General features: G+C 72.1%; 44 protein-coding genes and 2 pseudogenes. 23 read left to right on the top strand and 23 right to left on the bottom strand.

Translation table 11 applies throughout. The annotated features are described in order from the left end of the window. The 3 genes from ACFVU9_RS35895 to ACFVU9_RS35885 all read right to left on the bottom strand — a co-directional run. Positions 1 to 299: metallophosphoesterase (locus tag ACFVU9_RS35895; RefSeq protein ID WP_387600815.1), on the bottom strand; the 299-nt coding region annotated here is incomplete at its 3' end. Further along, positions 296 to 547, bottom strand: a complete 252-nt coding sequence (locus tag ACFVU9_RS35890; protein ID WP_387600812.1) for a hypothetical protein — start codon at positions 545 to 547, stop codon at positions 296 to 298. The genes ACFVU9_RS35895 and ACFVU9_RS35890, both read right to left, overlap by 4 nt. Further along, positions 544 to 1,212 carry a hypothetical protein gene (locus ACFVU9_RS35885; RefSeq protein WP_387600809.1) on the bottom strand — a complete coding sequence of 223 codons (669 nt, stop codon included), beginning with the start codon at positions 1,210 to 1,212 and terminating at the stop codon, positions 544 to 546. Before ACFVU9_RS35885 ends, ACFVU9_RS35890 begins: the two co-directional genes overlap by 4 nt. Positions 1,213 to 2,292: 1,080 nt before the next feature. On the opposite strand from ACFVU9_RS35885, the gene ACFVU9_RS35880 reads away from it, so the two are divergent. Beyond that, positions 2,293 to 2,640: a PRC-barrel domain containing protein gene (locus ACFVU9_RS35880; RefSeq protein ID WP_387600807.1), complete on the top strand. Its 348-nt coding sequence runs from the start codon at positions 2,293 to 2,295 to the stop codon at positions 2,638 to 2,640. Between the two features lie 193 nt (positions 2,641 to 2,833). On the opposite strand, the gene ACFVU9_RS35875 is transcribed toward ACFVU9_RS35880, so the two are convergent. Then, a complete protein-coding gene (locus ACFVU9_RS35875; RefSeq protein WP_387600804.1) occupies positions 2,834 to 3,253 on the bottom strand; it encodes an SsgA family sporulation/cell division regulator in 420 nt (139 codons plus the stop codon). A 432-nt stretch (positions 3,254 to 3,685) separates the two neighbouring features. Here ACFVU9_RS35875 and ACFVU9_RS35870 point away from each other — a divergent pair, with 432 nt between their 5' ends. The 5 genes from ACFVU9_RS35870 to ACFVU9_RS35850 all read left to right on the top strand — a co-directional run bounded on the left by ACFVU9_RS35870 (position 3,686) and on the right by ACFVU9_RS35850 (position 6,653). Beyond that, positions 3,686 to 3,892: a hypothetical protein gene (locus ACFVU9_RS35870; protein WP_387600801.1), complete on the top strand. Its 207-nt coding sequence runs from the start codon at positions 3,686 to 3,688 to the stop codon at positions 3,890 to 3,892. A gap of 245 nt (positions 3,893 to 4,137) precedes the next feature. Continuing rightward, positions 4,138 to 5,106 carry an LLM class F420-dependent oxidoreductase gene (locus tag ACFVU9_RS35865; RefSeq protein WP_387600798.1) on the top strand — a complete coding sequence of 323 codons (969 nt, stop codon included), beginning with the start codon at positions 4,138 to 4,140 and terminating at the stop codon, positions 5,104 to 5,106. 191 nt (positions 5,107 to 5,297) lie between these two features. Further along, positions 5,298 to 5,642: a hypothetical protein gene (locus ACFVU9_RS35860; protein ID WP_387600795.1), complete on the top strand. Its 345-nt coding sequence runs from the start codon at positions 5,298 to 5,300 to the stop codon at positions 5,640 to 5,642. 159 nt (positions 5,643 to 5,801) lie between these two features. Then, complete coding sequence (locus tag ACFVU9_RS35855; protein WP_387600792.1) at positions 5,802 to 6,098, top strand: hypothetical protein; 297 nt, start codon at positions 5,802 to 5,804, stop codon at positions 6,096 to 6,098. Positions 6,099 to 6,113: 15 nt separating this feature from the next. After that, positions 6,114 to 6,653 (top strand): DUF6328 family protein, encoded by a 540-nt coding sequence (locus tag ACFVU9_RS35850; RefSeq protein ID WP_387600789.1) that lies wholly within the window; start codon positions 6,114 to 6,116, stop codon positions 6,651 to 6,653. 325 nt (positions 6,654 to 6,978) lie between these two features. Here ACFVU9_RS35850 and ACFVU9_RS35845 read toward each other — a convergent pair. The 3 genes and pseudogenes from ACFVU9_RS35845 to ACFVU9_RS35835 all read right to left on the bottom strand — a co-directional run. Continuing rightward, positions 6,979 to 7,623 (bottom strand): annotated as a pseudogene (locus ACFVU9_RS35845) (SDR family oxidoreductase); the annotation flags it as partial. A 156-nt stretch (positions 7,624 to 7,779) separates the two neighbouring features. Continuing rightward, positions 7,780 to 8,337 carry a hemerythrin domain-containing protein gene (locus tag ACFVU9_RS35840; protein ID WP_387600786.1) on the bottom strand — a complete coding sequence of 186 codons (558 nt, stop codon included), beginning with the start codon at positions 8,335 to 8,337 and terminating at the stop codon, positions 7,780 to 7,782. Between the two features lie 87 nt (positions 8,338 to 8,424). After that, positions 8,425 to 8,586, bottom strand: coding sequence for a YqaE/Pmp3 family membrane protein (locus tag ACFVU9_RS35835; protein ID WP_243436374.1), 162 nt, complete (start codon positions 8,584 to 8,586; stop codon positions 8,425 to 8,427). 310 nt (positions 8,587 to 8,896) lie between these two features. On the opposite strand from ACFVU9_RS35835, the gene ACFVU9_RS35830 reads away from it, so the two are divergent. Then, the gene (locus ACFVU9_RS35830; RefSeq protein WP_387600783.1) at positions 8,897 to 9,064 is read left to right on the top strand and encodes a hydrophobic protein; all 168 of its coding nucleotides are present in this window, start codon (positions 8,897 to 8,899) and stop codon (positions 9,062 to 9,064) included. Between the two features lie 540 nt (positions 9,065 to 9,604). On the opposite strand, the gene ddaH is transcribed toward ACFVU9_RS35830, so the two are convergent. Continuing rightward, the gene (gene ddaH, locus ACFVU9_RS35825; RefSeq protein WP_387600780.1) at positions 9,605 to 10,444 is read right to left on the bottom strand and encodes a dimethylargininase; all 840 of its coding nucleotides are present in this window, start codon (positions 10,442 to 10,444) and stop codon (positions 9,605 to 9,607) included. A gap of 575 nt (positions 10,445 to 11,019) precedes the next feature. Here ddaH and ACFVU9_RS35820 point away from each other — a divergent pair. The 4 genes and pseudogenes from ACFVU9_RS35820 to ACFVU9_RS35805 all read left to right on the top strand — a co-directional run. Next, positions 11,020 to 11,187 (top strand): annotated as a pseudogene (locus tag ACFVU9_RS35820) (pirin family protein); the annotation flags it as partial. Positions 11,188 to 11,325: 138 nt separating this feature from the next. Next, on the top strand, positions 11,326 to 11,958 hold the full coding sequence (locus tag ACFVU9_RS35815; RefSeq protein ID WP_387600777.1) for a methyltransferase family protein: 633 nt from the start codon (positions 11,326 to 11,328) through the stop codon (positions 11,956 to 11,958). Between the two features lie 193 nt (positions 11,959 to 12,151). Further along, on the top strand, positions 12,152 to 13,102 hold the full coding sequence (locus tag ACFVU9_RS35810) for a trypsin-like serine peptidase (protein WP_387600775.1): 951 nt from the start codon (positions 12,152 to 12,154) through the stop codon (positions 13,100 to 13,102). Positions 13,103 to 13,428: 326 nt separating this feature from the next. Beyond that, positions 13,429 to 13,677: a hypothetical protein gene (locus tag ACFVU9_RS35805; RefSeq protein ID WP_387600772.1), complete on the top strand. Its 249-nt coding sequence runs from the start codon at positions 13,429 to 13,431 to the stop codon at positions 13,675 to 13,677. A gap of 296 nt (positions 13,678 to 13,973) precedes the next feature. Here ACFVU9_RS35805 and ACFVU9_RS35800 read toward each other — a convergent pair whose 3' ends face one another. Continuing rightward, the gene (locus ACFVU9_RS35800; RefSeq protein WP_387600769.1) at positions 13,974 to 15,206 is read right to left on the bottom strand and encodes a serine hydrolase domain-containing protein; all 1,233 of its coding nucleotides are present in this window, start codon (positions 15,204 to 15,206) and stop codon (positions 13,974 to 13,976) included. Between the two features lie 137 nt (positions 15,207 to 15,343). After that, on the bottom strand, positions 15,344 to 16,795 hold the full coding sequence (locus ACFVU9_RS35795) for an amidase (protein WP_387600766.1): 1,452 nt from the start codon (positions 16,793 to 16,795) through the stop codon (positions 15,344 to 15,346). Between the two features lie 219 nt (positions 16,796 to 17,014). Between ACFVU9_RS35795 and ACFVU9_RS35790 the strand changes: the two genes are divergently transcribed. The 4 genes from ACFVU9_RS35790 (at position 17,015) to ACFVU9_RS35775 (ending at position 20,171) form a co-directional block, all read left to right on the top strand. Next, the gene (locus tag ACFVU9_RS35790; protein ID WP_380490836.1) at positions 17,015 to 17,812 is read left to right on the top strand and encodes a thymidylate synthase; all 798 of its coding nucleotides are present in this window, start codon (positions 17,015 to 17,017) and stop codon (positions 17,810 to 17,812) included. A 44-nt stretch (positions 17,813 to 17,856) separates the two neighbouring features. Continuing rightward, positions 17,857 to 18,375 (top strand): dihydrofolate reductase, encoded by a 519-nt coding sequence (locus ACFVU9_RS35785; protein ID WP_387600821.1) that lies wholly within the window; start codon positions 17,857 to 17,859, stop codon positions 18,373 to 18,375. A 189-nt stretch (positions 18,376 to 18,564) separates the two neighbouring features. Further along, positions 18,565 to 19,164 (top strand): SigE family RNA polymerase sigma factor, encoded by a 600-nt coding sequence (locus tag ACFVU9_RS35780; RefSeq protein WP_387600763.1) that lies wholly within the window; start codon positions 18,565 to 18,567, stop codon positions 19,162 to 19,164. Beyond that, complete coding sequence (locus tag ACFVU9_RS35775; RefSeq protein WP_387600760.1) at positions 19,161 to 20,171, top strand: hypothetical protein; 1,011 nt, start codon at positions 19,161 to 19,163, stop codon at positions 20,169 to 20,171. Before ACFVU9_RS35780 ends, ACFVU9_RS35775 begins: the two co-directional genes overlap by 4 nt. A gap of 365 nt (positions 20,172 to 20,536) precedes the next feature. On the opposite strand, the gene ACFVU9_RS35770 is transcribed toward ACFVU9_RS35775, so the two are convergent. The 3 genes from ACFVU9_RS35770 to ACFVU9_RS35760 all read right to left on the bottom strand — a co-directional run bounded on the left by ACFVU9_RS35770 (position 20,537) and on the right by ACFVU9_RS35760 (position 26,893). Further along, a complete protein-coding gene (locus tag ACFVU9_RS35770; RefSeq protein WP_387600757.1) occupies positions 20,537 to 23,323 on the bottom strand; it encodes a molybdopterin-dependent oxidoreductase in 2,787 nt (928 codons plus the stop codon). Beyond that, positions 23,320 to 24,144, bottom strand: coding sequence for an FAD binding domain-containing protein (locus ACFVU9_RS35765; RefSeq protein ID WP_387600754.1), 825 nt, complete (start codon positions 24,142 to 24,144; stop codon positions 23,320 to 23,322). The genes ACFVU9_RS35770 and ACFVU9_RS35765 overlap by 4 nt, the downstream gene beginning before the upstream one ends. 223 nt (positions 24,145 to 24,367) lie before the next feature. Further along, positions 24,368 to 26,893 carry a collagenase gene (locus ACFVU9_RS35760; protein ID WP_387600751.1) on the bottom strand — a complete coding sequence of 842 codons (2,526 nt, stop codon included), beginning with the start codon at positions 26,891 to 26,893 and terminating at the stop codon, positions 24,368 to 24,370. 300 nt (positions 26,894 to 27,193) lie between these two features. Here ACFVU9_RS35760 and ACFVU9_RS35755 point away from each other — a divergent pair, with 300 nt between their 5' ends. Then, positions 27,194 to 27,634, top strand: a complete 441-nt coding sequence (locus ACFVU9_RS35755; protein WP_380447528.1) for a VOC family protein — start codon at positions 27,194 to 27,196, stop codon at positions 27,632 to 27,634. A gap of 73 nt (positions 27,635 to 27,707) precedes the next feature. On the opposite strand, the gene ACFVU9_RS35750 is transcribed toward ACFVU9_RS35755, so the two are convergent. From ACFVU9_RS35750 to ACFVU9_RS35740, 3 genes are all read right to left on the bottom strand, one after another. Next, on the bottom strand, positions 27,708 to 28,367 hold the full coding sequence (locus ACFVU9_RS35750) for a glyoxalase (protein ID WP_387600748.1): 660 nt from the start codon (positions 28,365 to 28,367) through the stop codon (positions 27,708 to 27,710). 75 nt (positions 28,368 to 28,442) lie between these two features. Beyond that, positions 28,443 to 29,411, bottom strand: coding sequence for a hypothetical protein (locus tag ACFVU9_RS35745; protein ID WP_387600745.1), 969 nt, complete (start codon positions 29,409 to 29,411; stop codon positions 28,443 to 28,445). Positions 29,412 to 29,520: 109 nt separating this feature from the next. Then, complete coding sequence (locus ACFVU9_RS35740; RefSeq protein WP_380447531.1) at positions 29,521 to 29,940, bottom strand: peptidase inhibitor family I36 protein; 420 nt, start codon at positions 29,938 to 29,940, stop codon at positions 29,521 to 29,523. Between the two features lie 446 nt (positions 29,941 to 30,386). On the opposite strand from ACFVU9_RS35740, the gene ACFVU9_RS35735 reads away from it, so the two are divergent. Continuing rightward, entirely contained in the window at positions 30,387 to 32,501 is a 2,115-nt protein-coding gene (locus ACFVU9_RS35735; RefSeq protein WP_387600742.1) for a DUF4157 domain-containing protein, read from the top strand. Positions 32,502 to 32,564: 63 nt separating this feature from the next. On the opposite strand, the gene ACFVU9_RS35730 is transcribed toward ACFVU9_RS35735, so the two are convergent. Continuing rightward, positions 32,565 to 33,749 carry an agmatine/peptidylarginine deiminase gene (locus ACFVU9_RS35730; RefSeq protein ID WP_387600739.1) on the bottom strand — a complete coding sequence of 395 codons (1,185 nt, stop codon included), beginning with the start codon at positions 33,747 to 33,749 and terminating at the stop codon, positions 32,565 to 32,567. A 177-nt stretch (positions 33,750 to 33,926) separates the two neighbouring features. On the opposite strand from ACFVU9_RS35730, the gene ACFVU9_RS35725 reads away from it, so the two are divergent. The 3 genes from ACFVU9_RS35725 (at position 33,927) to ACFVU9_RS35715 (ending at position 37,286) form a co-directional block, all read left to right on the top strand. Continuing rightward, positions 33,927 to 34,553, top strand: coding sequence for a TetR/AcrR family transcriptional regulator (locus ACFVU9_RS35725; RefSeq protein WP_387600737.1), 627 nt, complete (start codon positions 33,927 to 33,929; stop codon positions 34,551 to 34,553). A 205-nt stretch (positions 34,554 to 34,758) separates the two neighbouring features. Beyond that, positions 34,759 to 35,748 carry an alpha/beta hydrolase gene (locus ACFVU9_RS35720; protein ID WP_380447538.1) on the top strand — a complete coding sequence of 330 codons (990 nt, stop codon included), beginning with the start codon at positions 34,759 to 34,761 and terminating at the stop codon, positions 35,746 to 35,748. A gap of 131 nt (positions 35,749 to 35,879) precedes the next feature. Beyond that, entirely contained in the window at positions 35,880 to 37,286 is a 1,407-nt protein-coding gene (locus ACFVU9_RS35715; RefSeq protein ID WP_387600734.1) for a hypothetical protein, read from the top strand. A gap of 135 nt (positions 37,287 to 37,421) precedes the next feature. On the opposite strand, the gene ACFVU9_RS35710 is transcribed toward ACFVU9_RS35715, so the two are convergent. From ACFVU9_RS35710 to ACFVU9_RS35700, 3 genes are all read right to left on the bottom strand, one after another. Then, entirely contained in the window at positions 37,422 to 38,162 is a 741-nt protein-coding gene (locus tag ACFVU9_RS35710) for a class I SAM-dependent methyltransferase (protein ID WP_387600818.1), read from the bottom strand. A 115-nt stretch (positions 38,163 to 38,277) separates the two neighbouring features. After that, entirely contained in the window at positions 38,278 to 39,606 is a 1,329-nt protein-coding gene (locus ACFVU9_RS35705) for an MFS transporter (RefSeq protein WP_387600731.1), read from the bottom strand. After that, the gene (locus ACFVU9_RS35700; protein ID WP_387600729.1) at positions 39,603 to 40,499 is read right to left on the bottom strand and encodes a DMT family transporter; all 897 of its coding nucleotides are present in this window, start codon (positions 40,497 to 40,499) and stop codon (positions 39,603 to 39,605) included. Before ACFVU9_RS35700 ends, ACFVU9_RS35705 begins: the two co-directional genes overlap by 4 nt. Positions 40,500 to 40,570: 71 nt before the next feature. On the opposite strand from ACFVU9_RS35700, the gene ACFVU9_RS35695 reads away from it, so the two are divergent. The 3 genes from ACFVU9_RS35695 (at position 40,571) to ACFVU9_RS35685 (ending at position 42,715) form a co-directional block, all read left to right on the top strand. Beyond that, complete coding sequence (locus ACFVU9_RS35695) at positions 40,571 to 41,464, top strand: LysR family transcriptional regulator (RefSeq protein WP_380490806.1); 894 nt, start codon at positions 40,571 to 40,573, stop codon at positions 41,462 to 41,464. Positions 41,465 to 41,616: 152 nt separating this feature from the next. Beyond that, on the top strand, positions 41,617 to 42,354 hold the full coding sequence (locus ACFVU9_RS35690; RefSeq protein WP_387600725.1) for a VOC family protein: 738 nt from the start codon (positions 41,617 to 41,619) through the stop codon (positions 42,352 to 42,354). Between the two features lie 100 nt (positions 42,355 to 42,454). Further along, complete coding sequence (locus ACFVU9_RS35685) at positions 42,455 to 42,715, top strand: hypothetical protein (RefSeq protein WP_387600722.1); 261 nt, start codon at positions 42,455 to 42,457, stop codon at positions 42,713 to 42,715. 136 nt (positions 42,716 to 42,851) lie between these two features. Here the strand turns inward: ACFVU9_RS35685 and ACFVU9_RS35680 are convergent, their stop codons facing one another. The 3 genes from ACFVU9_RS35680 to ACFVU9_RS35670 all read right to left on the bottom strand — a co-directional run. Further along, positions 42,852 to 43,121 (bottom strand): SH3 domain-containing protein, encoded by a 270-nt coding sequence (locus ACFVU9_RS35680; RefSeq protein ID WP_329925605.1) that lies wholly within the window; start codon positions 43,119 to 43,121, stop codon positions 42,852 to 42,854. A 151-nt stretch (positions 43,122 to 43,272) separates the two neighbouring features. Then, a complete protein-coding gene (locus ACFVU9_RS35675; protein ID WP_387600719.1) occupies positions 43,273 to 43,728 on the bottom strand; it encodes a hypothetical protein in 456 nt (151 codons plus the stop codon). Positions 43,729 to 43,868: 140 nt separating this feature from the next. Next, positions 43,869 to 44,090: hypothetical protein (locus tag ACFVU9_RS35670; protein ID WP_387600716.1), on the bottom strand; the 222-nt coding region annotated here is incomplete at its 5' end.

Below are 44,090 nucleotides of genomic sequence, written 5' to 3'. Positions count from 1 at the left end.
CGGACGACGGTCGCCTCGCGCTCCAGCACCCGGACGCCGTGGGCGGCCAGGATCCGGGTGACTTCCCCGGGGCCGCCGGCGTCGTAGTCGTGGTTACCGAGGACCGCGATCACCGGGACCGCCAGGCCGGCCACCTCCTCCCCCACGACCGTGGCCTCCTCAGGCCTCCCGTGCCGGGTCAAGTCCCCTGCCAACAGGAGCAGATCGGCCCGCTCCCCCAGCGTGGCGAAGGCCGGGCGCAGCAGGCCGCGGCTGTCCGGGCCGAGGTGGATGTCCCCGACGGCGGCGACCCGGATCACAGGAGGTCCTCCTCGCCCACCGGGGGGCTGCCGTCGGCCAGGGCGATGTCGGTGTGCACCACCAGGCCCGCCAGGGCCTCGGTGACGATGCGTTCGACGGCCGCTCTACGCTGCTCGGTCGGCACGGTGCCACGAACGGTGATGCGGGCGCCGTGGAGTTCGATCCGCAGGCCGAGTTCGCCGACCTCGTCGTCGGCGAGGCGGTCGCACAGGTGGGCGAGCCGGTACTCGGTGTCGTCGGTCGTCATCGGTCCGTCTCCTCGGATCCGTCGGGCCCGATCACCTGGAGCCGCTCCAGGAGGTACAGGAAGGCGTCCGGCATCGGCTTTCCGCTCCGCTCGGCGCGCACCCGGCCCCAGTCGACCTTCTCCCGCAGCGGCCGGACCACCGCCAGCACCGCCCCGAAGTCACAGTGGTGCTCGGAGAAGGCCGCCAGCAGGCTGCCGACCATGTCGGTGGCGGCGAGCACCGGCATGTGCACCGAGTCGACCGGCAGCACCTCGGCGCGGTCCAGCAGTTCCGAGGTGACCGGCCGTTTGGCGAGTTCGAGGATCAGGTCGACGTCCTGACCGAGGCAGCGGGCCTTGATCAGCCAGTCCTCCGGCGGCAGGAACACCTGGAGTCCGGCCTCGCGCAGCGTACGGGTCACGGCGGCGGCGTCCTCCCTGCGGATGCAGAAGTCGGCATCGTGCTGGAGCCGCACGGTCGCGCCGTGCGCGTAGGCGGCAACCCCGCCCGCGAGCGCGAACGGGTGCTCCTTGGCCTTCAGTAGCGAGCCGATCCGCTTGGCCGCCTCCAGGATCGCCTGAGCCCGGTCGGGCGGGAGTCCCCCGGCCTGGTCCGGGGACGGCCAGTCGTCTGTCCCCGGGCCCGCCGGCACGCCCGGTCCGAGACGTTCGATTCGCTGGTCCACTGGACCTCCCCGGGCCGTCGCGTTCCTCCCGGCCGGGCCGTCCGGCCGGAACGTGCCCCGGCGGGTACCCCACTGGCCCGTGCTCATGCCACGCAATCCCCAATGTCTCCCAGCGACCGTGCGGACGGCAGACGGCGGACGGCGGACGGGCGAGCAGTTCGGCGGCGTCGCGGTGGACCTCGGTAGCGCCGCGCAACGGAGCCCGTGGGCTCGCGAACCGCGGCTGCCGGGTGATGCTCACCGGCCGGAACGAGCTCGCACCGAAACGGGCCGACCGGCGGCTGCGCGGCCAGAACGGTCAGGCGCCCCGATCGACCGGACGGCAATCGGGGCCCGGGTGATGCCCACCGGTGTGGCCCGCGGGCTTCGCAGGGGCCGTGTGGGCCCGGAACACCGGATGTTCGGGGTCTGCCGGTGTGTGGTCGGGCTGGAGCACCCGAATATTGGCCGGTTTGTCGAGTTCCAGAACAAGAACGGTGTCCATCCGGCCAGCCTGGCCGTCGGCCCCTGGCGGCGCACACCCACGGCGGCGTTCGGAGCAGACGAAGGGGCTTGGCGGTGTGGGTGAGGGAGCTGGTACCCGTGGGCCACCGCTGCCATCGTGGTGCCGCCCTCGCCGAGGGCTGCTGCATCGCGCTCGTCCCGCATGCTGCCGTACTACGGCGGCATGACACAGCACGTGCATGGCCCAGCCATGCCGTCGCCACGGCGTGTTTCGCTGCCCCGAAGCAGGGCAGCCGCTTCACCGGGAACCGACTCCGCCGGGCACGGGCACACAATCGTGCTTGAGCGCACCCGCCGCTACGACGCCACCGACGTCGCCTCGTCCTGCCCGCGTACCACCCGACGGGGACGCCAGTGTCGTCCGGAGACTTCAACAGCTGGCAGGCGGGCATCCACCCGTTCACCACCTGGCCGGACGGCATACGCGCGGTGACCGTGGCAATGCCCCCGCCGGGGGCCGCATTGCCTTCCGCTATCTCGCCCACGGCGGCCACTGGTTCGACGACCCCGACGGGGCCAACGGCTGACAGCACAACTGACCGGCCCTCACACACCAACGACAGGAACGGACACGTCATGACGGACATCTGGGGCTACAGCGCCTCCTCGCAGTACACGCCCGGCACAGACCTGAACGGCTACAAGGTCGAGGCCACCGACGGAACCGTCGGCAAGGTCGACGACGCAACCGACGAGGTCGACGCCGCCTACATCGTCGTCAACTGCCGGCCGTGGTTGATAGGCAAGCACGTGATGCTGCCTGCCGGCACCGTCACCCGCGTGGACCACGAGAACGAGACGATCCACGTGGGCCGCACCAAGGACCAGATCAAGGAGGCCCCCGAGTACAACCCCGACATCCACAGGAACGACGCCGGCTACCGGACCACGCTCGGCAGCTACTACGGCAATCTCCCGCGCTGAACCGGCAGGTACGGGCCCGGGCCGCACGGGGGGCGGCTCGGGCCCGCACCGCGCTGCCCGGTGAGCGTCTCGACGAGGACGTCATCGACTACCTGCGCGCCGGGCACGACGCAGGGATGCTCATCCCCGACTCCGCCCGCCCCGACCTGCGCAGTGTGCGCGTCGCCGTCCAGGGCGGCACCGCGTGAGGCGATCAGTCGGCGGCGCGCAGGCGGGCGAGAACCGTGTCGACATCGAGGTGGTCGGCCTCCGATCCTGCCGGCACCAGCGTGAACGAGTCCGCGAGGAAGCCGGTCACGGCGTCCTGCGGGGCGCTGACCACCGCCTGGCCGTCCGAGCCCTTCAGGGTGATGAGGACTTCGCCGGCGCACCCGGGCCTGACCTTGACGTCTCCGTCGCCAACTGGGACGTGGCGGCCCTCGTTCAGCAGGTCGCGGCCGAAGTACCAGCACAGCCCCGTCCCGTTCGCGCAGCCGAAGGGAGCCGACGGGAACACGAGGCAGGCCGCGTAGGGAAGCGTGGCGTCGAAGCGGAGCTCGGCGTCGACCAGGACGTCGGGCAGCAGGCTTTCGGGAAACGTGACGGGCAGGGGGCGGACAGCGGACTTCTGCAAATCCGATCACCTTCCTGGTGGGCACCGAGCCGGACAGGCCGGTGCGTGCCAGCAGCGCCTACCCCAGCGTCCACTCGCCAGTCGGCAAGCCCGATATCTGCACAACTCCCCCTCCTTCAAGGCATGTTGGCCGCACGAAAGGCGGGCCGGCCCGGCTTGAGGTGCCCGCGCGTCTGCATCGGCGGCCTGACGCTCGGGGGCCGCCGACCGCCGGTGACGGTGAGCACTCGTCAGGCAGGTCGCGCAGGAACGGCCGTCGAGTGGATCGCACTCGTCGTCGGCTGCTGACATGCTCAGCTGATCGCACCTCGTGTACGGAGGGATTCCGCTGATGCTTGTGCTGTCCGTGCTGGAACGGCGTTCGGGCTGGTTGTGGTGAGGGGCTGGGTGATCGGGGCTGTCGGCGGGCCGGGTGGGCCACTGCGGTTGCTGGTGGCCCTCGTCGACGGTCGGCGGCTGGTGACCGGGGAGCTTTCCGAGCGGGAGCGGGCCGAGCTTTGGGCGCAGGTCGTCGGGCGGTTTCGGGAGCCGCATGCGGTCCGGTCGGTGGTGTGGTGGCTGCACCCGGTCCTTGCCGTCGTCGTCGAACTGGAGGCCGACCGAGTAGTGCGAACCGCCCTACCCGCAGCGGAAAGCTGAACGCCCCCTCCTCACATGGGAGCCGCGATGCCCGCGAAGTCGCAGGGGCGCTCACCTGCTCGGAACGGGACTCGCAACCGCACCGATTCCCCGGCGGGCGGTGAGGCGGGCGAGGCCGTCGCCCACATCGGTCAGCGACTGACCGTGGCCGGACACGGGGCGCCGCCCGCCGGCGCCAGCTCAGCCGTTCCAAAGCGGAGGCGCCGCTCGTGTGCAGGATGCCGCGTCCGGGGCAGACGCGGCCCATGGTGAGAATCGGATACACGATGATGACCGAGCAGCGCGGTCCGCGAGATCTGGTCGCGGACGTGGTGCGCGCGGAGCGGGCCGGCTTCGATTTCTCGGTGATCTCGGACCACTCCTTTCCCTGGCTGGACGAGCAGGGCCACGCCCCGTACGCCTGGGCGGTACTCGGCGCCGCCGCGCAGGCCACCTCCCGCATACCGCTGATGACCTACGTCACCTGCCCGACCTTCCGCTACCACCCCGTGGTGGTCGCGCAGAAGGCCGCCACGGTGCAGCTGCTCTCCGACGGCCGTTTCCGGCTCGGTCTGGGCAGCGGCGAGAACCTCAACGAGCACGTGGTCGGCCATGGCTGGCCCGCGGTGGCGGTGCGCCAGGCGATGCTCGACGAGGCCGTGCAGATCATCCGGGAGCTGTTCGCGGGTGGCTACGTCACCCGTCACGGCCGGTACTTCGACGTCGAGGGCGCCCGGTTGTGGGACCGTCCCGACCGGCCGCCACCCATCGGGATCGCCGTCTCGGGGCCGGACTCCTGCGAACTGGCGGGCCGGCTCGCGGACCTGGTGATCGCCGTGGAGCCCGACCCGGCCCTGGTCGCGGGCTTCGCGCAGCACGGCGGGGCCGGGAAACCGGCGGTGGGCCAGCTGCCGGTGTGCTGGGACACCGATCGGGACGCCGCCGTGCGACGGGCCCACGAGCAGTTCCGCTGGTTCGGCGGAGGCTGGAAGGTCAACGCCGAACTGCCCGGGACCGCGGGCTTCGCCGCCGCGAGTCGCTTCGTCCGCCCCAGCGACGTCGCCGAGGCCATCCCCTGCGGTGACCGGGTCGACGACTTCGTCGAAGCGATCCGGCCGTTCGCCGACGCCGGGTTCGGCGAGGTCGCCCTCGTCCAGGTCGGCGGTGACAGCCAGCCGGCCTTCCTCGACTGGGCCGAGAGCACCCTGCTGCCCGCCCTGCGAGCAGCGTTGTGAACCGCGCCCGACCCGGCGGGCGGTGCTGCTCCGCCACCGGCCGCGGCAGGAGCGTCGGCGGCCTTGGGGGCCCCTCCCGCCGGGTTCGGTTCACCCGATCGCCGACGCGCCACCAGGCGGTGGCCCGCAGGGCCGCCGTCGGGCCGGCCCGCCCGGCGGCGGGCTGACTCCCGCAGACGTAGGTTGCGGGCATGACCAGTGACGAGACGACGGTCCCGGCCGTGGGGGTGCGCCCGCTGGACGAGGTGTTCGACGCGATCGAGGCGGCGAACCGTCGCCCGCAGCCGTGGACCGGGTTCGACCACGCAGTCCTGGGGGCCTATCGGTGGGCCGCCGGCGCCCAGGTCGCGGCACCGGTCACGGCCGCCGCCGCACTCGGTGCCGCCGGGCCGTGTCGGGCGCAGTTGCTGGCCGAGTGCCAGGCCGCCGCGGTCCGCCTGCACGAGGCCCATGCCGCAGGTACGGACAGCGCGGGCGCCCTGGGCGCCTACCAGGCGCTGGCGTGGCTGTGCGGCCACCACGACGACCGTCCCTGACCGCCATCGCTCCCGGAAAGATGCCGACATCGTGCCCAGCCCGAACACACCACCCCAGTGGAGGAGCCCGCGCTCCCGACCTGACCCTCCGGTGGCCTTCGGGTCCGACCGCGTGGAGGACGCCAGCCGGCGCTTCCTCCTCTACGGGGTCCTGCCGCTGTGGTTCGCCCCGGCCGTCGCGGACCGATCGAGCAGCACATCCACAGCTTCCTCGAAGTCCTCCCGCTCACCGCCGTGGCCTTCACGGCCTGCCTGCACTGGGACCAGGTCCGTTCCCTCCTGCGCGGCGGCGACTCCCACCACAGCTGGCGTCTGTACCCCAAGTCCCGCCCGTTGTCCGCCGGCTATCTGGCCGGATTCACGGCAGCGGTCACCGCGTTCATCGCCCTGCCCTACGGCGAGGAACTCCTGCGCTGCGCACGCGCCCAGAGCCGCCGCAGCAAGAATCGCCCGTAACCGGAGGAGGATCCGTTGACGACGAATAAGGGCGCGCCGGGCCGGGACGAGACACCTGAGGAGCGGGCCGACCGCCTGTGGACCGACATGCTCCAGGAAGTGCGTGTCTGCCAGACCGGCGCACAGATCCTCTTCGGCTTCCTCATCGGCGTCGCCTTCACCCCCCGCTTCGTCACCCTGCCCGACTTCGACAAGAACCTCTACACCGCCACCGTCGTCCTCGGCGCCCTCGCCACCGGCGCCCTCATAGCCCCCGTGGCCTTCCACCGCCTCCTCGCCGGCCACGACATGAAACCCGAACTCATCCACGTCGCCGGCCACCTCATCGCCACCGGACTCATCACCCTCGCCCTGACCATCGCCGCCGCCCTGCTCCTCCTGCTGCGCACCGCGACCGGCAACCCGGCCGCTGCGTGGATCATCAGCGCCTCCGTCCTGGCGTGGTTCACCACCACCTGGCTCGTCCTGCCCCAGATCGTGCTGCGGCGTACAGCCGCACGCCAGGCCACCACAGGCGAGAACGGGGAGGCGGGCGGCGGCCGGCCCCCGCGATGACGGCCCGTGCTTTCGGGCAGGCAGTCCAGGACGGGAGGCCCGGCGGTCATCGTGCTGAGCGCCGCCGGATCGGGGCCGAACGGCCGTCGAGCACGCTGCGTTCCGTTGCGACCGGGCAAACGGTGACGTCGCGCAGGACGATGCAGGGCCGGTGCAGCGGGTACGCGCGGGTCCGCTTGATCGCGGCTGCGGCAACCTCCTGGTGTTGAGGTCGATCTCGCCGGTGAAATAGCAGACGGCGGTAAGGCCGATCCGGGCATGCCCTTCGGAGAAGGGCGAACCGCGCCAAGGCTTCCCGCGATCCTGCAGGAGCACCTTCACGCTGCTAGGGCAGGGGGGTGCCGCCGGTGGCGTTGAGGATCTCGCCGGTGATGTAGGACGCTTCGGGCGAGGCGAGGAACACGAAGGCGGGGGCCATCTCGGCAGGCTGGGCGGGGCGGCCGAGAGGGGACTGCTCGCCGAAGTGCGCGACCTTCTCCTTGTCCATGGTCGCGGGGATCAGCGGAGTCCACACGGGACCCGGTGCCACCGCGTTGACCCGGATCCCCTCGGGTGCGAGCTGTTGGGCCAGACCTTGGGTGAACGCGACGATCGCCGCCTTCGTCATGGCGTAGTCCAGCAGGTGCGGACTCGGCTTGTACGCCTGCACCGAGGCGGTGTTGATGATCGCCGCTCCTGGGCGCAGGTGGGGCAGGGCCGCCTTGGTGAGCCAGAACATGCCGTGCAGATTGGTGCGCATGACCCGGTCGAACTGGCCGGTGGTGATCGCGGTGAGCCCATCGGGCTGGGACATCTGGTAGGCAGCGTTGTTGACGAGGATGTCCACGCCACCGAGCTCGGTGAGGCACCGGTCGGGCAGGCGGGTGCAGAAGTCCTCGTCCCGCAGGTCTCCGGCGACGGGCAGGGCGCGCCGGCCGACCTGGGTGATCAGGGCTGCTGTGGTGTCGGCGTCGGCCTGCTCCTCCGGCAGGGGGGCCGCGCTGCCCCGCTCGTGACCGACCAGTGTAGATGGCTGCCTGCGGTCTGGGGCATGACCCGCATCACGCCTGCCCGAGCGGGCACCGGGGCCGGACCGGTGTGCGGGCCGGCCCCAGTCGTCGAGGCGCCTACCGCGACGTGCTCAGAACTACTTGCCGCGGCCGGTGACGAAGTCGCGCGCCCGGTCGACCAGCCCGACACCGGGGGCAAGCAGCTTGCTGGCCATCGGGGAGTCGGGGGCGGCGGGGTGCGGGCGGGTCGGGGCCATGGACTTGGCCCGGCGGATCTTGTCTCCGAGGTCGTTCAGCTGCTCGGGCGTACAGGCTCGGCGCAGCATCGGGAAGAGGTTGTTCTCCTCGTCCTGGACGTGGCCGGCGACCTCGTCCATGAGCCGCTGGAGCAGCGGGCTCATCTGCGGGTCGTCCGTTCTCGTGTTCTCCAGCTGCTTGAGGATCTCCTCGACCCGGCCGTGGTCGGCGATCTCCTTGTCCGCGAGCTTGTCGCCGCCCTGGACGTGCTCGCGCACCGCCGGGTAGAGGTACTGCTCCTCAGCCACCGAGTGGCGCACCAGCTCGATGGTGACCTCGTCGACCGCGTCGCGCAGCTGCTGGCCGCCGCTGGTCATGGCCTGGATCCTGGCGAACATCTCCTCCACCTCGCGGTGGTCGGTCATCAGTTCGTGGATTGCGTTTCCGCCGTGTCCCATTGTCGCCTCCACATAGGTTGCGGACGGGTGTGTCCCGCCCAGCCAGAAGGGGTCCCCGCAGACCGGGGTCGGGCTCCGGGACCGTGATCAGTCCTGGACGACCTGGTAGATGCCATAGATGACACCGGGTACGTGGCCGCAGAGCTGGAGCAGGAAGGCCCACAGCACCTTCATGCTCGGGCCGTCCTTGATGAGCACCGCCAGCCACGGCAGGACCAGGCACAGCAACACGAGCAGTACCTTCACCATGATCGCTCCTCGATCCTCGGGATTTCCGGTCGCCGGGATCAGTTCGGGCTGGTCCGGGCCACCGCCAAGCGATGCCAGCCGCTCTGCGGTGCTCGACATCCCTGCCTCGGCTGCCCGCCCGCACGCTGGGCAAACCCCTCGCTCCAACAAGACCCGGTTGAGGCCGATGGAGCGCCGGCGGCGGAGCAGGACGAAAGCAGTTACCGAGTGCGTCGGGTCGCGGAACGCGGGTACACGCTCGGGCGCGGCGCCCCTCGCTCGATCGCCGGGCACGTCCTGGGGCGCGGACACTGTCGAAAAGGAGCCTCCCATGCTCGCCCTTGTCCTGGTCCTACTGCTCGCACTGATCCTCGGCGGTCTCGGATTCGCCATCCACGTGCTGTGGTGGGTGGCGCTGGTGGTCTTGGCGCTGTGGCTGCTCGGGTTCGTCTTCCGCGGCGCTGCAGAGGGTGGACGCAGCCGCTGGTACCGCTGGTAGTAGCGGCAGGCCTCACCCGGGCCCGCCGTCGGAGCCGAAGGAGCCAACGGTCCGAGACGACGGAAGGAAGTGCCCGAGGTGAGCGTGTTCCTGGCGCTAACGGTGATCACCATTGTCCTCATCGTCCTGGGGCACTGGTGGGCGTTGTCGTCCACGGAATGCTGTACCTGCTGTTCATCGGCATCGTGGTGTTCGTGGCCGGCGTGACCGATCTCGCGCTCGCCGCCTCCTGGCGGTGCCCTATCCATTGACCGCCCGCCCGGCCCAGGTGGAGCAGTCCGGCAGGGCCGTCCGCCGCATCCGAGAGGCCTGCGAACGCGTCGCGCCCTACGTTCGGGGTACACGATCCGGCACCCCACAGAGGAGGAATCATGCCTGCGGGTTCGAGCAAGCCCACAGCGGTTTGCGCGAGCTTCGCGGTCGGGCCCGCAGCGGTACGCAGCGCGGCGAAGAGCCCGGCGCTGATCGGTCCACGCGGGCCGGGCAGAGCCGGCGCCGTACTCTCGGAGGCCCGCCCTGCGGCAGTACGGCTCGACGCAGTCATGTCCGCTCCTGGTGAGCGGAGTGCAGCTCCAGGACGCAGCACTTCGGCCCGCCGCCCGCTTTCAGCAGCTCGGGCAGACGCACCCCGATGGGGACGAAGCCGTCCGCGTGCAGCTGCGCCGCGAGGTCAGGGGCGGCGGCGGTCAGCAGGACATGGCGGCCGTCGCTGATCGCGTTGAGGCCGAGCACGGAGGCGTCCTCGTCGGTGGCCAGGATCGCCCGAGGGAAGAGCGCGTGCAGGGTGCGGTTGCTTTCGGGGGTGAAGGCCGCCGGGTAGTACATGATCTGGTCGTCGCTCAGGACGGCTAGTGCCGTGTCCAGGTGGTAGAAGCGCGGGTCGGTCAGAGCGAGGCTGATGACCGGTCGACCGAAGGCCGTCTCCGCCTCGCGGTGAGCGGCCTCGCTGGTCCGCAGACCCGAGCCAGCCAGGACCCGGCCGCCGACCGGCAGGAAGTCTCCCTGCCCCTCGTTCGACAGCCGAGCGACCGTGGGCCGGTACCCCGCCTGGCGGAACCACGTCCGGTGAGCTACCGCCTCCGGCGCCCGCTGGGGATGACGGAACCGGGCGATCAGGACCCGCCCGTCCACCATCGAGGCCCCGTTGGCGGCGAACACCATGTCGGGCAGCCGTGGCCGGGGCTCGATGGCCTCCACCCGGTGGCCCAGCTCGCGCAGCGTGTCGCGCAACGCGCGCCACTGCCGCAGGGCGGCGCCTGCATCCACCGGCCGGGTCGGGTCCATCCACGGGTTGATCGCGTAGTCGACTGCAAAGTAGGTCGGAGGGCACACCAGGTAGCGTCGAAACGCTGCTCTGCGGCGGGAAACGGCGGTACTCATCGAACCCTCCTCCGGGGTCAGGGGCGAGGCTGCCAGGTCGGTGACGAGCTGGGGGGACAGAATCGTGATCACGGCGTTGATCCAGCTCACCCTGGCTCACCGGCCGAAGCAGAGGCGGGTGCCTGCTCTGGAAGTGCCGCTGCGCGGCGGGCCTGTCCCGCAGGGCGTGTGCCCTGAGGCGAAAGCGGGAAACAGAGCTGCCCAACTTGCGGAGCGCACCGCTGCTTCGCTCCCCAAGGTGGCCGACACTGGTGTGGTGGGCACTGATTGCCACGGCGGAGTCACCATCGTGGATCTCCCGCCCTCGGCGTTCCCAATGCAGCCGACACCACGTCGGCTGCGGAGCCCGGGACTGAACCGTGCTCGGCGAACCCATGCGGAGGGTTCTCTGCATGCGCAATCCAGGAGGTGAGACACCGTCGAGGTATGGGTGTACTCGTGCTGTTGGAGGTTCTTGAGGGATTCGATCCTGATGAAGCGGATCCCGTCTTCGTCCCGTCGGTCCACGCCGCCGCAAGCGATCCTGAGATACCGGAGGCCCCGCTGCCGACGACGCTCTGCGGCATCCACGTGGTATGTGGTGGAACTTCATCGGGCGCTCGACCGAGGACATCGCCGAGGCCCGCGAGGAGTGGCAGCGCGGATCCGACCGCTTCGGCGCCGTCACCGGCTACCCCGGCGACCGCCTGCCCGCCCCCGAACTCCCCGCGATCCCCCTGAAGCCACGCGGACGCGTGCGCTGACCTGCTGTTTCGCCGGGCGGGGAAGGTCGGCGAGACCCCCCTCCCCGGTTCCTCCACCTGTGGGTGGACAAATGGCGGCCCCGTTCGTCCACCTGCGGGTGGTGGCGGGTGACTTCGCCGCCGGAGCAACCTTGCCCCATGGATTCCCTACGCTCGGTAACCACCTGGCTCACCGACACGTGCGTCGCGGTCTTCTTCGTCGCCTGGATCGCGGGCGTCCTCTACTTCGCCGTGGCGAGCGGTTCCGGCATCCGCGGCTGGCTGCACGGACTGCGCCGCTCGATGCTCCGCCGCGTCCTCCTGGCCGCCGCCGTCTACGCGCTGTTCGCCCTGCTCGACCGGACGCGGGGCTTCTGGCACCACCTCCGGTACTGGCAACCGGAACTCGCCGTCGTGGGCTCCCTGCTGGCCGTCGCCTCCACCGCGCTCCTCCTGTGGGCCCGTTGGGTCCTGGGCACGATGTGGGCCAGTGTTCCCGCCGTCCAGGAGCACCACGAGCTGCGCACCGACGGCCCCTACCGCATGGTCCGCCACCCCATCTACACCGGCCTGCTCGGCCTGCTCGCCGGAGGCAACCTGGCCATCGGCTTCGGCGTCTGGATCGCCTACCTCCTCGCCGCCGTCCCCTGGCTGCTGCTGAGAGTCCGTGCCGAAGACGGCATGATGGCCGAACAGTTCGGCACGGACCACGCGGCCTACCGCAGCCGCGTCCCGGCGCTGATCCCGCGCCGACGGCCACGCTCGGGTCCACCCGGCACCCGACTGCCTTGACACCCGGAGGCACTCGGCTCGGCCCACCCGGAACACGTGCGAGACGGGTTCGCGGACGGTAGGGACGGATGCAAGCGGGCGACCGGGCAAAGCGTCGCACGGCATGGTGACCCGTTGGTGATTCCTCTTCGTGATTTCCTCCTCATCCTCGATGATGGGCATGCCAATCCGCCTCGATGGATGGAGATTGACGATGCGTCAGGTATTGATCGTCCGGCGCGCCACCGCGTTCGCGGCCGCCCTGGCACTGGGCGTCGGGCTCGCCGCTCAGGCCGCGTTCGCCGGAGCGCTGCCCGCCCGCGATCCGGCGGCGGCCGAGCTCGGGGCGTACTGGACCGCCGCCCGGATGGCTGCCGCGCTGCCCGCCGACGCCGAAGGGGAGACACAGCTTTCGGCGGACGGGCCGCAACCCGGCGAGTACATTCCGCCGAGCCGGAGCTTCGACGGCATCACACAGGTGGGCGCGTTCTTCTGGACCGACGCCAACGGCACCGGCCGCACGTGCAGCGGCTCGGTGGTCCGCAGCCCCGGCCGCGATCTCGTGCTCGGGGCCGGACACTGCCTCAAGGGCTACTCCGGCACCTCACCGGCGCGCCGACTGGGGTTCGTGCCGCAGTACCACGACGGGCTGAAGCCGTTCGGAATCTTCCCGGTCGCGGAGGACGGCGTGTACGTCGCGCGGGAGTACTACGACCTCGGTGTCCACGCGGGCGCCGCGTACGACTTCGGCTTCGCGGTCACCGCGCCGAACCAGGACGGCGAGCGCCTGGAGGAGGTCACGGGCGGCGTCCAACTGCTGACCGACACCGGGTACTTCCACGCACCGGTACGGATGATCGGGTATCCGGCCGGCGCGGAGAAGCCGCTGGGGTGTTGGAGCTGGACCACCGAATGGGCCAGTGACGACCCGGCGGACCCCGGGACCTTCCCGCGCATCGCGTGCGACGGCTTCACGGGCGGGACCAGCGGCGGGCCCATGCTGGTGCCGTGGCCGGGCGGCTGGGCGGTGGTCGGGGTCATCGGCGGCTACCACACCGGTGGCAACACACCCCAGGTGTCCTACAGCGCCTACTTCGGCAGCGCCACCCTCGCCCTGTACCGCGCCGCGGTCACCGGCGCACCGCCCGCGGGCCCTGCCGCCTGACGTTTCGGCGGGCCGGTTGTCTCCCCGAGCCAGTGCGGCGGCGCGACGTTGGCGGTCGCGGCCATCGCCCGACCGTCCGGGTCGGATCACACTTGTCGCACTCCGGACGGCGACGAAGGGGAACGAGCCATGACTGCAAGGCGGTTGAGAGCACGCGCCGCGGGCGCCGCGATGGTGTTGCCGGCGCTGGCCTGCCCCGCAGCGGCACACGCCGCCGGCGGCCAGGGCCGGACGGCCTGCGGGACGTCGTCCTGGTCGGCAACAGCCAGTCCGGCACCGTGTCGTTCCGTCCACGCCGACCGGGCGTCCGGACCAGGAGGACCCCCATGACCGCCGGCTCATTTCTGGCACGGCTGCACGGCCGGACAGCGACGGGAGTGCCCCGTTGGGCGGTGCGGGTCGCCTACGCGATCTCGCTGACCGTGCTGCCCTCCGGACTCTGGCGGGTTCTGAGCGTTGACCTCCGGATCCCGCTGATGGATGCCCCGACCGACGGCCGCCCGCCGCCGGACTGGTTCGGCGGCGAGTGGTGGTACGTCATCGGGCTGAGCGCGGTCAGTGAGACCCTCGCGTAGAACAGGAAATCAGAGCCAACCACACCTGCGGACTACGGCAGGGTCCACCGCTTGGTTGTCCCCGCCGTTTGCAGTCCCACAGTTCTACGGGCGTGCCGTTCGCGGTGCCCTGGCCGGTGACGCGCGGTTGATCGCCCGGGCCACGGCGGCCAGGTGCCACAACCTGGGCACCGGGCCGCTGCCGGGCCGCCAGGCCACCTTGTGCGAGTCCAGGTTTCCAAGCCCCGGAAGATGGCCCGGCGGCCGGTCCGCCGGACTCGTGCTCGTTCCCTTCACGTTCCCGTCGGCGACCGGGCTCAGCCCAGGGGCTGGTCCGGCACCAGCAGGCGGGAGAGCTCCTCCGCGATGGTGGTGGTCAGGTTCTGCACCTGCTGGTCGGTGGTCGGCGAATACGTGGCGGAGACCGCGATCGACAGGTCCTCGGACGGCAGGTACGCCATGATCGCGGCGTAGCCGGACAGGGAGGGGTTCTGCACGACCCAGCCGTGCACGATGAGGGCGGACATCCCGAAGTGGATGTCCTGGGTCTGCGGCATGCAGACGTCCTTCGGGCAGGTCGGCGTCGCCTGGCCCAGCCCGACGGTGCCCGGGTCGAGCAGGGTCTGGTAGCCGTCGCGCGAGAGCGTCTGCCCCGAACCGATCCCTACGCCCGCCCGGGCGAGGTCACAGATGTTCATGTTGATGACCGCGCCCGGCGCCGTGGTCCAGGAGGGGTTCCAGAACGTCGACTCCTCGTACGTGCCGCGTTCGTGCGTGAAGGCGTGCAGCACGGGGGTGGGGAGGTCGGGGGTGTAGCTGTTCGATGTCGCGTGCAGGCCCAAGGGGCGGTAGATGCGCTGCTCCAGGAGGTGGTCCAGCCGGGTGTGGGTGATCCGCTCCAGCGCGAGGCCGAGCAGCTGGAAGTTGGCGTGCGAGTAGCTGAAGTTGGTTCCCGGCTTGTAGAGCTGGACGTCGAGGTCCGCGTAGTGGAAGACGTCCTGGGGCGTCCACTGCTTGAACGGATGGGCCTCCAGGTCCGTGAGGAAGCCCTGGTCGGTCACGTAGTCCCGGAAGCCGCTGGTGGTGTCGCCGAGCTCGCGCAGGGTGATCTCGTCCGCGTGGGGGATCTCGGGAAGCCAGCGTGAGATGGGATCGTCGAGGCTGACCTGCTTCTCGTCGACGAGCTGCAACAGGATCGTGCCCATGAACGCGATGCCGACCGAGCCCGCACGGAAGCGCATGTCCGGGCGGGCCGGTACCTCGGTCATCGACGGACCGACCGCGCCGGTCCACAGGTCGCGCCCGTGCTGGGTCACCCGGGCGATGACCGCCCGCAGGTTCAGATCGCGCCGCGCATTCTCGACGACGTCGCGGATGGCGCGGCCCTGGCCGTCGACCGACTCCGGGGAGGCCACGCACTCGGACCCCCGGTGCCTGGCGGAGTCGGCGGCGTCGGCGGCGTCGGCGGGTCCGGCCGCGCCCGCGATGAGAGGGACGGAGGACACCAGCAAGGCGGCGGCGCACAGCAGTGCGGTTCTCTTACGAGTCATGCTTCACCATGGCCGCGCCACTCACTGCAAACCGCACAGGACACCACGACAACCACTCCGATGGCGCATGAGGCGCTGGCCTTCACCAAGCTGTGAAGGCCGGCGCCGGGCCGCGCGCGCGGCCGCCGGAGCGTGCGCTACCTCGGTGCGGTGAAGCCGCCGATCCTCTCTTCCAGGAGCTCGGCCAGCTTCAGCGGGGTCCGGTCCTCGAACATCGGGCCGATGATCTGCACACCCACCGGGAGGCCCTCGGGGGAACGGCCCGCGGGTATGGCGGTGGCGGGGAGGCCGGGCATCGTGGCCATGCCGGCCCAGACCAGCTGGTCCATGTACGGGTGTGCGACGCCGTCGATGTCGAGGCTGCGCGCCCTCAGGTCGGGGGTGTGGTCGTGCGGGAACGCCGGGGTCGGGGTGATCGGGCACACCACGGCGTCGTACTCGGCGAAGAACTGACGCCAGGCGTGGCGGTGGAGCTCGCGGTGGTTGTTCGCCACGATCCAGTCGCGGTGGGTGAACACCATGGCGCGTAGCCGCACCGCGTCGAGGCTCTGGTCGTCGGGGCTCAACGCGGCGGCGAGGGACTGCAGTTCCTCGTACGCCTCGACGGGGAAGTGTGCGGTGGCGCCCGAGATCAGGAGCTGGGTGTAGAGCCTGGCGGCCTCCGCCGGATCGGGCAGCAGCGGGCTGTGCCGGTCGACGCGGGCGCCGCCTTCGAGGAGCGCGGCGGCCACCCGGTCGATTCCCGCCCGCACGGCGGCACCGGTCGCGATGTACGGGTGCTCGTCGAGGACCAGGACCCGGAAGTCGGCGAGCCGCTCGTGGCGCGCGGGCGGCAGCGCCAGGTCGTACGCCACACCGAAGGTCAGCGGATCCGGCCCGGCCATCACGTCAAGCAGGAGCGTCAGGTCGCGGGCCGTGCGCGCCATCGGGCCGACGACGGCGAGGTCCAGCTCGGCCGGCAGGACCGGCGCCGACGGCAGGGCCATGCCGCGGGCCGCCGCCAGCCCGAGCGTCGGCTTGTGGGCGTAGATGCCGCAGAAGTGCGCGGGGGTGCGCAGCGAGCCGGCGATGTCGGAGCCGATGGACAGCGCGCCGAACCCGGAGGCCAGGGCCGCCGCCGACCCGCCGGAGGAGCCGCCCGACGTACGGGTGTGGTCCCAGGGGTTGCCGGTGGTGCCGTAGATGCCGTTGAAGCTCTGGATGTCCTGCAGCCCGACGGGCACGTTGGTCTTGCCGAGCACGACCGCGCCCGCCGCCCGGAGCCGCGCGACCTGCACCGCGTCCTCGGCCGGCAGGTGGTCGCGGTGCTGCGGGAGGCCCCAGGTCGTGGGGAGTCCGGCGACGTCGTAGGACTCCTTGACCGTCACCGGGATGCCGAGCAGCGGCCGGTCCTCGCCCCGGGCGAGCGCCTCGTCGGCGCTGCGGGCGGCCGCGCGCGCCCGGTCGAAGTCCGGTACGCAGATCGCGTTGACCGCGCCGTCCTCGCGCTCGATGCGGGCGATCGCCGCGTCCGTCAGTTCCAGCGAGGTCACGTCGCCGGAGCGCAGGGCGGCCGCGAGGTTCTCGGCCGATTCGAAGTTCCAGTCCATGGATCGGACCGTACAGAGGGCCCGGAGGAGCCACGAAATCCCTTTTCGCGCAACGGGTTCGGGCAGCCGCACCATCGTCACCGGTCGCCGTACCCGGACCGGGGTGGCCTGGGCCGCCCCGATGCCCGGGAACGTGATCACACGCGGCTGCGTCGGAGGGAGCGACCCGTCCTCCGGGTCGGTCCCGCCGACCAGGACGGACACGTACACTTACCGCTCGTGGCGGACACCCAGTACGAAGACCTGTTGAAGCACGTGCTCACCACCGGGACGGCCAAGGCCGACCGGACGGGCACCGGCACCCGGAGCGTCTTCGGACACCAACTGCGCTACGACCTCTCGCAGGGGTTCCCGCTGATCACCACCAAGAAGGTGCACCTGAAGTCCGTGGTGTACGAGCTCCTGTGGTTCCTGCGCGGCGACTCCAACGTCGGCTGGCTCCGCGAGAACGGCGTCACCATCTGGGACGAATGGGCCGGCCCCGACGGCGACCTCGGCCCCGTCTACGGCGTCCAGTGGCGCAGCTGGCCCGGCCCCGACGGCCGGCACATCGACCAGATCGGCCAGGTCCTCGACACCCTGCGCACCGATCCCGACTCCCGCCGGATGATCGTCTCCGCGTGGAACGTCGCCGAACTGGACGCGATGGCGCTCGCCCCGTGCCACGCCCTGTTCCAGTTCCACGTCGCCGACGGCAGGCTCTCCTGCCAGCTCTACCAGCGCAGCGCCGACCTCTTCCTCGGCGTCCCGTTCAACATCGCCAGCTACGCCCTGCTGACCCACATGGTCGCGCAGCAGGTCGGCCTCGCGCCGGGCGACTTCATCTGGACCGGCGGTGACTGCCACATCTACGACAACCACGTGGAGCAGGTGACGGAACAGCTCGCGCGCACGCCGTTCGACTTCCCCGAGCTGCGCCTGCGGCAGGCCGACTCGCTCTTCGACTACGCCTACGCGGACGTGGAGGTGGTCGGCTACCAGCACCACCCGGCCATCAAGGCACCAGTCGCGGTATGAGCGGCGACACGAGCAGCGGTACGAGCAGCGGTACGAGCAGCGGCCTGAGGATCGGACTGATCTGGGCCCAGACCCCGGACGGTGTGATCGGCGCGGACGGCACGATGCCGTGGCACCTGCCCGAGGACCTGGGGCACTTCAAGGCGACCACCCTCGGACACCCCGTGGTGATGGGCCGCCGCACCTGGGAGTCGCTCCCGGCACGCTTCCGCCCGCTTCCGGGCCGCCGCAACATCGTGGTCACCCGCAACCCGCAGTGGGCCGCGGACGGCGCGGACCGCGCCGGCTCCCTCGACGAGGCCCTCCACCTCGCGGCCGCGAGACCCCGGGCCGACGCCGTCGCCGAGACCTGGGTGATCGGCGGTGGGCAGCTCTACCGCGCGGCCATCGACCGCGCCGACGCCCTGTCCGTGACCGAGATCGACCTGTCGGTCGACGGCGACACCCATGCCCCGGCCATCGGCCCCGCCTGGACCGTCGCCGAGGACCACGGCCCGCAGGTCTCGGTGTCCGGCCTGCGCTACCGCATCCGCACGTACACGCGCTGCGACACCCCGGCCTGACCCGCGCCCCTGAGCCGCTTCCCCGGTCGTTGAGGGCGCGCCCGTTCCGCGCGGGCGCATGGCCCTCGAACGCCCGGCCCTCAAACACCCGGCCCTCGAACGCCCGAAAACGTGGACGACCGCGAAATGTGGCGGGGCCGGGCAACCCGGCGCGTCGGGAGTGCGGTCTGGAGGGCTGAGGGGGTGCTGATGCACACAGAAGAAGAGGCCGACTTCCAGGCCTTCACCCGGACCAGGTGGGCACACCTGGTCCGAACCGCCTACCTGCTCACCGGCGACTGGCACCACGCCGAGGACCTGACGCAGACCGCGCTGGCCAAGGCCTACCGGTCCTGGCGGCGGGTCAGCCGGGCCGACAGCCCGGACGCCTACGTGCGCCGGATGCTGGTGTCCTGCAACAGCGACCGGTTCCGCAAGCGGCGGGTCGCCGAGCGGCTCACCGAGGCGCTGCCGGAGGTCGCCGCGCCGGGCGACACCGCGGGCCAGGTCGACCAGCGGCGGACCTTGCTGGACGCCCTGGCCACGCTGCCGACGCGGCAGCGTGCCGTCGTGGTGCTGCGCTACTGGGACGACCGGACCGAGGCGGAGGTCGCCCAGGCGATGGGCTGCTCGCTCGGCACGGTCAAGAGCCAGGCCGCCAAGGGACTGGCCAAACTGCGGGCTCACCCGGGGCTGGCCGTCGTACCCGCCGACCCGGGCCCCGGGGTGCCTCGCGGCCGTTCCGCACCAGGCCGGACGCCGTCCGGACTCGACGCTCGCATCACCACCACGGCTGGAGGACGACGATGACCCAACCGGATTTCGAGGCGGCGCTCCGCGAGCAGCTCGTCGCCACGGTCGCGGACCGGACGCCGGGCGAGGCGCCCTACGAGGCCATCCGGCGCCAGGGCCGCGCGGCCCTCCGACGCCGGACCGCCGCACTCTCGGCCGGGGTGGTCGTCCTGGCCGTGCTGTCGGGCGCGACGCTCCTCACGGCCCGCGGCCACTCGGACACCCGCCCGGCCACGGGGCTCGCCGCGACGGCGGACGGCGCGGCCGCCCCCTCCCCCGGCTCGACGCCCAGCGCCACGCCCACGGCCAGCGCCACGCCCACGCCGGCCGGGCCGCAGCCTCCGGCGACGGCCGCGCAGCTGGCCGACGGCATCACCTTCGAGCAGGCCGCCACCGCGCTCGGTCAGTGCCTGGACTACGACAAGGAGATGCAGGCCCGGTGGCAGAGCCCGCCGCCGTCGGCCGCGCAGGGCACGCAGGGCACGCAGGGCACGCAGGGCGCACACCCGAACCGGCCCGTCCACGACGACGGGACCCTCGCCGACTACCGCATCCTGCTCGCCGTGAAGAGCACCGGGGACGACAACTCCCCGGGCGACGGCATCTCGGTCGTCGGCGTCAGCCAGGGCGCACACCCGACCCGGCTCATCTGCCACCAGACCGACGGCAAGACCTCCGGTCTCCAGTCCGGCAGCGCCGACCCGCGCGCGGGCGGCCCGGAGGACCTGGTGAACCCGGACATCAACGGGGGCAAGCTGTACCGGCAGGCCATGCTCGACGGCCACGCCTGGAAGCTGCCGTACCGCTGGGGCAGCATCGGCACGTTCGCCCCCTCGGTCGCCCGGGTGAGCGTCTCGTACGGAGACGGACCGGCCGTGGACGCGGCGCTCGACCACGGCTGGTTCGCCGCCACCGGTCTCCTCACCGGCCCCGTGACCCGGACCCCGCACATCAAGGGCTACGACGGCACCGGGAAGCTGGTCTACGACTCCGACGACGACAAGGGCTACCAGAAGGACCTCTGACGGGTCGCCGCACAGCTCGGCCGACCCCGACCCCGCCCCGCGCCGCACTGCGCGGTCCTGTCCGATCGTCCAACACGTGGACGGCCGCGTGGTGTTGCACTCCAGTGGTCCGCACAGTGGAGTTCCGGTTGAATCGGATGCAGAAGGGCCGGGACGTTCCCACCTGGGACGGGCCGGCCCCCGCTTCCCGGCGCCGTCGTGCACGGTCCTGGGGCGCGGGACGTGTGCGGGCGCCCGGACCTCCTCAAGCGGGCCGTTCACCCACTCCCGCGTCTCCGGACGGTGCACGACGGCGCCGTTCGGGTTGCCGACAGGCACAGGGATGAGGGCCGGGAGCAGTCCCGGCCCTCACCCTTCTCCGTGCGTCAGCGGACGCCGCCCGTCCGCCTCCGGTGCTCGTCCAGCGCCTGCCACACCTTGTCCCGCAGGAACGGCGCCTCCGTGAACCGGATCCCCGTCGCGTCGCGCAGCGCGTTGGCGAAGGCGGGCGGCACCGGGTTGAACGGGCTCTCGGACATCGACTTGGCGCCGAGCGGCCCGATGGAGTCCGACGTGTCGGAGAAGTGCACCTCCGTGCGCGGCACGTCCGCGTACGCGGGCAGCCGGTAGCGCCGGAAGGCGGCCGTGGTGACCTCGCCCCGGTCGTCGACCAGGACCTGCTCGAACAGCGTCGCGCCGAGCGCCTGCGCCACGCCGCCCTCGACCTGGCCGCGGCACTGCAGGGGATTCATGACCTTGCCGGCGTCGGCGCCGTGGACGCTGCGCAGGATCCGCATCTCGCCGGTGTCCGGGTCGACGGCGATGCGGAACCACTGGGAGTTGAAGGCGATCGAGCGCGGCGAGCCGCCGAAGTGGCCGTCGGCGCTGAGCTCCACGCCCCGGCCGCGCGCCGCCTCGAACACCTCCTTGAGCGCGACCGCCCGCCCGTCGCACTCCACCGCGTCCGCGGTGAGCCGCAGCAGGCTGCGCGGCGTGCGGGCGTACTCGGCGGTGAAGCCGAGGATCCGTTCGGCGAGCGCGTTGGCCGCCTTCATCACCGCCTTGCCCGCGACGACGGTGCCGGCCGAGCCGAAGGCGCCGGTGTCGTGCTTGACGACGTCCGTGTCGGACTGCCGGATCGCGATCCGGTCCACGGTCGTGCCGAGCGCCCCGGCGGTGATCTGCTTGTGCACGGTGGTGGTGCCGTTGCCGAACTCCGCCGTGCCCACGGCGATGTCGTACGTGCCGTCCTCCAGGAGCTTGACCGTGGCGTCGGCGATGTGACCGCCGGGCGGGCCGCAGGCGATGGCCGCCATGGCGAAGCCCTGGCCCACCAGCCAGCCCTCGGGGGCGAGTTCGGCGCTGCTGTCGTTCGCGAGGGCGGTGCGGACGACGCCGAGGCACTGGTCGAGGCCGTAGCTGGCGATGTGGAGGTCCTCCTCCTCGCCGAGCGGGCCCCCCATGTGCTCGCCCGGGCCGATGATGTTGCGCTCCCGCAGCACCAGCGGGTCGATCTCCAGCCGCCGCGCGAGCTCGTCCATCGCCGACTCGACGGCGAAGGTGACCTGCCCGAGGCCGTAGCCGCGGAAGGCCCCGGCGGGCACGCCGTTCGTGTAGACCGAGTACGCGTCGACCTTCTTGTGCGGCGCGCGGTAGACGCCCATGGACTCGCCGACGCTGTGGAACATCACCGCCGGACCGTGGTTGCCGTACGCGCCGGTGTTGGACACCACGCGGAACCGGATGGCCGTCAGGGTCCCGTCCGCCTTCGCGCCGAGCTTGACGGTGATCGTGAACGGGTGCCGGGTGGTGGCGCCGTAGAACTGCTCGCCGCGCGTGAACTCCAGCTTCACGGGCCGGTGCAGCCGCATCGCCGCGAGCACCGCGATGTCCTCGGTGAGCATCTCCTGCTTGCCGCCGAACCCGCCGCCGACCCGGCCCGCGACCACCCGGACCTTCTCTATCGGCAGGTCGTACAGGTCGCACAGCGCCCGGCGGGTGAGGAACGGCACCTGGGTGGAGGACCGGACCACGATCCGCTCCTCCCCCGTCTCCCTGGTCTCCCCCGTCTCCCCCGTCTCCCCGGCCTCCTCGAAGTAGACGACGCAGCCGTGCGTCTCCAGGCTGGCGTGCTGTACCCGCTGGGTGCGGAAGGTCTCCTCGTAGACCACGTCCGCCGCGGCGAAGCCCTGCTCGACGTCGCCCATCTCGCCGTGGGCCTCGCCGCAGACGTTGTTCTCCGCGCGGGCGATCCGCGACTCCGGCCCCTTGGGGTGGATCACCGGCGCACCGGGTGCCATCGCCTCCTCCGGATCGAGGACGTACGGGAGCTGCTCGTACCCGACGACGATCCGCCGGCAGCCCTCCTCGGCCGCGCCCTCGCTCTCGGCGACCACGGCGGCGACCCGCTGACCGACGAAGCGGACCACGTCGTCGAGCACCCGGGTGTCGTCCGGGTCCTCGGTGGGGTGCTCGTGCCGGGCGGAGGAGTAGAGCTTGTCGGGGGCGTCCTCGTGGGTGAACACCGCGACGACCCCGGGCACCCGCAGGGCCGCCGAGGTGTCGATGGAGACGATCCGCGCGTGCGGGTGCGGGGAGCGCAGCAGCTTCATGTGCAGCAGGCCCTCGACGTCGAGGTCGAAGGTGTAGCGGGCGGTGCCGGTGACCACCTGCGGCCCGGCGGGCGCGCCGAGGCTGCGGCCGACGGCCTGGCCGGCGCACGGCGCCTCGGTGTGCTTGACGCCCCGGATGGAGTCCTCGATCGCCCGGTAGCCGGTGCAGCGGCACAGGTTGCCCTTGAGGGCGCGCGGCAGGTCGGCGCGCTTGTCGTCGTCGAAGCCCTCGGCGGAGGTGGTCATCAGCATGCCGGCCGTGCAGAAGCCGCACTGGAAGCCCTGGGCGTCCAGGAAGCGCTGCTGCATCGGGTGGAGTTCGCCGTCCTTGGCGAGCCCCTCCACGGTGGTGACGGAACGGCCCTCGGCGCGCAGCGCCGGGTAGAGGCAGCTGTGCACCGGGTCGCCGTCGACCTGCACGGTGCAGGCGCCGCAGTCCCCGGCGTCGCAGCCCTTCTTCACCCCGAACCAGCCGCGCTCGCGCAGGTAGGTGCGCAGGCACTGGCCCGCCCGGGGCTCGGCGTCGAAGTCCTCGCCGTTGACGCGGATGGTGTAACTCATCGCCCGGCCTCCTCGACCAGTTCGCGGCGGATCTCCTCGGCGAAGCGGTGGGTCATGTGCCGCCGCCAGGCCGGGAGCCCGTGGATGTCGTCGAAGTACTCGTCGGGCCGGACGCCGTAGCCGACCGCCTCCCGGACGGCCTCGGCGTTCGGCGGGACGGCGAAGCGCAGCTGGATCGGACGGACGGTCGAGGCCGTGATCGTCAGTGCGAGTTCGCCGTCGACCGGGTCGACGGTGCCGATCAGCAGGGCGCCGGAGCGGCCGAGCCCGTACAGCGAGGCCTGGCGGAACACCGTCCGGCTCGCCAGCGCGCGGGCGGGGACGGTGATCGAGCGCAGCAGCTCGCCGGGCCGCAGGACCTTGACGCCGGCGCCGGTCACGAAGTCCTTCACCGGCACCCGGCGCACCTCGCCCGTCTGGGACAGCAGGGTGCACACGCCGTCCAGGGCGGCGGTCAGCGAGATCATCGGCCCGGCCGGGAGCCCGTTGCACAGGTTGCCGCCGACGGTGGCCATGTTCCAGATCTTCCAGGAGGCGAGGAACGCGCGGCAGCACTGCTCGACGAGCGGCGCGGCCCGCCAGCGCGCCGCCCGGGCGAAGCGGGAGAGCTGGGCGATCGTGCAGGTCGCGGCGATCTCCAGGTCCCCCGAGGCGGTCATCCGGAGCGGCTCCCAGCCCATCCGGCCGAGGTCGATGAGCCGGCGGATGTGCGGCTGCGGCTCGGAGAACAGGTACGTGCCCCCGCCGAGCCAGGCGTCCCCCGGGCGCCAGGTATCGCGACGCCGCGCGTCACGCAGCTCCACCACTGTGTTCAGGTCCACGTCCAACCACCGTCCTCGACCGTTCAGTAGGGCGATTGAAGCAACGGCGGGAGCCGGGAACGAGTGGGCTGGGATACCAGGGCCGTGAGGCCGGATTGGATGATCAACCAAGCCGTGCACCTCGCAGTTGCGAGGTTGCTACGAGCAGTAGCCTCGCGAATGCGAGGAGCAGCGGCCCGGGAGGGTGTCCCGGGCCGCCGCTGTCGTGTCTGTCCGCGAGGGGTCAGTACCGCGTGGTGACGGTCACCCCGCTGAACGCCGTCCGGGCGTAGAGGCTGATGTAGCGGTAGCCGGCCGTCGTGTTGGTGACGGTGAGGCTCTGGGTGGAGCCGTCGTTGAACGAAGCGCTCGTGTAGGCGTTGAGCGTGGCCCACGAGGTGGGGTTGTAGAGCAGGTAGGCCGTGCCGGTGCCGCCCTTGGTGGTGGCGGTCAGCGTGGAGGTGCCGGCCGGCAGCCAGATGTAGAGGTAGTCGAGGTTGCCCGCGGACGCGGACTGGTCGGTGCGGTAGCAGTTGCGGTCCATCACCCGTGTGTCGGCCGCGGTGCACGCCGTCGTGCCGTCGGTGACGGTGAGCGACTTGCTCGCGGTGGCGGTGTGGCCGCTGTCGTCGGTGACGGTCAGGGTGACGGTGTAGGTGCCGGGCGCGGTGTACGTCTTCGCCGGGCTGGCCGTGGTGGCGGTGGTGCCGTCGCCGAAGTCCCAGGCCCAGGAGGCGATCCGGCCGCCGCCGGTCTCGGTGGAGCGGTCGGTGAGCCGCACGGTCAGGCCGTCGGCGGTGCTGTCGAACGCGGCGGTCGGGGTGCCGCCCGTGGTGGCGCACGCACCGGCGGCGCAGGCGGTCAGCCAGGCGTCGAAGTCGGCGTCGTACGAGGTGCCGAGGGAGTTGTAGACGGCGTAGCCGCCGGGGTAGTCGCCGGTCCGGAAGTGGCCGAGCATCGCCTGGACGACGTCCGGGTGCTTCTCGACCATGTAGCGCACGGCGAGGTAGCCCCACGGGTAGGTGCGGGTGGTGTCACTGTTGTCGTAGGTGTTCTGGAAGAGCGTGCTGAGCTTGTAGGTGTGCTTGGCGGCCTCGGACACCGCCTGGGTGTCGGTGACGCCACGGTAGGTGTAGGAGACGTACTCGGCCACGCCCTCGATCCACCACACGTCGGGCACGGCGATCTGCTGCGAGAAGTTGCCCTTCATGTCGTAGCGGGCGTCGAGGGCGTGCGTGTACTCGTGGTTGAGGTTCCAGACGCGGGCGGTGAAGCCGTTGTCGGTCGGGTGGCGGTAGGTGATCGAGAGCGGCTGGTTGGCGGGGCTGGTCGGATCGCCCGTCAGCGTCATGCCGCCGTTGTTGGTGTCGATGCCGTAGATCGGCCCGGCGTAGGTCTGGTAGTCCGCCGGGCTGGCGAAGTTGACCAGTTGGAGCGTGGACTCGTACTGGCCGGGTATCGGGCCGTTGTCCTTGACGAGGTTGTGGACGAACGGGTCCTGGTTCTGCAGGCTCGCGCAGACGGCGTCGAGGTCGGCCGCGGTGAGGTCCTGCGCGCGGACGGTGTGCGTGGCGTCGCAGGTGCGGCTGACCGGCAGGGCGGCGGCGGTCAGCCGCTGGGGCAGGTCGCAGACGCCGTAGTACGAGCACTGGGCCTGGTCGTAGGCGGCGGCCAGCCCGGCGACGCCGACCCACAGCGGGGCGGTCGGGCCGGTGATGGACGAGGCGTCGAGCAGGCCCTTCATCAGCGGGCGCACCTTGGCCTGGAGGGCGGGGTGCTCGATGAAGCGGGCGGTCTCGATGCCGGCGTTGGAGTCGAGGAAGGAGTTGGTGCCGCCGAGCAGGCCGCGGTGGTCGAGCGCGAAGGCGTCGAGGGTGTCGATGAGGCTCGGGTCGGCGGTGACGGCGTCGACGTAGTCCTGGTTCTGGTGCCCGCGGAAGATCGGGGTGAAGACGTCGTTGACGAAGTTGACCATGTACCAGGAGGAGTCGTACGCGGCGGTGTAGCCGTTCAGCACCCGCTTGTACGTGCCGAGGTAGCGGGCCTGCAGGTTCGCGCTGTCGGTGAGGATGACGGCCTCGCCCGCGATCTGCCCGTTCGCGTCGCTGACGTCCGTGAAGTGCGGGCTCGCGGTGAACGCGTCGAGGCCGCCCGCCACCGCGGTGGTGAGGGCGGAGTCGTAGGAGCCGACGTCCGCGGGGTGGTTGAACTGCACGTAGTACCCGGCGCGCAGGTAGAGCACCAGTGGCAGGATCCCCGTCGAGTTGTCCCCGGGGTAGGCGGAGGCGACGCCCTGGAGGGCGTTGGCGATCGTCATCATCTGGCTCTCGCGGAACACCCCGGACGCGTCGGAGCCGGCGATCCCGAAGAGCGTGTTGACGCAGTCGGGCGTCGAGGCCTCGACGAAGGAGACCAGCGCGGACCCGGTGCGGCCGCCGAAGTCGGCCGGGGTGCAGGACGCCGCGGCGAGCCGCGTGGCCGCGGGGGCGTGCGGGGCGGTCGCGGGCGCGGTCAGGGGGCTGCGCGGCGGGAGTTGGGCGGCGGTGAGGGGGTGGTCCTGGACGGCCTCACGGCTCGCGGCGTCCCTGGCGGAGCTCCCGGTCGGCGGCAGGATGCGGGGGCCGTGCCCGGCGGACGCCGTGTGGCGTGCGGACGCGGGCGGGGCGCTGTCCGGGGCCGCGAAGCCCGGCACGGCACCCAGGCCGACGACGGCGGTACTCGCCACGGCGAGGACCGCCATAGCCCTTGGCAGCTTGAAGAACTGACTCATCAACACTCCTGTGTGGGGGTGGGTCGAGCTGCCTCCGTGCGCTGTCCGTTGGGGGGGTGCTCACCGAGGCATGTGAAATAACACATGTCACCGGTCACATGGGTCAAGACCCGGGCGTCAAGGTTCGCATCCGGACCGTTCCGAATCGCGACATTGAACGTTCAAATGCCCGTCACCGCGCCAACAGCAAGGCAGGCCAGGGCGGTTGGCGGCCCGTCACGCGACCGTCCGGGGCAACCGCGCCGACCGCCGGGGGCATTGACACCGGCACTGTCGGCCCCGGCCCCTACCCTCGGGGGCATGACGATTCAGCGCATGGACAACGTCGGCATCGTCGTCGACGACCTCGACGCCGCCATCGCGTTCTTCACCGCACTCGGCATGGAGCTGGAAGGCAGGATGCCGACGGACGGAGAGTGGGCGGGCAAGGTCGTCGGGCTCGACGACATGCGGTGCGAGATCGCGATGATGCGGATCCCGGGCGCCCCGGGCCGGCTCGAACTGGCGACTTACCACACCCCCGTGGCGATCACCCCCGCGCCGGAGGTCCCCCCGGCGAACACGCTCGGCCTGCACCGCGTCATGTTCGCCGTCGACGACATCGAGGACACCCTCGCCCGCCTCCGGCCCCACGGCGCCGTCCTCGTCGGCGAAGTGGCGCGCTACGAGGACAGCTACCTGCTCTGCTACCTCCGCGGGCCGGGCGGGATCATCCTCGGGCTGGCCCAGCAGCTGGGCTGAGCCGAACGGCACGCCCCGGGCCCGGCAGGCCGCGTCCGGGCCGAGGCGTCGTCCACGCGTTCACCTGCCCGGGTCAGGAGCCGGCCGCGGCCAGCGCGACGCTCTCCCAGGCGAACCCGTCCGGGTCCGTGAAGGACGCGGCGCCGGTGCTGCCGAGGACGATCCGGTGCGAACCGGTGCCCTCGACGGCCACGCCGACCTCCTTCGCCAGCGCGCGGCGCTTGTACAGCGCCAGCTTGACGGCGCCGGGCCCGCCAGCGGTGAACTCGGTGTACTTGCCGCCGAAGCTCCTGGCCACGGTCAGGCCCCGGCCGACGTAGAACTCCCTGGTGGCCTTGACGCCCTCGACGCCGAGCAGCAGGACGACGTCGTCGATCTCGCGGGTGGCCGGGCCGGTGTCCTTCTTCGCCGAGGTCGCGATCTTCCAGGCCGTCCCGTCCGGCGCCTGGACGACGCCGCCGTAGCCCCACAGCGACTTCGCCGCGGGCTTGAGCACCGTGGCCCCGGCGGCCACGGCGTCGGCGATGAAGCCGTCGACGGTGCCCGGCCCGGCCACCGTGAGCGCCATGGCGAAGCCCCGGAAACCGGTGGTCGGCGCCGCGGACTCCCGCAGGCGGACGTGCTGCTCCACGCCGAACGCGGCGTAGAAGCGGTGGGCTGCCCCGGCGTCGGCCACCTCAAGGGTGACGGAGGCGAGGGACACGGTGGACGCGGTGTTCTCGTTGTTTCCCATGCCCATGACGCTACGGGCGGCCCTGCGGCGGAGGCTTCTCGAATCCTGACCGGTCCCGTGGGTTTCCGGCACCTCCTACGAACCGGCCGCGGCCACCGATCGCGCGAGCTCCAGCATCGCGTCGTTGCCGGCCCTGACCGCGGTCAGCTCCGCTTGGTGCTGCCGGATGAGCTCGTCCTCGTAGGCCGTCTCGACGGTGAACCAGACCCCGACGACGTTCGCCCGGGCCTTGCAGTCGACGTCGGCGGTGGCCGTGGCGATCTCCTCCGCGGACGGCGTGGCGGCGGCCGCCCAGCGGGAGTCCTTGAGGGCGTCCCCGGGCGTGGCGTAGGAGTAGCCGCGGTCCCCCATGCAGCGCGACCAGTCCTGGAAGACGGTCCTGACCCTGGGGTCCGTCATCGAGCGTTCGAAGCCCTCGTAGTTGATCCCCACCGCGACGTCGGCGTCCCGCCCGGTGCCGCCGCGCGAGGTCAGCTCCTTCTGCGCGGCCCCGACGCACCCGCCCGGCGGCAGCCCCTTGCCCCGGAACTCGGTGGCCGATCCCGGGGCGGGCTTCCCGCCCGGTCCGAGGCCCGTACCGAGCACGGTGGTGAGCTCGGCGCCCATCGACGCTCCCCCGCTCGGCTTCCTCGCGCCGCCCGGGTCGGGCGCGTGGTAGCCGTGCACGGAGACGTCGGCGAGTTCGACCGGGTCGTACCGGTGGGCGGTCTGGCTCTGGGACGGCGCCGCCCCGGACCCGGGCGGCCGGGAGTACACCAGGCCGAACCCCCGTACGCAACGGGCGACCAGCACGGTCTGCGCCGCGTCGTACTGCCGGAACTGCTCCCCGCTGAGCAGGTAGGCCTCGATGGGCAGGGTCCGGTCGCCCGCCTCGGTCAACCGGGGGACGTCGCCGATCGGTGGCGGGTCCATCGGCGTCAGGGACGCGGACGGCCTGGCGGCGGGCGCGGCGGGGGCCGCGGGTCCGGAGGCGCAGCCGGCGGTGAGGACCAGGGGGACGAGCAGGAGGGCGGCCAGTGAACGGCCGCGGTGGGGGGACGTCATGGCGGGGCTCCTCGGGCGGCTCGGGCGGTACGGGCGGCTCGGGCGGTGGAACGCCGACCGGGTGCCGGGTCCCCGACGAGCGGGGGCCCGGCACCCGGTCGGAGCCGGATCAGAGTTCCCAGGCCTGCGAGTGGTTGTTGTTGCGCATGTTGATGGAGCCGCCGTTCCACGGCACCGCGCCCAGGTTGGCCCACGAGTTGTGCGGGATGTACTGGTTCGGGCCGGTGTTGCGGATGCTGTACTCGCGGTAGTAGACGCGGACGTTCCAGTTCTGGTCCATGTTCCACACGGAGGCGGCGTTGTTCATGACGGCCTGGCCGTTGCCGGCCCCGCCGCCGCCGAAGTAGCCGTCGTAGTTGCCGTCCTCGCCCTTGCCGAAGAAGGCACCCTGCAGGTCGGGGCTGTAGTAGACGCACGCGTCGCCGCTGATGCAGCCGCCGGAGCTCGCGAGGGCCGGCGTGGCGGTGCCGAGGAGCACCGTACCGAGGGTGACCGCGGCCAGGGCGGCGGCCGCCATCTTCTTGTTCATCTCACTGCCTTCCGATCGGTGGAGTGGGATCCCCCGCACCCTCGTCCCGGGGCGGGTCGCATCCCTGATCGTGATCAGGCCGTGGTGCCCGGCCTGACAGGAACGACTCTGCGGCAGGAGCGGAGTCGACTTCGAGAGCGGACGGACTGTTTGGAACGTCCAACCCGTTCCCACAGCGCTGAGCTGGGGATTGGGAACGGCACGATCGGACTCCGGATCCCGTGGAACGGCCCTCCGGCAGCAGGCTTCGGTCAGACGCCGGGTGGGACGGGAATGGGAAGTCGGCCCGGCCGACTTCCCGTGCGCTCCGAGGTCCTGATCAACTTCCCTCACCGGGCAGGGCGGCTTGCCCTGTGTTCGGCCCTGCGGGCCGTTCCGGCGGGGCGTGCCCCGTGGGAGCCTGGGTGGTCAGGCTCTGCACGCGATCTCGGGCGAACGGATCTGTCATGCGGCACACCACCGAGTCCCAGCGGAAGGCCGCTCCGGACCGCGACCAGGTCAAGCCCCGCGACGCCGGACGGGCCGGCGGCTCGCCCGGTGCCCTCCAGCGGTCGATCGGGAACGCCGCCGTCGGGCGGATGATCGCGCGCGAGGCGGTACAGCGCGAGGCAGTACAGCGCGACGCGGACGGCGGCGCCGCGGTGCGGGACGCCGCCGCCGTCGCCGGGCGGGCGCACCGGCGGCTTCCGGGCGACGTGCAGCGGTCCATGGAGAGCGCCTTCGGCACCAGCCTGGACCACGTCCGGGTCTCGGTCGACGAGCGGGCCGCCGCGGGCATCGACGCCCGGGCGTACACCGTCGGCAGCAACATCGTCGTGCAGAACGCGGGCGTCCTGCGCGACGTCGAGACGATGGCCCACGAGATCCACCACACCACCCAGCACGACGCCCCGGCCGGCCTCAGCGACCCGGACGGCAGGTGGGAGCGCGAGGCCGCCGACGTCGGTGCCCGCGTCGCCCGCGGCGCGACCGTCCAGCGCCCGGTCCAGCGCCCGGTCCAGCGCCGAGCGGCCGACGGCCACGAAGGACACGTCCACGGCGCCGCGCTCCAGCGCCGGGTCGGCTTCGAGTTCGAGTCGCAGTGGCGGGTGCGCGACCACAACGACCTCACCGCGCAGGACGAGCAGGCCTACCAGGACGAGGTCACCCGGCGCGACGGCATCATCGGCCTGAAGATCCTCCGGAACATGGCCGCGAAGGTCGCCGTCGATCTCCTGGACGAGAACGAGCAGGCCAGGACGCCCAACGAGCTCACGACGGCGTGGATCGCCGAGCTGCCCCGGCAGGGCCCGGCCGACCCGCCGCGGTTCGAGGCGACCGACGCGGGCCGGGCCCGGCTGCAGCGGGCCCGGCAGGAGAGGCCCGACGAGTACGCACGGCACGCGGAGGGCGCCGCCTATCCGCTGATGGCAAACGGCGAGATCCGGGAGACCCCCATCCGCGGCCGGGACGTCCCGAAGATGGGCGTCGTCGGCCGGGGCACGGACTACAAGCTCACCTCGGACGTCAGCCCGACGGGCGGGTCGGCCCTGGAGTGGGTCACCGAGCCGCTCACCACGAAGGACGAACTCCTCGCCGTGATGGGCGAGATCACCCGGGTCTCGGCGGCCCTGGACGCCCGGAAGGACGAGGAGTCCTTCCCGCTCACGGACGTGCAGCTCGGGGGCTTCACGGCGGACGCCGGGATCATGGTCTTCCCGCTGGGCGGCGAGTTGGTCTACGCGCCGCAGATGACCGGCGGCTTCAAGCTGGACGAGCTGCCCCGGCTGGTGAAGTACCTCAACGTGCCGAACAAGAAGCCGTTCACCACCTCCGCTTCCGCCTTCGAGCAGCGGAAGGAGGCCAAGGACGACCTGCACACGGGCTCCCTCGGCGAGGTCGACCAGATCCGCAAGCAGGCGGAGGACCAGGCCAAGCGGCTCGGCAAGGACGTCACCGGCGGCGAGTCCACGGCCGCGCTGGTCGGCCTGGCCACCCTGGTCGGCAGCTACCTGGTGAACGGCGACAAGCTGCCGCCCAAGTCGAACTCGAAGTCGATCGCGGGCGGCCTGATGTCCCGCACGTCCTTCGCCCACAACTTCACCCTGCTGCCCCGCCCGTTCCGCGTCCACTTCCGCGAACACCCCGACCAGTTCGCCGCGTTCGTCCTCCGGGCGGCGGGCTTCGACCCGAGCGACACGCAGGCGCCGGTGTACTCCGACACCGTCGAACACGGCGACGCCGGCGACCGCCGGGAGCGGGCGATCCCCCTGACCCGTCACCAGTGGCTGATGGGCATGCCCACGGGCAAGGACCTCCTGCGGAAGTACACGAACCTGAACACGGCGGAGAAGGCGGACGTGACCCAGGACGACTGGGTGCACATCCACGGTTCCCTCGGCGCGCTCGGCAGCGTCGACGACCGGGTCGGCCCGCTCGGCAAGGAGGAGGTGGCCCTGGTCACCGAGCTGCGCCGGATGAAGGACGGCCTGCGGACCCCGAACCTCACGCCGCTCACGGTCGCCGCGTTCGACCTGGTCCAGCTGCTGAACGCGGGCATCTCACTCAAGTACAAGAAATAACAACACAGTTGAGCTGTGCGGGGACCCGCTCGATCGAGCGGGTCCCCGCACACGTGCCGCCGTCTACGGCACGGGCTGCTGCTGGGTGACGCAGTGGATGCCGCCGCCCTGGTTCCCGAGGTTGTCGATGTTGAGCTGGACGACGGTGCGGCCGGGGAAGAGGCCCTGGAGGACCCTCTTGGCGTTGGCGTCGGCGGTCGTGTCGCCGAACTGGGCCGAGATGACGGCACCGTTGCAGACGTAGTAGTTGGCGTAGGAGTCGACGAAGCTGCTGCTGACCGCGCGGATCAGGTTGTAGTCCGGCGACCGCAGCGCGGTGACCGCGATCGGCGTCCCCTGGGCGTCGGTGGACGAGGACAGGATCTGGTACTGCTGCTGCTCGTCGTTGGACCAGATGTCCGGCGGGTCGGCCGGGTTGGGGGTCTGGACGAGTCCGACGCCGGGGCCGAGGAAGCGCGAGGTGGCATCGACGTGGTCGTCGGTGATGTCCTGGCCGCTGATGCCGTCGAACCAGATGACCTTGCTCGCGCCGTAGGCGGCGCACATGGCCTGTTCGATCTGCGCCTGGGACAGGTTCGGGTTGCGGTCGGGGTTGATGATGCTGCTCCTCGTCGCCATCAGCGTCCCGGCGCCGTCGGTCTCGATGGCGCCGCCTTCACTGACCAGGCCGGCGGCAGTGAAGGGGAGGCCGAGGTAGGCGGCGACGCGCTGGGCGACGAGGGCGTCGTTGGCGTGCTGCTGGTGGTTGCCCCAGCCGTTGAAGTTGAGGCCGACGGCGTCCAGGCCGCCCGCGCCGTCGGTGCGGAAGACGGCGCCGGTGTCGCGCATCCAGCAGTCGTCGACCGGGATGGAGCCGATGACGGTGACGTTCGGGTTGGTGCAGGCGCGCCTGGCGGCGGCGACGCCGGCCGCGTTGGCGAGGAGGTGGACGGGCTCGTACTTCGCGACGGTGTTGGCGATGAGGGCGATGTTGGCCTGCACGCCGGAGAGCTTGCGCCCGTAGATGGTCGTGCTGTCGGGCCAGGCCATCCAGGTGCGGGTGTGCGGGACGCCGTCGGCCGGAACCGAGAACGCGCCCGCGAGAGCCGGGGCGGCCGGCGCACCGCCGCGCGGGGTCGTCGACCGTCCGGCGGCGCGGGCCCGGGGGCCGGTGGCCGCCGTGACGGCGGCGCCGGCGGCGGTCATGGCGGCCGCTGTCAGGAACCGCCGTCTGCTCGGGGTCCATTGGTCGGGGGTCTGATCGCTCATGGGGATCTCCCGTCAACTCGCCGTGGGGGTGGCGAGGTTGACCGGAAAGCTATAACTGGCCAAGCGCTCGGTCAATTCTTCGCGCAGAAGTCGGGACCGGTGGGGCGCCTGAGTCCGGACGGCCGGATCCGCCGATGTCCCGATGGCCGCTCCCCGGCGGTCGTTACAGTTGCGCCCATGGCGACGCGCGCGAACGACCAGACCCCCTCGGCCGCCGGGGACGCCGGGCGTCGACGTCCCTCGGCCAAGGGCGAGCAGACCAGAGCCCGCCTGATCGCGGCCGCCCGCACCCTCCTGGCCGGCGAGGCCGCCGGGCGCTTCACCACCCGCAACGTGGCCGCCCTGTGCGGGATTTCGCACGGGATGTGCCACTACCACTTCCAGGACAGGACCGACCTGATCGTGGCCGTGATCGAGGACATCCGGCCGGAGTGGATCACCCCGCTGGAGGAGGCGGTCGACCTCCCCGGGAGCTTCACCGAACGCGCCGAGCGCGTGATCGCCCTGCTGACCCGGCCCGAGAGCCCGGACCTCGCACACCTGCACTCGGCCCTGCACTGGCTCGCCCTCAACGACGACCGCATCAGGGAGCGCCTCGACGAGGACTACCGGCGCTGGCGCGCCTGCTTCGTGCGCCTGTTCCAGCTCCTGGCCGACGAACGACGGACCGGCCTCGACGCCAGGCTCCTGGGCGAGACCTTCGCGGCGGCCGTGGACGGCCTGGCCGCCGCCCAGTCGCTCGACGCCGGCACGGAGACGGGGACGGTGCTGCGCACCCTGATGACCGCGCTCACCGCCGCCTGACCCGGCTCGCCCGACCGGGCGCGGAGCCGTTCGGTTCCTTCCTCCGCCCTCCGGGTCAAAGACACCAGTCTCGGCGATCGGGCCTCCCCCGTCAGTCCGGATCGTTCCGGATTCCGCGCCGTGCGGCGGGTGACTACCGTCCCAACCGCTCGACCACCGGGCGGTCCGGACGGGCCGCCGTCACGCGCGTTCCCAGGAGGCCACGTTGACCGCCCAGCACCCCACCCGCAGGAGCATCCTCAGGACCGGCGGCGGGCTCGGCGCCGCGCTGGCGCTGGGCGCCGCCGGCTCGCTCGCCTCGGCGAGTCCCGCGGCAGCGGCCGGCGACGGCTTCGGCCTGAGCATCGTGGACCGCAACGAGAGCGACCCGCGGATGTGGTACTACCGCTTCCGCACCTCGGCGATCGGCTGGAACCCCGCCGTGAACGTGCTGCTGCCGGACGACTACCAGTGGAGCGGGCGCACCTACCCGGTGCTGTACCTGTTCCACGGCGGCGGCAACGACCAGGACTTCATCACCTTCGACCGGGCGGGCGTCCGCGACTGGACCGCCGGCAAGCCGATCATCGTGGTGATGCCGGACGGCGGGCACGCCGGCTGGTACTCCAACCCGGTCAGCTCCAACGCGGGCCCGCGCAACTGGGAGGAGTTCCACATCAACCAGCTGCTGCCCTGGGTCGAGGCCAACTTCCGCACCTACGCCGAGTACGACGGCCGCGCGGTGGCCGGCTTCTCGATGGGCGGCTTCGGCGCGCTGAAGTACGCCGCCAAGTACTACGGGCACTTCGCCTCGGTCAGCGCCCACTCCGGCCCGGCCAGCCTGCGCCGGGACGGCGGCCTGGTGGCGCACTGGGCGAACGCCTCCTCCGCCGCGCTGGACCTGAACGGCGGCACGGTCTACGGCGTGCCGCTCTGGGACCAGGCGCGGGTGAGCGCCGACAACCCGGTGGAGCGGATCGAGAGCTACCGCAACAAGCGGGTCTTCCTGGTGGCCGGCACCAGCCCCAACCCGGTCGACTGGTTCAGCACCGTCAACGAGACCCAGGTCCTGGCCGGGCAGCGCGAGTTCCGCTCCCTGCTCGACGGGGCGGGCATCCCGTACGACGCGCGTGAGGTGCCCGGCGGCCACGAGATCCGGCCGGACATGTTCCGGCAGGACCTGGACGGCATCATCGACCGCCTGCGCAAGGCGTGAGGGCCGCCCCGGTGTTCCCCTCCCTCCTCCGGCGCGCTTCGCGACCCGCACCGGCCCCGGCACCGGCCCCGGCACCGGCCCCGGCCACCCCGCTGCATCGGGTCCTGGTCTCCGCGCTCGCGCTGCTCGGTATGACGGCGGGCCTGACGGTCGGCGTCGGCGCCACGCCGGCGCCGGCCGCCACCGGCATCGACCTCTGCGCCGAGGTCGGCTACACCGCAGGCTTCCGGGGCGACGCCCTGGTGACCGCGATCGCCGTCGGCATGGCCGAGTCCAGCTGCAACCCGCTCGCGTCCAACGTCCAGAACAACACGCCGCCGTCCACCGACCGGGGCCTGTGGGAGATCAACAGCTACTGGCACCCCGAGGTCAGCGACGCCTGCGCCTACGACGCCCAGTGCAACGCCAACGCGGCCTACCGCATCTCCAACAAGGGCACCGACTGGGCGCAGTGGTCGACCTACAAGGAGGGCGCGCACCTGCGGTACCTGGACGCGGCCCGGGCCGCCGCCGACCGGCTCGGCCACCACGACCCCGGGCCGGCCCCGGTCGTCTACCCGACGCAACCCGGCCGGGTCGTCTCGGCGCGCTCGGCGGACGGCCGCCTGGAGGTGTTCGCAGCCGGGGCGAACGGCGTCTCGCACGCCTGGCAGAACAAGGTGAACGGCGACTGGTCCGAGTGGGAGTCCCTCGACGGCCCCGGCGGCGCCCGGCTGACGATCGGCGCGGACGCGGACGGCCGCCTGGAGCTGTTCGCCCTCAACGGCAGCACGCTCCAGCACCGCTACCAGCTCCAGCCCTCCGGCGCCTGGTCGGGCTGGGACACGTTCGGCACCGGCGGCCACAACCTCGCGGTCGGCGCCAACCAGGACGGCCGCCTGGAGGTCTTCGCCTCCGGCCCGGTCGGCGTCTTCCACCGCTACCAGACCGCGCCCAACAGCGGCTGGTCCGGCTGGGAGCCGGCCGGCGGCGGCCCCGCCGACAGCGAGATCGGACTCGGCAAGTCCCCCGACGGGCGCCTGGAGGTCTTCGCCCTCAACGGCTCCACCTTCCAGCACATGTGGCAGACCGCCGCCAGCGGCGCCTGGTCGGGCTGGGAGACCTTCGGTGACGGCGGCCACGACCTCACCGTCGACCACAACCAGGACGGCCGCCTCGAAGTCTTCGCGTCCGGCTCCGCCGGCGTCTACCACCGCTACCAGACCAACCCCACCACCTGGTCCGGCTGGGAACCCACGGGCGGGCCGGCCGACTCCCAGCTGACCAGCGAGCACGCGCCGGACGGCCGGGTGGAGGTCTTCGCCATCAACGGCACCACCGCCCAGCACCTGTGGCAGACCGGCGTGAACGCCCCGTACGACAAGTGGGTCGCCTTCGGCGGCCCCGGCACCGAGATCACCGCGGCGGCCAACGCCGACGGCCGCATCGAGGTCTTCGGCTCCAGCGGCGCCGGTGTCCACCACCGCTGGCAGACCGGCTTCTCCACCTGGTCCGAGTGGTCCTGGCTCAACACCACCTCCGGCCCCGCCGTCGGCTGAGGCCGACCTGCGTGTGGTCGCCCGGTCCCCGGCCGTTCCGGGGACCGGGCGTCTCGCGTCGCGGCGTCGGCCTCAGGCGTTAGACGTCAGGCGTCAGGCCTCAGGCCTCAGGCCTCAGGCCTCAGGCCTCAGGCCTCAGGCGTGGCACCGCAGCATCGTCAGCGGCGGATTGGCGGCGAAATCGGCCCAGAAGTCCTCGCCGTACTCGCGCACGCCGGCCTCGGAGATCTCCAGGGGCACCCAGGTGATGTCCTTGAATCCGGCCGCGTGCAGCGACCGTTCGTAGGTCTCGCGGCTGGGCGGGTTCGCGACGAAGGAGATCGGCGGGTCGAGGAGCGCGGTGATCCTCACCCGCGGCCCGATCTCGGTCACCTCGCCGAGCGATTCGCACAGGAAGCCGTACTTGGCCAGGGACGGCCCGTCGAAACGGTAGTCCGGGTGCTGCACGAAGGCGAAGAACTCGGCCCCGCCCGCGAGGCTGCGGTGGATGTTGCGACACATCCGCTCGATGGTGGCGACGTCGTCGGCGTAGTTGAAGCACTGGACCGCGACCGCGAGGTCGAACCGCTCCTCGTAGACGGGCAGTTCGGCGACGTCGCCGACCTCGTACTCCACGCCCAGCGGCTCCTCGCCCTCCATGGCCCGGGCCGCGCCGACCATCTCGGAGGAGATGTCGACACCGAGGACGCGGGATGCGCCCCGGCGCTTGAACTCCCGGCTGTAGAAGCCGGTCCCGGAGGCCAGGTCCAGGACGGACCTGCCGGTCACGTCGCCCACCAGGGCGAGGAAGCCGGGCACCTCCCCGTAGCGCGTCAGCGGAAGGGTCTTGAAGCCCTCGAACGCCTCGCCGATCTCGTCGTACAGCTGACCGGTCATCATGCTCCCCGTTCGTCCACGGCATCGGCCCTCGTCCGGGCCGAAGCTCCTGCCGGGAAGTCTCGCTTCCGGCCACCGGAGCGCCGTACTGGCGGAAACCACAAATGTGCCGCAGCTACAGCCGCCGTTCTCGTCGCGTTCGCGCCGCGCGGCTGGTCGCCGCTACGGGCCCCGCTCCCGCCCGGCTCGCACTCCGGTCGACCGGCTCGGACTGCGGCGGAAGGTCGCGGCGGCGGCGGACCGGGGAGAGGTGGACCGGCAGGAAGGCCGTCGCGATCAGAGCGCCGCCCGCCCACAGCGCGAGGTGGACTCCGGCCAGTTGGCCGATCGCGCCGGCGACCGCGGCGCCGATGGCGAGGGCTCCCGTCAGCAGGAAGCGGAAGGTGGCGTTCATCCGGCCGAGGAGGGCGTCGGGGGTCATCCGCTGGCGCAGGCTCACGCCGAGCACGTTGTCCGTGCCGATCTTGAGCATGGCCAGGAACCAGCCGCACCCGGCGAGCCACAGCCAGGCTCCGTGGCCGACCAGGGGCACCAGGAGGCCGGTCGGCGACAGGCAGAGGCCGGCCACTGCGAGGGCGCGGCCGTGACCGAGCCGGGCGGCGAGCGGGCGGGCGCAGCGGGCGCCCAGCAGGAGGCCGGCCCCGCCCGTGGCCCAGAACAGGCCCAGGGTGCCCGCGGACAGGCCGAGTTCGCGGATGAAGAGGATCGGGAGCGTGGTGTTGACGATCTGCGAGCCCAGGTTTGCGAGGGTCGCGGTGAGCGCGAGCGCCCGGAGCTCCGGATTGCCGAAGACGTGGCGCAGGCCCTCCGTGATCTGCGCCCGCAGCCGGGCGGGCCGCCCGGGAGCCGGGGAGGCCGGGAACCGGCGCAGCGCGGTGAGTTGCACGGCGGAGGCGAGGTAGCAGACGGCCGTGGCCGCGACCGCCACCGGGGCCGTCAGCACCTGCACCAGTCCGCCGCCCGCGCCGCGCCCGGCGACGTTGCCGAGGGCGATGAGGCTCACCACGGCGGCGTTGGCCCGTACGAGTGCTTCCCGGCCGACGAGTTGGGGCAGCACGCTCTGCGCGCCGATGTCGAAGAAGACGGTGGCGGCGCCGTTCAGGAGCACGAGCGTGTACAACTGCCCGAGCGTGAGGGCGTGTTGCCACCATGCGAGCGGTACGGAGGCGAAGAGCAGGGCGCGGGCCAGATCTGCGGCGATCAGCACCCTGCGGTGCCGCAGGCGGTCGACCCAGGCTCCGGCGGGCAGTCCGATGAGGAGGAAGGCGGCGGTGCCCAGGGCCCCGAGCAGGCCGGCCTGGGCCGGGGTCGCGTCGAGGGCGGAGACGGCGATGAGCGGGACGGCGACGTAGCTCACGTTGGTAGCGAGCTGGCTGAGCGTGGTCGCGGCGAACAGGGTGCGGAAGTCCGGTACGGACCAGGGGGATCGGGATCGCGTGGTCACCTCGCCACCGCCGGTGCGGGTGTCCGGCGCAGCCGGGTCATCGCCACTCCGGCGAGGACGACGGCCATGCCCGTGAGGGTCCTCGGGCCGACGGGTTCGTCGAGGACGAGCGCGCCCAGCAGGATCGAGACGACGGGCAGCAGGTAGCCCACGGTGGCGGCGTCGGTGGCGCCTTCACTGGCGATGATGCGGTAGGTGAGGTGGAACGTCACCCCGGTGGAGAGGACCCCGAGCACGGCCGCCGCCATCAGCGACGTCGCGCCGAGGTGGGTCGGCAGCGCGCCGCCCGCGGGTAGCGTCAGCGCGGTCAGTCCGGTCGCCGCGAGCAGTTGGGCGGCGGAGAGCGAGAGGGTGGGCGTGCCCCGGCCGACCAGGTGGCGCCGCATGTAGGCGAAGGCGACGGCGTAGCTCAGCGAGGCACCGAGGATGGCGAGCGCGCCCCAGCCCACCGCATCGCCGTGCTGCCAGGGCGCGAAGATCAACAGTGTGCCGCCGAACCCGAGCAGGAGTCCGCCCAGCCGGAGCGCGCCCGGCCGGCGGTCGGTGCCGAGGGCGAGGCCGATCAGCAGCGACCACAGCGGAGTCGTCGCGTTCAGCACGCCCGCCAGGCCGGAGTCGACGGTCTGCTGACCGAAGCTGAACAGGGTGAACGGCAGGGCGTTGCAGAAGAACGCGGCCACCACGACGTGCCGCCACGTCGCGGCCGAGCGCGGCAGCCGCAGGCGCCGGGCGAGGCACATCACCACCAGGACGAGGGCCCCCAGGGCGCAGCGGACGACCGTCACCTGAGCCGGACGCAGGCCGTCCAGGGCCAGTCGGATCCACAGGAACGTGGATCCCCAGAGCAGCGCGAGGACTCCCACGCGTGACCAGTACAGACTTGCGGTTCTCATGGGAGGAACGCTGCCCGGACCGATTCGACAGCACAAGCGAAAAGATCTTCATCTCCTTTAAGCTGTGCTACATGCTCGATGTGAGGCGTATGCAGGTGCTCCGGGCCGTCGTGAGCAGCGGATCGGTCACCGCCGCCGCGGCCAACCTGGGGTACACCCCCTCGGCCGTGAGCCAGCAGATCGCGGCCCTGGAGCGGGAGGCCGGGACCGCCCTGCTGGAACGGGCCGGCCGGGGCGTGCGGCCGACGGAGGCCGGACGCCTGCTGACCGAACACGCCGCCACCATCAGCCGCAACGTCGCCGAGGCGGAGACGGCCCTGGCCGAACTGCGGGCCGGACGCACCGGACGGCTCGCCATCCGCTACTTCGCGACGGTCGGGGCCCGGCTGGTGGCGCCCGCCGTCGCCCGGGTGCGCCGGGAACACCCCGGCGTGCGGATCGACCTGCGGCTGAACGACCCCGAGGACCCGCTCGGCGAGGTGGCCGACGGCCGGGCCGACCTCGCCCTGGTGATCGGCGGCCCCGAGGCCTCCGTGCCGGGCGTCCGGCTGGTGCACCTGCTCGACGACGCCTACGTGGCGGTCCTTCCCGCGGACCACCCGCTGGCCGCCAAACGCGTCCTCGACCTCGCCGACCTCGCCGAGGAGCCGTGGATCGGCAGCGAGCCGCCCGGCCCCTGCCTGGAACCCGTGCTCCGGGCCTGCGCCGCCGCCGGCTTCAGCCCCGACGTCGTGGTGGACGGCCAGGACCACGCCACCGCCCGGGGTTTCGTCGCCGCCGGCCTCGGCGTGGCCGTGATGCCGAGGCTGGGGCTCACCGGCCGCCACCCCGACGTCGTGGTCCGCCGGGTGCGCCGCCCCGAACCGGTCCGCACCGTCCACGCCGCCGTCCGCGAGACCGCCCTGTCCCACCCGGCGGTGCAGGGCCTGCTCGACGCCCTCCGGGAGGCGGCCGCCCAGCGATGACGGCCCGGCACCCGACCGCCCCGCGTCCTCGCCGCCGCCCTCGCCACCACCACCGCCACCGCCACCGCCACCGCCCTTGACCAGCCGGAACACCCGCTGCGCCGACCGAAATCGGATGCCGTCGGCCGGCTGCTGCCCCTAGGATCCGCACCATGGCAACACGACTCGTGCAGATCAACATGAAGGCCCACGACGACGACGCGCTCGGCCGCTTCTGGGCGGAGGCGCTCGGCTGGGGTGTCCACCACGAGGCGCCCGGCGTGACCAACCTCGAACCCGTGGGCTTCGCCTACCCCGACCCCGCGGCCGTCTGCATCGACATCATCGCCCGCCCGGAGCCCAAGACGGCGAAGAACCGGGTCCACGTCGACCTGGCCACCACCTCGGCCGCCCACCAGGCCGAGCTGGTCGCGCGCCTGAAGGACCTCGGCGCGACGCTCGCCGACGTGGGCCAGGGCGAGGTCCCCTGGACCGTCATGGCCGACCCCGAGGGCAACGAGTTCTGCGTCCTGGAGCCCCGCGAGGTCTACCGGGACACCGGGCCGATCGCCGCGGTGGTGGTCGACTGCACCGACCCGCGCGAGATGGCGCGGTTCTGGGGCGGGGCGACGGACTGGACGCTGCACGAGGTCGCCGACGACCACGCGACCATGCGCTCCTCCCAGGGCATCGGCCCCTACCTGGAGTTCATCCGCACCCCCGACACCAAGAGCGGGTGGAACCGCGTCCACCTCGACGTCAGCCCCTACCGCGGTGACGACGTGGCGGCGGAGGAAGCCCGGCTGCGCGCCCTGGGCGCCACCGACCCCGGCATCGACCAGTCCGTCATCTCCTGGAGGATCCTGACCGACCCGGAAGGCAACGAATTCTGCCTCCTCAGCCCCCGCTGAGCTCGGCGAACTGCACTACGTCGCCAAGATCGTCCACGACGGTCAGGTCTACGGCACCCTGGAGGCGAACGGACACGACGCCGGGGTCGACGCCAACGACATGTTCGTCGTGCTCTCGATGGACGGCACGGTGCACGCCTGGATGGGCGGCTCCCACAAGGGCCCGGGCACCTTCAAGCTCGCGGGCGGCTGGACGGCCAAGGTCACCAAGCTCGGCGAGCTCCACTACCGCGCGGACATCCTCGGCCTGGACGGCGTGGTGAACGGCACGTTCGAGGCCGACCAGCACGACGCCGGGGTCGACGCCAACGGCGTGTACATCGTGCTCGGCATCGGCGGGGAGATCAGCGCCCACGAGTGAGCGGGGCAACCGCCGCCTCCACCGGCCCGCCCTCGCCGCTCCCGCCCTGAGACGGATGCGGACGGCAAGAGGCCGCCCCGTCTCACCGGCGGGGCGGCCTCTCCCTACATCGCCATCGGTCCCTCGGCGGGACGTGTCACCAGCTGAAGTAGCCGTGCGACATCCAGCCGGTGACGCCGCTGTCGACGTCGTAGACCAGGTCCCACTGGCCGTCACCGGACACGTCGCGGTGCGCCAGCCGCTGGCCGGTGTAGCAGAGGCCGAGGATCGCGCCCGAGGTGCTCGGGTCGGAGCGGAGGCGGACACCGTCCCCGGTGCAGTGGCCGTAGACGTCGTCGGCGTAGGCAGGCGTGGCCAGCGTGGCGCCGCCGATGGCGACCGCGACGGCGAGGCCGACCGCTGCCATGGTGCGCTTCCCCCGTGCTGCGAAAGACACAGTTTCTCCTCGATGAACCATGTGACGCCAAGTCAGATGATCTTGGCGCCAGAGAACATAACATGTTCATGATCTTCAAATGGCGCTGAGAAGGCTTTGATTGACGGATCATCACACTCCTTCACACCCCCTCCCCACCAAGGCGGTAGACGGTGATGCCGCCGCCGCGGACCGGGGCGCACCCGGCGGAGGCGAGCGCGCGAAGGGCGTCGGCCTCCTGCCGCGCGGGGAACGAAGTGCCCCAGTACGCGGGGTTGGTGGACCAGAACCGCCAGCCCAGCGTCGGCACCGCGAGCAGCAGGAGCGGGGACCGCAGCGCCAGGAAGGCCGTGGGAGCGAGCAGCACGGCCAGGGTGACCCACTTCTGGCCCGGCATCAGGAGTCTGGCGACCGGATCGCCGGACGGCCCGTCCACGCTGGACAGGTACGGGTACACGCCGTCGGGGTTGAGCCCGGGGACGACGACGAGCACCACCAGGGCGAGGGTGAGGGCCGCGAGTGCGGCGAGGAAGGCGCCGAGTGCGCGGCGGCCGTGGAGGAACAGGCAGCAGCCGACGGCCGCGAGCGTGGCCGCCACCCGCCTCGACGAGGCCCGCTCCGGCGGCGCCGGCCTCGGCCACACCCCGACCGCCCTGCGCCGTCTGCTGGCACTGGCGCAGGCGAGCCGGGTCGGGTGACGGCGCGGCAACCGGCCGGCCGCGAGGCCGGAGCGTGCGATCACCGCCCATACTCGGCCGAGGGGACGCCTCGGGAGAGCGGGAAGCCCATCCGGTTCACCACCGGCGTCATCGGCCCGCGCACCACCTGCGCGTAGCAGGTCGCCGACCGGGCCGGTTCGCCCCCGCTCCACGGCGCGTTGGGGGCCGGCGGCGGCGCGCGTTCGGTGCGGCGCGCCCCGGGCGGGCGGTGGCGGGGCGTCGGCGCGGCCCCGGCCGTCAC

The organism is Kitasatospora sp. NPDC057936 (assembly GCF_042887525.1).
Lineage (GTDB): Bacteria > Actinomycetota > Actinomycetes > Streptomycetales > Streptomycetaceae > Kitasatospora.
Note: the sequence above shows the minus strand (reverse complement) of the source record. Positions and strands in the feature narration are given on the sequence as shown.

Bases quoted from the DNA above. Each gene is read 5' to 3' on its own strand.
- ACFVU9_RS35890 (WP_387600812.1), bottom strand. From the start codon at position 547: ATGACGACCGACGACACCGAGTACCGGCTCGCCCACCTGTGCGACCGC.
- ACFVU9_RS35880 (WP_387600807.1), top strand. From the start codon at position 2,293: ATGACGGACATCTGGGGCTACAGCGCCTCCTCGCAGTACACGCCCGGC.
- ACFVU9_RS35865 (WP_387600798.1), top strand. From the start codon at position 4,138: ATGGTGAGAATCGGATACACGATGATGACCGAGCAGCGCGGTCCGCGA.
- ACFVU9_RS35860 (WP_387600795.1), top strand. From the start codon at position 5,298: ATGACCAGTGACGAGACGACGGTCCCGGCCGTGGGGGTGCGCCCGCTG.
- ACFVU9_RS35840 (WP_387600786.1), bottom strand. From the start codon at position 8,337: ATGGGACACGGCGGAAACGCAATCCACGAACTGATGACCGACCACCGC.
- ACFVU9_RS35835 (WP_243436374.1), bottom strand. From the start codon at position 8,586: ATGGTGAAGGTACTGCTCGTGTTGCTGTGCCTGGTCCTGCCGTGGCTG.
- ACFVU9_RS35830 (WP_387600783.1), top strand. From the start codon at position 8,897: ATGCTCGCCCTTGTCCTGGTCCTACTGCTCGCACTGATCCTCGGCGGT.
- ddaH (WP_387600780.1), bottom strand. From the start codon at position 10,444: ATGAGTACCGCCGTTTCCCGCCGCAGAGCAGCGTTTCGACGCTACCTG.
- ACFVU9_RS35815 (WP_387600777.1), top strand. From the start codon at position 11,326: ATGGATTCCCTACGCTCGGTAACCACCTGGCTCACCGACACGTGCGTC.
- ACFVU9_RS35810 (WP_387600775.1), top strand. From the start codon at position 12,152: ATGCGTCAGGTATTGATCGTCCGGCGCGCCACCGCGTTCGCGGCCGCC.
- ACFVU9_RS35805 (WP_387600772.1), top strand. From the start codon at position 13,429: ATGACCGCCGGCTCATTTCTGGCACGGCTGCACGGCCGGACAGCGACG.
- ACFVU9_RS35800 (WP_387600769.1), bottom strand. From the start codon at position 15,206: ATGACTCGTAAGAGAACCGCACTGCTGTGCGCCGCCGCCTTGCTGGTG.
- ACFVU9_RS35795 (WP_387600766.1), bottom strand. From the start codon at position 16,795: ATGGACTGGAACTTCGAATCGGCCGAGAACCTCGCGGCCGCCCTGCGC.
- ACFVU9_RS35780 (WP_387600763.1), top strand. From the start codon at position 18,565: ATGCACACAGAAGAAGAGGCCGACTTCCAGGCCTTCACCCGGACCAGG.
- ACFVU9_RS35775 (WP_387600760.1), top strand. From the start codon at position 19,161: ATGACCCAACCGGATTTCGAGGCGGCGCTCCGCGAGCAGCTCGTCGCC.
- ACFVU9_RS35770 (WP_387600757.1), bottom strand. From the start codon at position 23,323: ATGAGTTACACCATCCGCGTCAACGGCGAGGACTTCGACGCCGAGCCC.
- ACFVU9_RS35760 (WP_387600751.1), bottom strand. From the start codon at position 26,893: ATGAGTCAGTTCTTCAAGCTGCCAAGGGCTATGGCGGTCCTCGCCGTG.
- ACFVU9_RS35755 (WP_380447528.1), top strand. From the start codon at position 27,194: ATGACGATTCAGCGCATGGACAACGTCGGCATCGTCGTCGACGACCTC.
- ACFVU9_RS35750 (WP_387600748.1), bottom strand. From the start codon at position 28,367: ATGGGAAACAACGAGAACACCGCGTCCACCGTGTCCCTCGCCTCCGTC.
- ACFVU9_RS35745 (WP_387600745.1), bottom strand. From the start codon at position 29,411: ATGACGTCCCCCCACCGCGGCCGTTCACTGGCCGCCCTCCTGCTCGTC.
- ACFVU9_RS35740 (WP_380447531.1), bottom strand. From the start codon at position 29,940: ATGAACAAGAAGATGGCGGCCGCCGCCCTGGCCGCGGTCACCCTCGGT.
- ACFVU9_RS35735 (WP_387600742.1), top strand. From the start codon at position 30,387: ATGCGGCACACCACCGAGTCCCAGCGGAAGGCCGCTCCGGACCGCGAC.
- ACFVU9_RS35730 (WP_387600739.1), bottom strand. From the start codon at position 33,749: ATGAGCGATCAGACCCCCGACCAATGGACCCCGAGCAGACGGCGGTTC.
- ACFVU9_RS35725 (WP_387600737.1), top strand. From the start codon at position 33,927: ATGGCGACGCGCGCGAACGACCAGACCCCCTCGGCCGCCGGGGACGCC.
- ACFVU9_RS35715 (WP_387600734.1), top strand. From the start codon at position 35,880: ATGACGGCGGGCCTGACGGTCGGCGTCGGCGCCACGCCGGCGCCGGCC.
- ACFVU9_RS35710 (WP_387600818.1), bottom strand. From the start codon at position 38,162: ATGACCGGTCAGCTGTACGACGAGATCGGCGAGGCGTTCGAGGGCTTC.
- ACFVU9_RS35700 (WP_387600729.1), bottom strand. From the start codon at position 40,499: ATGAGAACCGCAAGTCTGTACTGGTCACGCGTGGGAGTCCTCGCGCTG.
- ACFVU9_RS35695 (WP_380490806.1), top strand. From the start codon at position 40,571: ATGCTCGATGTGAGGCGTATGCAGGTGCTCCGGGCCGTCGTGAGCAGC.
- ACFVU9_RS35690 (WP_387600725.1), top strand. From the start codon at position 41,617: ATGGCAACACGACTCGTGCAGATCAACATGAAGGCCCACGACGACGAC.
- ACFVU9_RS35685 (WP_387600722.1), top strand. From the start codon at position 42,455: ATGTTCGTCGTGCTCTCGATGGACGGCACGGTGCACGCCTGGATGGGC.
- ACFVU9_RS35680 (WP_329925605.1), bottom strand. From the start codon at position 43,121: ATGGCAGCGGTCGGCCTCGCCGTCGCGGTCGCCATCGGCGGCGCCACG.